The organism is Halomonas sp. McD50-4, assembly GCF_022348135.1.
Taxonomy (GTDB): domain Bacteria; phylum Pseudomonadota; class Gammaproteobacteria; order Pseudomonadales; family Halomonadaceae; genus Vreelandella; species Vreelandella piezotolerans.
This window is the reverse complement of sequence record NZ_JAKRFG010000004.1, coordinates 225,674-280,957: the sequence shown is the minus strand read 5'-3', so window position 1 is coordinate 280,957 and position 55,284 is coordinate 225,674. Positions and strand designations below refer to the sequence as shown.

The following is a 55,284-nucleotide window of genomic DNA, read 5'->3' as shown; positions in this document are numbered from 1 at the left end:
CCCGACGCTGTACCGCTGTGATGTGAAAAACCTCGTCACCTCGGGCGTGGGGGTCAACGACGGCTTTAAAGATGCTTGGCTAGATCGCTAGACCAGTCCACCCAGGTAGCGCGAGCTGCCTGGGTTTTTTTAGCTATCGCTCGTTAGCTATGTCTCGAAGGTATCCGTCAGGAAACGACTTATGGTTTATGCGCGCCTCGTTCTGATGCGGCTGTTCAAAGCCGTGATTGTGCTGTTCCTCATCGTCATTTTTAACTTTTTACTGATTCAAATGGCCCCCGGGGATCCGGCCGCCATTCTGGCGGGCGAAGCCGGCGCCGCCGACCAGGAGTTTCTCGACCAGTTGCGCGAGCGCTTCGGGCTCGACCAGCCGATGTACGTGCAGCTGTGGCGCTATGTGTCGGGTATCGCCATGCTCGATTTCGGTTACTCCTACCGGCTGGGCGTGCCGGTGTTCGATCTGATCATGGATCGCTTACCTGCCACCCTGCTACTGACCGGCACCGCCTTCGTACTCTCGCTGGTGTTGGGCATCGTGGCCGGCTCCATGGCGGCTGCCCGTGTCAAGAAACCGTCCGGCTCGCTGATCATGGCGTTAGCGCTGGTGTTCTACGCCACGCCGCTGTTTTGGGTGGCGCTGATGTCGGTGGTGGTGTTTTCGGTTTACCTGGGCTGGCTGCCCGCCTACGGGCTGTATACCGTGGGCGCGGGCCACACAGGGTTTGCGCTGGTGCTCGATGTGGCTAAGCACTTGGTGCTCCCCGCCACTACGCTGGCGCTATTTTTCATGGCGATTTATACCCGCATGACGCGCACCTCCATGCTGGATGCCGCTCAGCAGGATTATGTCAAAACGGCGCGGGCCAAAGGGCTCAAGCCGGGGGTCATTCAGCGCCGCCACGTGCTGCGCAACGCCCTACTGCCCATCATTACGCTGGCGGGCCTGCAGGCCGGGCAAATGGTGGGCGGGGCGATCCTGACCGAAACCGTGTTTGCCTGGCCCGGTATCGGCCGCCTGATGTTCGAAGCGCTGCAGCAGCGGGACTACAACCTGCTGCTGGGCATTTTCTTCTTCTCGGCGGCGCTGGTCATCGTCTTCAACATCATCACCGACGTGGTGTATCGCCTGGCTGATCCGCGTATCAAGGGGGCGTCATGAGCTTTTTCGCACGCTTTGCGCAGAACCGTGGGGCCCTCGTGGGGCTGGTCATTCTGCTGCTGATGATTGCCATGGCGGTGCTTGCCCCCGTGCTGTTTCCTGAATCGCCCTGGCGCATGGTGCAGCGGCCTTTTTTGCCGCCGTTCTCCCAGGAAGGCTTTTTGCTGGGCACCGACACCATGGGCCGTAACGTGGCGGCGGGCCTGATGCACGGCGCGTGGGTCTCGCTATTGATCGGGCTGGTATCCACCAGCGTTGCACTGTTGATTGGTGTGCCGCTTGGGGCCATTGCCGGTTACTACGGGGGCTTGGTCGACGACGCGTTGATGCGCTTTACCGAGTTCTTCCAGACGATTCCCAACTTTGCCCTGGCCATCGTCCTGGTGGCGATCATGCAGCCCAGCGTCACCTCGATCGTCCTGGCGATTGCGATTGTCAGCTGGCCACCGGTGGCGCGCTTGGTGCGCGCGGAGTTCATGTCGCTGCGCAACCGTGAGTATGTCGAAGCCGCCCGCTTGGTGGGCCAGTCCAATAGCACGATCATTCTGCGCCAGATTCTGCCCAACACGTTATCGCCGATTATCGTGCTGGCCTCGCTGATGGTGGCCACCGCGATCTTGCTGGAGTCGGCGCTGTCGTTTCTCGGTTTGGGCGACCCCAACGTGATGTCCTGGGGCTACATGATTGGGGCGGCGCGCACGGTCATTCGTCAGGCGTGGTGGCTAAGCTTCTTCCCCGGTTTGGCCATCCTCCTGACGGTGCTCGCGCTCAACCTGGTGGGCGAAGGACTCGACGACGCCCTCAACCCGAAACTTTCCCGCGAACGCTAGGAGCTCGCCATGACGGATGTCACTACAGAAACGGTCCTCAGCATTCGCGAATTGAGCATTGCCCTCCCGAAAGGGGCCGACCGCGCACTCGCGGTCGAGGGCGTGAGCTACGAGGTCATGCGCGGTGAAATCATGTGCGTGGTGGGCGAGTCGGGCTCCGGCAAGTCGATGGCGGCGAACGCCATCATGGGCCTGCTGCCCAAAGGCGTGAACGCTACCCAGGGCGAAGTGCTGTTCGAAGGGCAGGATCTGCTCGCCCTAACGGAAAAGCAGCACCGCACCCTGCGCGGGTTGAAAATCGGCATGATTTTCCAAGAGCCGATGACCGCCCTGAACCCGCTGATGCGCGTCGGCGCACAGATTGCCGAAGTATTCGAAGCCCACGGTCAGCTTACCCCCAAGGAGCGCCAGGCCCGCGCACTGGAACTACTCATCGAAGTCGGTATTCCGCAGCCGGAGAAAGCCATTCGCGCCTACCCGTTCGAGCTTTCCGGCGGCCAGCGCCAGCGAGTGATGATCGCCATGGCGCTGGCGCTGGAGCCCACGCTGCTGATTGCCGATGAGCCTACCACGGCGCTGGATGTCACCACCCAGGCGCAAATACTGGCGCTGATTCGCGACCTGCAGCAGCGGCGCGGCATGGCCGTGATGTTCATCACGCACGATTTTGGCGTGGTGGCCGAGATTGCCAGCCGCGTTTGCGTGATGCGCCACGGTAAAATCGTCGAACTGGGCGACGCCCGCTCGGTGCTGGAGAACCCCCAAGACGCCTACACCCAGGCGCTGATTGCGGCCATTCCCAGTAATGCGGTACCGCCCCACCGCGACACCGACCAGGTCGCACCGCTGCTGGAAATCAAGCGGCTGCAAAAAGTGTTCCGCTCGCGAGGCGGCTGGTTCAAGCCTGCCCGTGAAGTGCATGCGCTGAATGACGTATCGCTCACGCTCGCCCGGGGGGAAACCGTGGGTATCGTGGGCGAATCCGGCTCGGGGAAATCGACCCTGGGCCGCTGCGTGGTGCGTCTGGAGCACCCGGATAGCGGCGAGCTGCTGCTGGACGGCGTCAACCTCTCGCAGCTAAAAGGCGACGCGCTGCGCCGCGAGCGCCACCGGGTGCAAATGATCTTCCAAGACCCCTACGCCTCGCTCAACCCACGCACTAAGGTGGGCATGGCGATTGCCCAAGGGCCGATGGCCAACGGCATGCCAAAGGCCGCCGCGCTGAAACAGGCAGGAGAATTGCTCGATATGGTGGGCCTGGGCGCCAGCGCCGTGGAGCGCTACCCCCACGAATTTTCCGGCGGCCAGCGCCAGCGAATCGGCATCGCACGCGCGCTGGCGCTCGACCCGGAACTGATCGTCGCCGACGAAGCCGTCTCCGCCCTCGACGTCTCCATTCAAGCCCAGGTGCTGGAGCTGCTGGAGGAACTGAAACAGCGCCTGTCGCTTTCGCTGCTGTTCATCACCCACGACCTGCGCGTCGCTGCCCAGCTGTGTGACCGCATCGTGGTGATGCAACACGGCCGTATCGTCGAGCAGGGCAGCGCCGAGCAGATTTTCCTCGCCCCGCGTGAGGCGTATACCCAAGACCTGCTCGACGCCATTCCAGGCCGCGAAGCGCCCGTGGCCGCCACCGCGTGATTGACTAAATGGACACGATAGGCGAAGGAACACACATGCAAATACCCCTGGAAACGCTGCGCGCTATCGTCGGCGCGCCTCATGTATTGACCGGCGACGATGTGAGCAGTCGGCGTGAGGATTGGATGACCGGCGCCCCCTGCCAAGCAGGTGCCATCGTTCGCCCGGCGGATACCGAACAGCTCTCTGCGGTGATGAGCGCCTGCCATGAGGCAAGGCAGCCAATCGTGACTCACGGCGGTTTGACGGGGCTGGTGCACGGCGCCGAAGCAAACCCTGACGAACTGGTGATTTCCCTCGAACGCATGACGGCCATCGAAGAGATAGACCGCGTGGGCGGGACGCTGACCGTGCAAGCAGGGGCACCACTACAGCGGGTACAGGAAGCCGCTAGAGAGGTGGGCCTACAGTTCCCGCTGGATTTAGGCGCGCGGGGCAGTTGCACCATCGGCGGTAATATCGCCACCAACGCCGGAGGCGTGCGGGTGATTCGTTACGGCATGATGCGCCAGCAGGTGCTGGGGCTAGAGGCCGTCATGGCCGATGGCCGGGTGGTCAGCTCCATGAACCGGATGCTGAAGAACAACGCCGGGTTCGATTTAAAGCAGCTCTTCATCGGCAGCGAAGGCACGTTGGGGATCGTTACCCGCGCCGTGCTGCGCTTGCAGCCCCCGACGCCTTTTGAACAAACCGCCATGGTGGCCTGCCCCTCCTTCGACGCGCTGACGGGGCTGCTCAGCCAGATGGGGAAAGCGCTGGGCGGCAGTTTGGGTGCATTCGAAGTCATGTGGCAGAACCACTACCGCTTGCTGACGGAAACGCTTGGCCGCCACGCTACACCGATTGCCCATGAGCACCCTTTCTATGTGATCATCGAATCGCTAGGCAGCGACGCCGAGCGTAACGCTACCCAGTTTCGTGACGCCTTGGAAAGCGCGCTAGAGAGCGAACTGATCGTCGATGCTGTCTTGGCGCAGTCGAGCACCCAGCGCGACGGCCTATGGGCGATACGCGAGGATATCGAAGGCCTGGTCAAAGGCCTTGCCCCCGTATTGACGTTCGATGTCAGCCTGCCGATTGCCGAGATGCAGCGCTATACCGATGCGCTGGAAGCGCAGTTGACCAAGCGCTGGCCCGACGCACGGCTGGTGGTGTTTGGCCATTTAGGCGATGGCAACCTGCATATTTCCGTAAGCGCGGGCAGTGCCGAGCTGTCGGTTCGGCGCGAGGTAGAGGCCATGGTTTATCAACCGCTGGCCGCACTGGGCGGCTCGGTCTCTGCCGAGCACGGTATCGGCCTGGAGAAACGTCCCTGGCTAAGCACCTGCCGCTCTACCGAGGAAATCGAACTGATGCAGACGCTAAAGCACGCGCTTGACCCACACCGACTACTGAATCGCGGTAAGATTTTAAGCTAACCACTTTTATATTTAGGATTCGCCCATGTCCTCGCATACAACGCCCCGCTACCCCGCGCACCTGACCGGCGAAGGCCCCCACAACCCTTTCCCGGGTATCAAAGTATTGGAGCGGAAACTTGGCCGGGAGCTTCCCCATCGGCTGGGTTCTAACGAGGGATTAGACATGCCGCACCGCGCCCTACGGGAGCACTTTGGCGACGCGGTGGCACAGCACGTGTACTGCTATGGCGATGCCGAGGCCTTGGGAGTGCGCCAGCGCTTGAGCGCGCAGCAGAACATTCCGCTGGAGCATCTGCTGGTGGATGCCGGTGCCGATAGTCTGATCGCACTGGCGCTGCGCACCACCTGCACGGCGGGCGATGCGGTGGTAAGCACCGCAGGCACCTACCCCACGTTTGGTTACTTTGCATTAGGCCAGGGCTGCCGGTTGATCGAGCCCAGCTACCATGAAGCGCCTGGCGTGCTCGCCCCGGATTTAGAAGCGCTGGCCGCGGCCGCCCATCAAGAAGAGGCACGGTTGGTGTATCTAGCGAACCCCGATAACCCCAGCGGCCACCTGCATAGCGATAGCGCGATTCTCAAGCTGCGCGAGGCACTGCCGGAAGCGTGCTGGCTGCTGCTGGACGAGGCCTACGGCGATTTTCGTGATGACGCGGGCAGCGAGTTCCTCGGCCAGGCGCTGCCGGGGGTAATTCGCCTACGTACGCTCTCCAAAGCCCACGGCCTAGCCGGGATGCGTATTGGCTACGCGATTGCCGAGCCCGACGTGCTGGCGATGATGATGAAAGTGCGTATTCACTACGCGGTGTCGTCGTTCACTCAGGCGGCGGCTGAAGTCGTGCTCGATCACCCCGACGAAGTACGCCAGCACATTGAAGCAGTGAAAGCCCGACGCGAGCAGTTGGCGCTGCACTTTATTGGTTTGGGGGCCGACGTGCTGCCCAGCGCGACGAACTTCGTCGGCATTCGGCTACCCAGCGCGGAGTTGGCGGCAGCGGTGCATCAGGAGCTGTTGGCCGAGGGCGTGCTGGTAGCCCGCCTCGCCCACCCGGAATTGGCCAACGTGATCCGGATTACAGCGGTCGAAGACGCGTTGGCACCCGGCAGATTGGCCACGCTGGAAAAAGCGCTTCAGCAGCACGGCTAGCGCCGTTTGCCCCGGTGCGATGCCGGGGCGATTAAAAAGCGATCAGCCACCGTTATGCCGGTGTTAGCCAGTGCCGGTAGGCGTCTAACTCGCCGCGCACTGCTTGGCGATAAAGATGCTGCAGCTGGGCCGTTACGCTATTCGCCGCCACCGGCTCGCTAAGGGGCGGCGCCCCGGCGCGAGTGCCGATTCTGCGCCCATCCAGCTCTCTTAGCGGCAGAATTTCGGCGGCGGTGCCGGTCAAAAATGCCTCATCGGCGGTGTAAAGCTCATCGCGGGTAATGCGCCGTTCTTTGACTTCGATGCCCAACACATCCCGGGCCAGTTGAATGACGCTATCTCGGGTGATGCCCTGCAGGCAGGAGGTCACTTCCGGGGTGTGTAGCACGCCATCGCGCAGTAAAAAGACGTTCGCCGCCGAGGCCTCGGCCACATAGCCTTCGGGGTCGAGCATGATGGTTTCATCAAAGCCCGCTTTGACTGCCGTGTTGAGCGCCAGCATCGAATTCACGTAGTGGCCGCTGGTTTTAGCACGGCAAAGGCTGATGTTGACGTGATGGCGCGCCCAGGAAGAGGTCAAGGCGCGCAGTCCGTGGGACGCTGCGTGCGGGGAAAGGTAGGGCCCTAAATCCCAGGCGGCAATCATGACATGAGTGGTCAGCCCTTGGGCACGCAGCCCCAGGCCTTCCGCGCCTAGAAACACGGTGGGCTTTAAATAGGCGCTGCTTAGCCCGTTTTTGGTCAGGCTTTCACGCTGGGCATCGATCAGCTCGGCTTCGCTAAACGGCAGCGGAATATCCAGCGCGTGGGCGCTTTCCACTAATCGGCGGGTATGCTCCGCCACTCGAAACAGCTGCGGGCCTTGCGGCCCTGCGTAGGCGCGCACGCCTTCAAAACAGCCCATGCCGTAGTGCAGCGTATGGGTGAATACATGCACTTTGGCGTCCCGCCAGGCCAGCCACTGGCCATCCTGCCAAATCCAGCCGTCACGATCATAAAGCGGTGTCATCGGGTCATTTGCTCCCACTGTTGTTGCCAGCCATCGATGAGCGCCTGCTGATGCGGCTGCAGCGCTTGGTAGCCCCAGGCGGCAATTTCGTCGTTTTGCGGGTCGAACACAGCCGTGTGACTGCCCGCGAGGGTTTGGATCACCGCGAGACCGCAGAGCGGCACATAACCTTCGGAGTAGCCGCCTTCATGCACCATTACCAGCTTGCCGTTGCAGCAGCGTTCTGCCACGGCCATGACGTGGGCCGTCATGGTGGCGAAGGCTTGGCTGTTGAGCAGCATCTTGCCGAGCGGGTCTTTGGCGCAGGCATCATAGCCGCAGGCCACCACGATCAGGTCGGGGGCGAACGCTTCCAGCGCGGGCAGCACCAGCGTTTCCATGGCATACGCGTAGGCCCCTAGGCCACAGCCAGGAGGCAGCGGCAGATTCAGGTTGGCGCCTAACCCGGCCCCTTCGCCCTGCTCATCGAAACCACCGGTGTCCAGCGGGTAGTTGGCCGCTTGATGTATAGAAATGGTGAAGACATCGGGGTCGTGATAGAAAGCCGCCTGCTGGCCGTTGCCGTGGTGAACGTCCCAATCGAGTATCGCGACCCGGTTAGCTTGGCCCAGGGCGCGGGCACGCATCACCGCCACGGGAATATTGCCCAACAGGCAGAACCCTCGACCCTGGTCGGCTTCGGCGTGGTGGCCTGGCGGGCGACATAGCGCATAGGCGTTAGCCACCTCGCCCAGCGCCACGGCCTCCACAGCGGCAATGGCTAACCCTGCGGACTGAGTGGCGGCCGCCCAGCTGCCCGGCATGTAAGGCGCGCAGTCGCCGCCGTTGCCGCCCTGCGCTTTGTCCCCTGCCTGCAGTTCCTCCAGGTAGCGCGGGGTATGAAAACGCCGCAGGTCGGCCAGCGTGGCAGCGGGGGGCTTGACCACGTGCAGCTCGTCGATCAGCCCGCTGACTTCCAGGATATTTTTCAACCGCCGCTTACTCTCGGGGCTTTCCGAGGCGGCTTGGGGCTGCAGAAATTCGCCCGGCGCAGAGAATACGCCGATGGCACCCTGATCGTGCCAAAAGCAGCGCTCGTGCCAATAGAAACCGGTGCTGCTCATACGTTAAACCCCTGCATAAAGGCCGCCAGGTTGGCGCTTAAATGCTCGGTGGGGTAGCCACCCTCCTGCACGATGACCATGGGTAGCGCGAGCGCTCGCAGGCGTTTTCCCACCTCGATGAACGCCTCGGTTTCCACGTTTAGGCCCGCAAGAGGGTCCTCTTTATGGGCATCGAGTCCGAGTGCCACCACGACGGCATCCGGTTCAAAGCGCTGCAGGTGGTCGATCAGGATCGCCAGGGCATCCAAATAGACCTCGCCATCGCTGCCCACCGGCAGAGGGAGATTGACGTTGGCCCCTACACCTTCATCGCTGCCCTCTTCGTCCACGCCGCCCCAGAAAAAGGGATAAAAATCACTCGGGTCAGCGTGCAGCGAGCCTGTCCATACGTCGCCCCTGGCGTAGAAAATATCCTGGGTGCCGTTACCGTGGTGCAGGTCCACATCGATGATCGCCACCTTGGCAAAACGTTCGCGCAGCACGGTAGCGGCCAGCGCCGAGTTATTTAGCAAACAAAAGCCGCCAGCCCGCTCCGGCCCGGCGTGATGGCCCGGCGGGCGGCATAGCGCATAGGCAACTTCCTTCCCCGCCAGCACGGCTTCAGCGGCTGCCTGGGCAGTGGCGGCAGAGGCCAGTGCGCCTTGAAAACTGGTCGCGCTAAGCGGGCAAGCCATATCGTGCAGGTGCCAGCCCGCTTGCCCAATGGGATGGCGGGGATAGTGGAAGCCGCCGCCGCAGGGGTGAATGTTGGGTGCCACGAATTCGGCGGCATTGGGCAGCGCCTGCCAGCGGGCGTAGATCGTTTCGAGAAACGTCAAATAGCGCGGCGTATGAATCTGCTCCAGGCGTTTACGCAGCGTGGGAGAGTCTGACTCCACTGGCGCAGTGAGCACTAAGCCAGCCTTCGCTAACCCCTGCGTTAGCAGCTCGGCACGCACCGGGCCCTCTGGCGAGGCGGCGGGCTGGCCACGTAGCAGGAAGGTAGGCGGCGCATGCATCGCTTGGTCAGGGTGGTAAAAACACTTCATGAGTCGCAGTCCTTAGCTAGTCACAGCAGTGACGGTATCCAGGTGGAGAGCGCCGGGAAGGCCGCCAGCAGCACGATCACCACCAAGAACGAGACGTAAAACGGCAGCGATGCCACGATGGCCCGTTCGTAGGGCACCTCGGCTATTCGCGCGGCCGTCATTAGCGTCATTCCCACCGGCGGTGTAACGTTAGAGATATTGAGCACCACGATCATCAGGATAGCGAAGTGGAGCGGATCAAAGCCAAGCTGAATCATTGCGGGCACTAGCACTGGCGCAATGACCACCAGCGCGGGCAGTACGTCCATCACCGTTCCCACCACCAGAAGCAGCAGGCAGACCAGCATCAGCTGCACGAAGGCCGCATCGCTAAAGGTGGTGATGATACTGGCCGCATCCCGAGCGATACCGGAGCGGGTCACGAACCAGCCCAGCACTGCCGAGGTGGCCAGCAGGAAAAACACCACCCCAGAAAAGCGCACGGTGGTGACGAGCGCCTCCCAGATTTTTCGCCACGTCAGGTTCCGGTAGAACACCACGCCGATCACGATGGCGTACACCGCCGCAAACCCAGACGCTTCGGTAATGGTGGTTAAGCCTGAGAGAATACCGCCCAAAATAATCAGCGGTACCACCATGGCGGGTAGTGCCAGCACGAACGACATCATGGCCATTTTGAAGGGCGTGGGGGCTTGTTTCGGGTAGTTGCGCTTCCAGGCTAAAAAGAAGCTGACGCCCAACAATGCCAAGGCCATTAGCAAGCCAGGGATGATGCCACCGGCAAACAAGTCGATGACCGAAATATCCCGCAGCAACGTAGCGTAGACCACCATCACCACGCTGGGGGGAATGATCGGCCCAATGATCGACGAGCATGCAGTCACTGCCGCCGCATACTCCGCGTCGTACCCCTGCTTTTTCATTTCGGGAATCATGATTTTGCCGATGGCCACCGTATCGGTCACCGCTGCCCCCGTGAGGCCCGCAAAGAATACCGAGACCGAAATGTTCACGTGAGAAAGCGAGCCCCGTACTCGGCCAAACAGCGCATTGTTGAAGGCAATCAGCTTGTGGGTTAGCCCGCCCTGGTTCATTAGCTCAGCAGTGAAAATGAAGTAGGGTACGGCGATCAGCAGAAAGCCGGAAACGCCGGAGAACATGCGGTCGGCGATGATGCCGAGCATCCGTTCGCCGCCAATGGCAAAACCGCCCGCCAACCCGGACATCGCCATCACGACGGCTACCGGCGCGCCAATCAGTAGCAGGACGACGAACGCAATGATCGCAGGTGTCATGAGCGGTGCTCCCTATCAGCGGTGTCGATAAGCTCGCCAATCACGTCCTGCTCGTCCATAAAGTGTTCCAGCAGTGCAAACCCATGCACCAAGTGCAGCAGCATCATCACGCCGCTTATCGGCACCACGATGGCAGTGACCTTGCTAGGAATGCGGATTTGGTCAGAGACCATGTACACCTGGGTGGCGCTAGTGAAGTAGTCCCAGCCGTACCAGGTAAGCAAGAGTGCAAATAGGCCGATCACCGCTAGGCAGAGCCCGGCGGCCACCTTCACCATCACTTTTGGCAGGCTGCGTACCAGCAGTGTCATGGCGACGTGCTCGCCATAGCGCAGTGAAATCGTCATCGAGAGAAAACCAATCCAAGGCAGGAACAGCCGCGCCAGCGAGTAGGTCCAGCTCAGCGTGCTGCCCGTGATCAGTTTGTATAAAAATGCGGTAAAAGAGATGCCCAGCATCGCCAAAATACAGCCTACACACACCACGATAGCGACCTGATTGACCAGATCGCTCACGCGACGTAAAGGAGTCAAAACGCCCATGGCCATTCCTCACGCTGGGGCGTAGGGCCCCAGCGTTGATTACCGTTATTGTCCGTAAATTCGCAGGTCATCTTCCGCTAGCTGCTGGCCCACGCGTTCGACCTCATCCAGCAGGCCCTGCACACGCGCTTCGTCCATTCCGAAGTCATTGACGATCCACTCCTGCCAGGCGGGGCGGGCAATCTCGGCCATGCGCTCACGTTCGGCATCGGGCATCAGATAGCAGGCCTCGAAACGCTCGCAGGACTCGACCCAACTGGCGGTGGCAAGGGCGCCCGACATGCCGTGGCTGAGCTGAATAGCCTCCCGTGCCGAGCTAATCACCGCCTGCTGATGGGATTCCGGCAGCGATTGGTACCAGGACTCGCTCACCATCCAGGGCGCGCTGTTATACACATGCCCGGTGAGCGTGGTGTAGTCGGTCACCGCATCGAAGTTGAACGTGGTATTGAGCACCGGCGCGTTGAACTGGCCATCGGCTAATCCGGTTTCCAGTGCGGTGATCAGCTCGCCCCAGGGCAGTGGCGTCGCGGAGGCGCCTAGCGAGCGCATGATGGCAACGTGGGCCGGGTTCTCTTCAGTACGAATATTGAGCCCTTCTAGGTCTTCCAGGGTCTCGATCAAGCGGACGTTGTTGGTGAAAGCCACGAAGCCGCCGCCGTCATCGAAGGTACCTAGATAGCGCATGTTTGCGGCCTCCACGGTGCCCGACATAAAGTCGGCAAACCACTCGCTATCGAAGAACGTCCACGCCTGCCGCCAGCTGGTAAAGAGGAACGGCGCGGTCACCGCTTGGTAGTCGCCATAGAACGACGACATGGCCCCGGCAGACATGATGGTGGACTGTAACGTACGGCCACCCTGCACTTCCGAGCCATTTTCTACTTCAGAGCCGAGTTGGCCGCCGCCGAAGATCGTCACTTCGAGATCGCCATCGGTGCGGGCTTCGACGAGATTCTTAAAATGCACCAGCGCCGGATAGATTTCGTTGTTGCTCATATCCTCCGGAAGTTGGGTCGCAATCACCATTTCATAAGATTGGGCCTGGGCCGTGTTGCTGGCAATGGCCAGCGGGAGGGCTGCTAGGGCAGTGAAGAGTAAAGAGCGCTTAGCGTTCATAACACACCTCGTTTTGGTTATTGATGGTCTTCGTTATGACTGGCGTTGCAGTGCTGTGGCATAGCGGCCTTTATTGTTGTTGTCTGGCCAGGCCTGCAGCGTGGTTTTATGAATGATGCTTGGGCAGTGACTCCCATAGTTCGATGGCGGCGGCGAGATCCTCAAGAGAGGCGCCTACGGATTTAAACAGCGTGATGGCCTCTTTACCCGAGCGCCCTGGTTTGGCCCCGGACAGCACCTCGGCCAGCTCCGCTTGAATGGCGTCAAACTGAAAAGCGCCTTCCTCGATGGCCTGCAGAATATCCCCCGCTTCGCCTTTTGCGCCTGCGTAGGTGTCTACGAACACCTGCGCACGGCCTAAACACGCGGCATCGGTTTCGCGCATTTGTGGGCGAAACGCGCCGATTAAATCCACGTGCGTACCCGGCGTGAGCCATTCGCCTTTGATGATCGGTTGGGTGGAGAGCGTCACACAGCTGATGATATCGGCCTCCGCGACAGCGTCGGGTAACGCGTCTACCACCTGAGTAGCAAAGCGGTCTGCATACTCCTCGGCAATCGCGGCGGCTTTATTGGGGTTACGGCCCCATATCAGCACCCGTTTGATGGGGCGCACGCTGGCGTGGGCTTCGATCACCATCGGGGCCAGTTTGCCGGTACCCACCACTAGCAGGGTGTCGGCATCTTCATTGGCCAATGCTTGAGCCGCCAGCGCCGAAGCAGCGGCGGTACGGCGGCGGGTTAGTTCGCTGCCATCGATACACGCCAACGGCTGGCCGTGTTTGCCTTCGCTGAGCAAGTAAAGCCCCGAAATAGCCGGAACACCGTGCTCGGCGTTTTGCGGAAACACGTTGACCATCTTCACACCGATATAGCCAGCAGCTTCCCAGGCGGGCATCAGCAGCATGGTGGCTTCGCCGTCGGGCCGGTGCATGGCGTGATGGTGGCGCGGTGGTGACTCCACTCCGTTCACAAAGGTATGCCGCAAACGGTCGATGACGCCCTGCCAAGTGAGATGCTGTGCGACTTCCGCTGCCGAAACGACCTGCATATCAAGCCTCCGGCAGCGCAGCGATGACCATGATTTCCACCTTCCACTCGGGCTTGGCCAATTTGGCTTCTACCGCAGCACGCACCGGTGGGCGACCAGGCACGACCCAGGCATCCCAGGCTTGGTTCATTTGGTCGAATTCCGCCATGCTGGTGACCCAGATTTGCGCCGAGATCAACTGCTCTTTAGAGGTGCCTGCCTGGGCCAGCAGTTGGTCGATACGTGCTAACACCTGCTCCGTTTGTCCGCGCATATCGGCGGTGGCATCCGAGGGTACTTGGCCTGCGAGATAGACCGTGCCGTTATGCACGGCGACTTGGCTCATGCGGAGGTTGCTGTCTTGATAGGTCACGCCCATGGGATCTCTCCAAGGAAGGTGGGGTTCCTCTTGAGACTACGACGATGCCTTGGCGTGTGCTTGCCCGAAACTCGGGTAAATTTGCCCGCAAGTCAGGCAGACAGGGACGTCAGCCATTAGCGGTCAGATGAGGGGGAGATCTCGAAGTAACGCCGATAGGCGCGGGAAAAACTGCCCTGATCGCGAAAACCCACCAGCATGGCAATGTGACCAAGGCTCAGTGCGCTATGTCGTACCAGCGTGCGCGCATGCTCTAGCCGCCTGCGCTGCACATAGGCCAGCGGCGTTATCCCGGTGAGCTCTCGAAAACAGCTATGGAAGTGCCCAGGGCTCAATGCACACAGCGCCGCTAACTGCTCGACACGTATGTCATCTGCCAGATGTTGGTCTAGCCAGGCATCCAGGCGCTCTAAGTCGAGCCGTTCGCTGATACAGCGCACCCCAAGCTGGTCAGCCGTCTGTTTTGGCGCATCCTGCAGGTACATATAGAGGGCCCGCAGCAGCAGAACGGCAATTTCGTTTTGCAGCGCCGGACACTGATCCAGCTGATGCGCCAGCGCATGAGTCAGTTGATTCAGGGCGGGGGGTACGGTAAAGAAGCGCGGCTTATCGAATAAGCGCTCGATCTCACTGCCTTTTTCCAGCGTGGCCAAGTGCTGTACGGGAATATCCAGCACCAGCGTTCGATTGCTGCCATCGCCTTGGTACTCATGATGGCGGGCCGAGGGGATCAGGCAGCCTCGACGAGCGGTCACCCGCTCACCCTGGCCTTCCATGGAGAGTTCAGTCACGCCACACGTCGCCAGTATCAACTGGTGAAAATCGTGAGTGTGTGCCACCTGTTCTTGCGCTAGGTTGCGGCTATGCAGCTCGAACTGGGACATGACCGTACCGTTCGGGAAGTGTGAGAAGAAGACTCCACTATAAAACGATCGCGGAATAAAAAGCGAGGGGGCGTTAACGCTTGGTTAACGCCCCCTCGCTACTGCCTTGAGATAACCGATCAGGCGTCGGGCAGTGCCGCGATGACCATGATCTCCACTTTCCACTCGGGCTTGGCCAGCTTGGCTTCCAACGCGGCGCGCACCGGCGGGCGACCCGGCACTACCCAGGCTTCCCACGCTTCGTTCATTTCTGCGAACTCGGCCATGTCGGTGACCCACACCTGGGCAGAGATCAAGTGCTCTTTCGAGGTGCCCGCCTGCGCCAGCAGCTCATCGATACGCGCCAACACTTGCTCGGTTTGCCCACGCATGCCCACCGTGGCATTCGCCGGCACTTGGCCCGCGAGGTAGACGGTACCGTTATGAATGGCCACTTGGCTCATACGCGCATTGCTTTCGTGATAGGTCACGCTCATGGGGTTATCTCCAGCGAAGATGTGTATGTTGTTGAGTCGATGTGCACTTAAGCACCGCATTTATACGATGCTTGGCGGGATTCAACAATAGACATGGCGCGGCTGGGTGTTGTTAGGTATGGGAAATCGCGTGGAAGAACAGTAAAAACCCCAGGCTGCCTTACGGCGGCCTGGGGTTTGTTTAGTTTTGCATTAAGTAATGATGGAGTAGTTGGTGTTCCAGTTTTCACCAGAAACAGAGAAACCATCCAGATTAATATTATCGAAGATTGCCAACACACCTAAGCTGTCGCCTGTAACACTATTCCCCTCTCCCGCCTCCACTCGCAGTAATAAAGCATCATCAGTATTGTCTTCTGTATCACTATTACCTGCCAACAAATAAACCACTTCACCCGTTTCGAGTCCAAGTTCACTAAGCCAATTAGCACCGTTTGCGCCAAATTCAGCCGTTGTAAAAACAGCAAAGGCTATATCGCCAGAACCATCATTGAATGCTTGAGCATCATCATATTTGGCGAAGTCAGCACTAACTCCACCTCGTAGGCCCGGAATTTCTGTCGCCTCATCCCCAATTCGTAGGGAATCACCTGCCGTACCTGCAGTGAAGTTGGTAATGAGATAAGGCGTGCCCTCCACTGGGCCTGAGGGTAACTCTCTAGGCTCGCCAGAGTCGACTACTTGGCCGTCGATTGGCTGATAGCGGTTATTAAATAAAGCGCGCGCATCCTCATCTTGATTAGTGGTAATAGTATTATCAGTCAATCTAATCTGAGAAGCATTTTGGACGACAAAGCTTTGCTCTTCAGCTATAAGAACATCTAATTCATCCTGAATCCGCCACTCAAAAATATCAGTGATCCCACCACTAAAATCGCTTTGATTGATAGCGCCATTGATGATGCTTTCAATGTCACTCCTTATTCCTTCAGCCTGACTAATCGACAACCAATCATAGACGGCAGGAACATCTTTATTAATGACATAATCACCACTGACATCTGCTCCTGCCAGTGCTTCCTCAAGGGTGTATACGTTATCAAAAACAAAGTTCTCTAAATCACGAAGCTCCAAATACTGTGCTTCGGTCACGCCAGAGTTCTCCACTAACTTAACGCTCTCAGCAAGCGTGACCGCATTCGTCCCGATAGCGTTAATGATACTGCTAGGAGCATCTACAATATTCCAAATTGCAAAATCGCGCAAACCCCATTGTCCACCGCCATCAGGCTGATTAATAGCACCATCTAAGAACATCCTAATAGAAGTGATATCGGCCCTAGCTTCTGAAACCGTCACATCTTCTAAGTCTACTAAACTCGCACTCTCGTTAACATAATAAAACTCAGTAGGCTCGCGATCACCACTGACTATCAAAGAAGTTAGACTAAACTGTACAGGAGTGTCATCGACATCAAAGTTAAAAGCATTAGAACCTGATAAAGACAAGTAATCGCTAAATGTTAGGAAATCATCGCCTTCATCAAGATCAGCATAGACAACATCAGCCCCAATAAGCCACTCTTCATTTGAGCTAACTAAATCAAGCAGTACTGACGCCACGTCTCGAATAGACCAACTAATTAAATTATCAAGCTGTAATTGCTCGCTATTGCTCGCGCCATCAATTGCCGTGTTAGTGTTTTGCACTAATGCTTGAGCACCTTGAACATCGAAGACACCCGCATCAAAAGGACTTTGAGGCACGACGATAGCATAACTTACATCGTCGCCCTCGCCTGATTTATCAAGCGGCTCACTCGCCTCCAACACGCCCAAAGCTTGCTGGATGGTATAAAGCACTTCAACCGGATCCGATTGATAGTCATAATTATTTAGCGCAATTAACGATTGATATTGCGAAAACGTAATTTGATCATTCGTAACAGTGACATCATCTGCCAATAAAACATGTGCCTGATTGATTGCCTGGATAATATTGCTGGCGCTGTCGGTAACCGTCCAATCAAACAGTTCCTGCACTGTTGCATCATCGTTCTCGAGCCCGTTTGCACCGATAAGAACCGTTCGCACATTTGACAGCTCTACGGCAGCAGCTTGCACAGATAGCTGCCCGGCATCGTAAGACGTATTACTATCATCCAAAACAAAACTATTTACGGGCGCTAAAATATCAGCTTTTACCGCACGCACTGCATCAGACATGTCAGTGTATTCGACGACTGTATCACCTAACACGAATCCTTCAGAATCAGGATTATTACCTTCGACGAGGGTATAGGCATTTACTAAGCTTTCATAATCAGCAGACGTAATGACTGCATCCGTCAACCTGATTCTGTAAGCATCTACCAATACTTCTCTATTTAAGTCATCACTGATAGCCTCAAAACTATCGACAACGGACCACTGGTAGATGTCTATTAACTCCACATCTCTACCAGGAGCACTTCCTGAGATCAAAGCTTTGACATCGACAATATAATCTTCGGCAGTAGCTATATCGATCTCGCTACCTTCTCCCAAACCTTCGTTTATATCGAACACATCTTCAGTGAAGAAGTAGTCGTCAGCCAAGTCGCCTGGAGCCGGAAAACTGTTGTCTGTGTTATCGAACACATAAGCTAACGTGTACACTACCAAGTTATAATCAAAGCCTTCTACTCCAAGAGCATCAACTAAGGCATCGTACTCGGCGGCCCGAATATTGCCATTCGGCCCGCCGTTGGCGGCGAGGATGCTATCTGCGCCTGCCAGCACTTCATCGGGTACGCCGTTGGTGATGACCCCGAGGATATTGCTAGCGGAGTCGGTGATGCTCCACTCGTAAACGGTCTCGAAATTTAGCGTATTACGTGCGCCTGAAAGAATACTCTTGACGGTTTCAATTTCCGTTAAAGCGTTCGCAACACTCAACGCCCCATTGGTATTTGTGTAAGTAGTGTTGGCAGTAATGGAGTAAAAATCACTGGGCGCCAGCACACCGTTGGCTTGAGCTGAAACCGCTGCTGCTAAGTCAGCATAAGTGACGGTAATTCGGAGGGCTTCCTCACCTGCATCTAAGCGCAGTGCATCGTTCAAAGCATCTAGCAGCTCTTCGTACTGAGCTTGAGTGATGGTCGTAGCATCTTTCACACGCACCGTTTCAGCATTCACAATGGCATCGTCGTCAAACGCATTATCATCCGGGTTTTCGTTACTAATCCCATTGATCAAGTTGCCAATGTTGTCTTCGATCTGCCATACCACGACATCGCTGCGGATCAGCGCATCGCGATTCTCTGCACCCGCGATAATGGCGAAATAGCTCGCTCCTTGGTCGACTGTCCATACGGCGTCGAACGCTGTTTCTAGGTCGATCACGTAGCTGTCGACGAGCGGACCATCGCCATCATCGATGACTGAGATGGCGTTAGCCAGCGTGTATTTCACTAGCTCACCGAGGCGAACGTAGTTGAAATTTGCCGCGCTTAGCGCTTCGAACTGCGCAATCGTGATGATTTCGTCCCTGACGTTGACCGCATCCGCTCGAGTGAGGTGGGGAACGTTACCCGCTTCTAAAATCGTGGAAGCGCTATCGACGACCGTCCAATTGAATAACTCATCGGCGTCGGGAGTATCCGTAGGTGTATTGCTAGCACCATCTAAAATACGCTCAACATCCGCCAATCTTGACTCAGCGGCATTGAGGCCAAGATCGCCTGCCTCGAAGACGATGCCGGTATCAATTTCGTAATTGGCGGCCAATTCATCGGCATTGACGGCATTTTCAAGGGTATAACGAACGATGGTCGTACCCAGCTCGAAGTTGTCCAGCGTGTTAAGCTGGTCGAATTGAGCGGACGTGATCACTCGATCTTTCGCTGATACTTGGTTGGCTTCGATCACGTGGCCTTGGTCTAAATCAGCGATTATCAAACCAACGTCATCGCGAATGACCCACTCGAACAGCGTAAGCGGCGGCTGGTTGTTAGCTCCTTCCAGTACCCGACTAACGTTGGCAAATTCGGTTTCCGCTTCGTCCACGGTGACCGTGCCTGCGTTCAGCACTGCCTGAAGATCGATGATGTAGTTGCTGGCGAGAGGATCGGCAGCCAGCGCTTCGGCCAGCGTGTAATCGACCTCGGTCTCGCCGAGCACGAAGTTAGGCAACGCATTGAGCTGTACGAACTGCGCAGGGGTAATGATCGCTTCCGTCACGCTGATGTTATTGGCTTCGGCGATTTGCGGGCGTGCGGAGGGCGTTCCTAAAATCGTGGCAAGGCTATCGACGATATTCCACTCTAGGAGCAGATCACGGGTGAGATTGTCGCTGTCAGTGTTTTGGGCGAGATCCAGTAGCACACGCGTGCTATCGATCAACTCAGCAGCCTCGCGCACGGTTAAGTCACCCGCGGAGAAAGGCCTACTTGGGTTGAGCGTGTAGTTAGCAGGCATTACGTCGGTCGCCAACGCTTGTTCCAACGTGTACGGCACGACCGTGCTGCCCAGATCGAAATTATCCAAGGTATTGAGATCAGCGAACTGATCCGGACGGATGGTGGTGTTGGTGAGCGTCACGCTTTGCGCCCCAACGACCTCAGGGCGACCTAGACCACCGCTCACCAACACATCTTCGGCATCCGCGCGAATCGACCACGTATAAATATCGCCTAATGCAATGGGGGCAGTCGCCACATCGAAGTCGCCCGCCAGCACGGTTTCGACCAGCGCCAGCTGGTTGCCTGCAGCCGTCAACCCCAACGTGCCTGCCGCAAACGGCTGATTGGGGTTGATCAAGTAGTTCGCTGGCAGTTCGTCATTGGCCGCCAGCGCCACTGCTTGTTGTAGCGTTAGATAAGGTACCTCAGCACGGGTACCGATCGTGTCGGAAAGGTCGCTATTCGGGTCTTGAGCATCTCTCTGCGCGTCCCGAAGCGGGTTATTGTTGCCGTCTCGATAGGCATCGATATTAAGGCCGTCACTGGCGTTATCGATGGCGTCCAGTGCCTGCTTTACTTGGCCAGCAATGGAAGGAAGGCCCAACGCATCGGCCATTTCCTGATTGGTCAACTCCCGGCCAGCGTCGCTCGCTTGATTGAAGGCAGTTCCCAGCCGCGAGAGCGCATCGGCACTGCTAATCCCTGCCGTGGCCGCCATGGCCAACAGGCTCGCCACTTTGACACCCGCAATGAGCAGATCCAGATTAGGCGATGCCTCTGCCAACGGATCTGTCGTCATCAGATCGATTCGCTGGTCGAGGCCAAGCGCCGTTTTGATCGCCGTTTGGGCATCAGCATCGTTCAAGCCGAACTGTTGCGAGAGCTGCACCATCAGGGTGGTCAACGGGGTAATCACCGTCGCATCTTCTGGTGCCCGTAATACGCCGGTAAACGGCAACCCTGTGGAGATATCTACACCACCAGTGGCAGTCAAGATACCGCTGCCCTGCAAACCACTAAAGAAGCCATCGTCATTCGTGGTGACTTGATTCGAGTTGACGGCACGCGTCACGGTGGCCCCGGAAATATACCCATCGACCACATAGCCGCTGATGGTGGCAGGACCACCATCACTACCGCCACCGCCGCCTCCACCGCCCGCAGCGGCAGCCCCTACCGCAATGGCGCCGCCGCCGACATACAGCCAGGGGGGAATATCACCAAACGAGCTGACTGGCTCGCTACTACTGCTTGCGGTACTCGGGAAACTGCTGGTGCTCGACGGCTGATTGGCGAAAGACGCGCTCGGCACGAATAATAAGTTGCCGAAATCTTCGCCGCTGGCAATGCCTTGTTGAAGGGCATTGCTAGGGCTGATGAGAAATAGATCGCCCTGCTGGACCAGCGCGCCGCGCTCGATGACCATTTGCGTGCCGTCGGGACGGGTGATCAAGACATTGCCGTCGGGCAACAGCTCCCAGGTTTGTACGTCAGGAAGCTGGCTAAGCGGGACGAGAAGACCGCTATCATTGCCCAGTAGCTCCATCAGCGAATCGATATCGACGACGACACGGCCGTTTTCCAGCGCCACATCCGCGGCGGCCATGTCGATACGCTGACCGCTGTTCATGATGAGCGTTAGACTACCGTTAGGTTGGCGAATCACTTCCGCCACCCCTTGTAGATCATTGACGGCGACCATTTGGTCGGCCAGCGCCTGCTGTGCGATTAACGGCAGTACCAACGTCGCGGCCATCCCCCCTTGCTTCAATGCTTTTTGGTTGTTGGCCATCCAGCGACGAACGAAGGCCATGCGCTCTTGAGGATCAGCCGGAACGTCGATACGCACTACGTCGTCACGCTTATTGGCCAGTGAGTCCCAGTCGCTTTGGGCTTCTTGATGGCTGACCCTGACACCGTTGAGCAGATGGCCACTCATAACTCCGGGCCGCGTTGACTTAAGCATATCGGCTGATGACTTCGCCATTGAGCACATCTCCACTAAAGATTCGCAAGCGCGTTGCGCCAAACGTTTTTATGTAAGTCTGGCGTTGGCCGCCTTAGCGCTCTCATCCGTCGTGGATGACGAGCAGCCATAAAAAAATTGATCCGAGTATTTCATAAAAAAGCAGGAAATAAACCTGCAAAAAGGCGGGGTAATCCCGTTCTTCCCGGGATTAGAGATGAGCATCGCGGGCAAAAACATCAGCACGGCTTGAGAGGCAGGCACAAAAAAAGGCCTAGCGATAAACGCTAGGCCTTTGATCTTGGTGCCGGTGGCCAGACTCGAACTGGCACACCCGTAAAGGCGGCGGATTTTGAATCCGCTTCCCCACCCAGGCACGGCCGCGCTTGCACAAGGCTTTGCTGAACAATCAACCGCTTAGCGGCTTACACCTGTTACACAAAGCGCATTGGTCGCATGCAGTCTGCGACCAAATTGCGACCATCCCCATCTTAATGGCTCTGGACGCCCCTCCCGATGACTGGATATACTCGCGCCTAAACACTGTATATATGACCATGTATTTAAGGAGGCGCTTATGTCAACGAAAACCTACCAAGCCCTTGTGGAGCGAGTGAAACGCCAGATTGGCAGCCCTGGGGCTCAATCAAAGCAGTGTGTCGAGATTAAGCGCCAGCCCGATGACGCGGCAGAAGACTGGGCAAAATTGCTCGAGGACTTGGGCACCGTCGAGAACGTGACCATGATCCCCCTCGACGATACAGCCGAGCATGTGCGCCTGCGCTGGAATCCAGAGGAGTCGATGGCATGAGCATTCACCTGACCATCATCGGCCGCGTCGATACTATGGCCCCGCCAGTAAAGCTGCCGTTGGCTGCGGGCGAAGTGCGCACCGGGTTTCCCTCACCTGCAGACGACTACCTTGAAGGCGAGCTCGACCTAGTAGAGCACCTGATTCAGCATCCAAGCGCTACCTATTTTCTGCGCGCCAAGGGTACATCAATGGAAGGCGTGGGGATCTATGACGGCGACCTACTGATTGTCGATCGATCGATAGAACCCAAGCCGGGCCATATCGTCATCATGAGCGTAGACGGTGAGCTGACCTGCAAGCGCTACAGCGTAATGGGCAACCGCCACTACTTGTTTGCGGCTAACCCTGAGTTTCGCCCTATCCCACTTGATGGACGAGAATGCCAGGTTTGGGGCGTCGTTACGCACAACATCCACGCGTTGGCCCCAGGCTTCACCGTATGATCGCCCTCGTCGACTGCAACAACTTCTACGTAAGCTGCGAGCGGGTCTTTAATCCCAAGCTTGAAGGTCGACCGGTGGGCGTGCTGTCGAACAACGATGGCTGTGTCGTGGCGCGCTCTCAAGAGATCAAGGACCTCGGTGTAGCGATGGGCGCCCCCGCCCATCAGATCGAGCCTCATGTGCGCAAGCAATGCACGCTGCTGAGCTCGAACTACGCTCTCTATGGCGATATGAGCCGACGCGTCACCGATGTGCTGAGTCAGCACACACCTCACGTGGATGTGTACTCAATCGATGAGTCTTTCTTGTCGTTTGAAGGTTTCCCGCCTGACACACTAATCGACCGCTGCCAAGCGATGCGCTATCAGGTGCGCCGTGATGCCGGCATACCCGTTAGCGTGGGCCTCAGCACTTCCAAAACACTGGCGAAGATCGCTAACCATCGGGCGAAGAAAGAGCCAGGATTTGATGGCGTGATGATGATGGAACCAGGCAGCGACGACACACGGGCATTTTTGCAGCAGTTGCCGGTGACCGAGATATGGGGCGTAGCGGGCCGAAGCGCTGCACGTTTGCGCACACTCGGCATCGAAACGGCGTGGCAGCTACGAGAGGCCAGCCCCAAGCATCTGCGAAAGCATTTCAATGTGGTCATGGAGCGCATCGTTTATGAGCTCCGCGGTGAAGACTGCATCCCGCTGGATGACATGGAGCAGCCGAAAAAGCAGATCATGGTCAGCCGGTCGTTTGGGCGCCTCGCTCAGAATAAAACTGACTTACGCGAAGCGATCCGCACCCACGCTAGCCGCGCTGGTGAGAAGCTGCGTAAACAACAAGGGCTAGCACAGGCCATCATGGTGTTCGTGCGCACGAATCGCTTTCGACAGGACCTACCCAGCTACAGCAAGAGCATCGTTATTCCCCTGCCCTACGCCACGTGTGACAGCCGCGATCTGGTACGGGCTGCGATGGCCGGACTGGAGCAGATCTTTAAAAGTGGTATTTGGTATCAAAAATGCGGGGTGATGCTTATGGATCTTTGCGATCACCACAATGAGCAGCTTGGGCTACTGGGTGAACAGCAAAGCGATGAGAAACGAGAACGCAATGAAAAGCTGATGGCCACACTGGATAAGCTGAACCGCGAGCATGGGAAAAATACGGTGCGGCTGGGAATGCCGAGGAAGGCAAATGCTTGGGAGCTGCGTTGCGAGAACCGAACGCCTAGGTATACTACGCGGTGGGATGAGCTTGCTAATGCAATATCTTAAACATTAATTATAGCCGAGAGAGAAACAAGCATGTGGTCTATAGTCGCGGCGATAATTGCTGCCTTTTTATCCTCTTTTTTAACTACTATATTCGCCTCGCGGAGATACCGCGACGAAAGGGCTTGGGATAGAAAGGCATCAGCTTATGCAGAAGTAATTAGCGGTATAAAGAAATCAATAAGATATTCCGAGACATTCCAGGAAATGTATGAGTCTAGAGACAACGGTGACTACGAAAGCATCCTCTCGGTACTATTAGATGAGTCAAAAGCTGCAAAAATAGATGTTGAAAAAACCACCGACAGTCATTACATATTCCTTAGCGAAAAAGCCATCAATAAAATTGAAACTTATCTTTATGACGACTCGCACTTACTTCCCGAGCTATCTAGTGAAGAGCTTGCAGAAGAAGATACATTAAAAAACAAGCAACTACTAAAAGAATTAGTAGAAATTTCTCAACAAGAGCTTTCGCATTCCTCTTCCCATCTATATCGCCATGTTCTGCAGCTACATTCAAGAATTAAAAAAACTCTTAAAACCTTCAAAACTTGGATAAAACGCCCCTAAGGGGCGTTAATTTAAACCAAAAAACCGCTTAAGTGCGGCCCGTGTGCGTTTACGCGTTAACGCCCTACCATTCGATAGCGTTCGCCGCTTCCTCCGTTTCAGCCGCCCGCACTTGCTTCACCAGCCGCTGCCGCCGCCCGGTGAGCTGCTGGGCCTGGGTGAATCGCTCCGCGTTGTCGCGCACGGCTAGGCTGAGCTGGTAAAGCGTTTCGCTGCCGCCGTCGCCGTTGCGGCCTAGCAGAATGGCATCGAGTACCGGCGTGGCCGGGGCGTCGCCTTGCTGGCTTGCGTGCCAAGCCAGGTATTCGCCCGCTTCGGTGTTTTGCGCTACCCATGTTTGTTGCTCAATTTCTGGGTAGTCGCGCACCAGCGGGCGTACCTGCTCAGTGTAGGCGGCGTTGATCTCGCGGATCTTCGCGGCCTGGGCATCGGCCAACAGCTCGGCGGGGGTTTTGGGTAGACGCAGCCACGCCGGGGCTTGGGCTTGCTCGCTCATTGGGTGGGCTCCTGCTCTGGGGCTTCGATCATGCGCACTGTCCATGCGCCCGTGTCGGGGTCGCGCCAATACTTGGCTTGGCCGCTTTCCAGCAGCGCCAGCGCTTGGGGGTTGGTGGCCTGCACATAGCGGGCCTGGGGGTCGTACGCGGCGGCGTCTACCCACCCGGCCTCACGGGCACCCCATGGAATGCCGGTGGTTTGGGTCGGCTGCGCTAGAACGACGTGCAGCTCCCCCTCTTGCCAAAACATATCGAAGATGCCCGCCGCCTGCGTCTGGTCGTCGCCCACAAACTGCGCGCCCTCGGTGAAGGGGGAAACGTCGAGGCCGTTGATAACCGCGCCGTTAATCGCGTATTCGGCAGGGCCAGCGCCTGCTAGGAATTTAAGTTGCATGATTATCTCCTATTAATACCAGCGGCTATGGACCGTTGCAGTGACCTCAAAATCTACACTAGGGGTAGAAACACCTTTAAGTAATGTGAAAAAGAGGCTGCTACCAGACCTTCTAGTCCTGCCTATTGTGCAAGCAAGCATTTCCCCAGCACCACTTTGGAGAGATATTGAAAAAGTTGTTCCAGGGCCAATAAACTCAGACGTACCTAATGGCAAAATAATTTGATTATCATTACTTCTAAACCACCCACCATCAGAGTTTGTAATTGAAACACCAGCGAAAGCAGCGTTCACATGCATTTTTAAAGTGCCATCTGCATGCTTTTCCCAAGACCCAAAACTATTGCTATCTTTTTGAAAAATAGCTCCAGTAGGTACGCCGCCCTCTTGAGAAACAATGCCAACTATATTTTTATTATGGTAAATATCTGTAAACTTTAAAACAGCAGGGTCACCGCCTCTAAATGCTATTTTAGGTACGGGCTCGGGGCCATTTGCAGCAATGAATATTTCGGCCACTCTGTTTACGCCTAAGCTGGCCGTTCTCCTTGCAGCAAAAAGCAAGCTGCTAGCGTGAGGAAAGCCAATGGCATTTATATCCACCTCATAAAAGCCACCGTTTCTCACAGCGCTAGCGTTACCTGACGAAGGCGCATCACCGCCAAGAACCCCGCCATCACCTACTTTCAAAAGCCGCTCTTCTGTCGTATCTGTAGCGCTGGTAGTCACATCCTTAGAATAAGCGCTACCCGCCTGATTAGGCAGCCCACTACCCGGCGCATGAACGATGTTATCCGCGTTTAACTCTTCACGCGCCTGATTTACAAACACCACATCATCATTAAGCGCGGCAATCATGTTGTTAATAGACGTTTGAAACAGCGCTAACGAATCATTAAACCCATTCTGCTTTGTAATAACTTCGTTAGTGTCGCCATCTTCAAAGTTGTATTGTGTCCAGTTTTGAACAGCTACATTAGGAACAGACATTTAAACCTCCATAAAAGCGCCGGGCACTTCAAAGTTATTAACTCGCGTATGCGTGTGTTGGTAGCTGTCAGCCCGGCGGGCTATAAAGGCGTGTTCGGCCTCTAACATGCCGCCCGCTTCGGGGTAGACGTTGATATAAATGTCAGTGCGCTTTTTCACACGCAGCAACTCACGGCTTAGGCGCGTTAGCTCTTGTTGGGTTAGGTGGGAAAAATTAAACGTTAATAGTCGCGCTTCGCCCTCACCAATGGTGCGCAGTGAGCCGGATTCCGTACGGCTATGCTCGCCTAAATCTTCCCACTTGAGGTTAACGCCAAAGCTTAGGTTCATTTCTTCCGGCGGGGAGTAGTAAGAGCCGGTTACAATGCGCCCAATCTGCATATAGCCCACGGGGGGGTTGGGGTCGGTAATCGTAACGCGGTATCTGTTAGTGAGCGTGCTGGGCATCCAGGCGACAAAGTGCCTTATCGGTAGCTCTGACACGTCTTGCGCGCCCCATGGGTCGATACCCGCCCGCCAAATCCCGAGCGGGATAATCGACGCGGCGGGCATGGGGCCGCTGTCGTAACGCACCTCATCATTCAGCAGGTACTCAATACGCACCGTGCCACCTGCTGTTAGGTTGTGGTCGTACAGCACCAGTGCTGATAAAAACCGGGCGGTGGCCAGCGTGCCCTCTATCACCTGCGGCGCTAGGTTTTCTGAGCGCCACGCGTAAGAGCGACCGCTGCGCTGCGTGTTGGCTACCTGCATCGCTTCGCTGGTAGCCGTCAGCGTGGCCACGTCGTGCGCGTTGTCGATGATCATGCGCAGTGGTTTCAAAGCCACACCTCCAAGTTATTGACGCCCCGCGTGGGCGATAGGCTGTTACTGATCACCCGGCCCACGCGACCCGTTAAACGGGGGTGGTCTACCGCTATCGCCATTCCCACCCGTGCGGGCGGCAGGTAGGTTTCGAGCGCCCACACCTCACGGCGCACGCTGCGCAGGGCTAGCAAGCGGTCGCGCTCGGTAGCGGCATGGCTGGCGTTTTGAATCACGCTGTTACGCTCGGCACGCACCGCCAGCGGGTACGCGCTAACGCTCTGCGTGGCGCGGCTTTCGCGCCATTCGTTGCGCAGCCGTGCGGCTTCGCTGGGCTGGGTTTCGTCGATGCTCCCCGCCACGGTACTCAGCGGTGAATAGTTACGCCGGAAACGCAGCGTTAGCCCCCGCCACGGCGCTTGGGTTTCCGCTAGGCGTATGCCGTCGCGTTTAATCTCGTCGCTCACCAGCGTTATCTCCGGGGCCGTGGCGGCTTGGTGCTGCCGCACTTCTAAGCGCCCCAACTGATCCAAAAACCAGTAAGCCCCCAACCCTTCGCACAGCTCCTCTAAAATCTGCCGCCCGGTTACCTCCCCGTTGTAGTAGAGGCCCACGGTGTAGCTGGGTAGCTCGATGCTTCCCAACGGGACGCCGTAGTAATCGGCCACCCACTGGCACACCAGGGCGGGCGTGTTGTGCTGCTCTTCAATATCCACAGTGAGCGTACCCACCAGGGCGTTAGGCAACACGAACGCGCCCGCCGCTAGCTGCTGGGTGTGCGTAACCGGGTTGCCGTTATCCTTCGGGTTTAGCGCCGTCACCGGCAGGTAAGAGGCTTTAAAGGCGTAGGGGTCAGGGGTGAGTAGGTAGGCCGGGGCGTTGTACACGCTGCCCAGCGCCAGCGGCACCGGGCCTGCTTCGTCGGGTAGCTCCCCGGTGTCTATCGGGTCATCAAATACGCTACTTTCGTCTTCCATCACGAACGAAAGCACGCCCCGGCGTGCGTCACTGATCCCGCCGTTGCGGCCTTGCGCCAGCAGCCTAAAGTCATCCAGTGGCCAATCAGGCCCTCCGAAAAACAGTTTGATGGGGTGGCCCTGCCACGCGTATGCCACCCAGTGCGTCAACTCCCCATCGTCTAATAGCTCCACCTGCCCAAAGCCCACCAAGCCATCTATGCGGGTGCTTATATCGACGGCCTTTACCAGAATGTCGTTATAAGGCCGGTTGGGCGCTTGGTCGGTGGGGCGTGAGATAAACGGCGCGGTAGCCACGTATTCAACGCCCCCAGAATGGTGAAGCTCAGCTAGCACAATGCGGCTAGCTGATAAGTCGGCTAGCCAGTTTTCATACTGCGTATCGTTCATACGGTGCGCCCTTTCACACGGGCCGCGCTGGTGGCGGCGCGCTGTTCGTCCAGTTGGGCGGCGCGCTGCTGTTCGGCGCGGGTCGCGCTGCTGGCAACAGCGTTTGCCGTGTTGGCCGTATTGGCCTTAACGTCGCCCAATAGGCGGTTGAGGTCTTGGCGTAGCTGCTTGTTTTCGTTGCGCAGATCGTTCAGCACCTGCACCACGTCGCTATTGCCCAGTTGGGGAAACTGAGGCAACGGCACATCGGGCATGGGCAAGCCACGGTCGGGCAGCTCACGCAGCAGGTTGGCCGACTTAGCAGGGACTACCATTTCATCGCGGTGAAGATTGGCAACGTAGTTATCGAACGGCACTGACCAAAGCCCCGTCGCGTGTGAGCCGTCAACGCGCTTCAACGCCTTTTCCATTTCACGGCGCAGCGCGGCGGCGGCCTCTTCGGCAACCTCCACCATTTGCCGGGCGCGCTCTTTTTCCGCGACGCGCTCGAAATAGTAGGCGGTCCAGTCACCGCCACCGTTTCGCGTGGCGTTAGCCTCTTGCTGGTCCACCCAGCGCTCGAAGTCGCGCTGCGACATGCCGCCCAAATCAGCGCTTTGCACGGTTTTAATCAGCGCGTCCAAGCTCGCTTGGTAGCCGTTCCACGTAGTGGACTGCCCGCGCTGGTTGACGTGCCAACCGCTGACGCCTGCCGCTAACGCCTCCTTCGCCATGCCTTGGTTACGCGGGTCGACATACGAGGCATCCTGTATCCTCTGCTCGTACTCGCTGCGAATCGCCGCCCGCTGCTGGCTAAGCTCACGCTCTCGGGCGATGCGGTCGCGCTCGGCTTGTTCTGCCGCCTTACGCTCCCGCTCGATCCGCGCCACTTCGGCTTGAGCAACGCCAAGCGCGTTAATGGAATCCTTCAAGCTGACGAGGTTGCCGTTCAGGCCGACGAACTGATCGGTCGTCCTCCCCATTTCTTCGACCAGCCCGCCCAGCTCGCTAAGCTGGTCGCGGGCGCGCTCTTCCAGGCTTTGCGTGTTGCCTTCGGTGCCCTCGCTGCTGCGATTGAGCGCCTCTAAACGGCTAATGGTGCCGCTGCCGTCCTCGTCCAGCTGCCGGAAGATGCGGCGTAACTCGGCATCACTGGCCAGCCCCTGAAACGCGCCGTAAAACTCATTCCAATCAATCAGGCCGCTGGCGTCTAAGTCGATGCTGTCGAACATCGGTTTAAGCGTGCTGCCGATACCGCTAGCCAGCCCGGCCAGCCGCTGATTAGCCAGCTCTTGCTTGGTGATGATGCCGTCACCGTTGGCGTCTACCTCACGAATCAGGCGGCTAATTTCGGCATCGGTGGCGTGGGGTGCCAAGGCGCTACGCACCTGGGCGGCGGTCAGCTGGTTGGCATCCAAGCGGGTCAGCTCGCGGCTTAGCTCTACCGCTAGCCGTTCGTCGGTAGGCATCGCAGAGATAACCACCGATTGCAGCGCGTCGCGGATCTCTTGCGCCAGATACTCTTCGGCGCTTATCTGATCGGGCAGATCCTTTAACGCATCCAACACATCGCCCTGAATGCGCTGGAACGCCCCACCGCTGGCGTACATCGCTTCCCCGGCAGCCAGGTATTGCTCGGCGTATTGGGTAATACTTTGTAGCGCGTTGCGGTCGCCTGATTGGGCAAGCACCAGCTGCCGGGCGAACTGGTCCCCCGCTTCGGTCAGGTTCATTCCGGGGGTGCCAGCGGTCGCGGTTTGCTGGTCTACCCACTGGCTAATGCCGTTAAACGTGCTGCTCAGCTGGTCGTTCACTTGCGCCAGCGAACGGGCGTACTCCTGCCCCGCCTGCGTGGCCGCTTTCTGGGCGGCGGCTTCGTCCTCCATGGCCCAAATGCGGCGCTGGGTTTCGTGTAGCAGCGGGTCGATACCCTGCAGCTCTCGCTCACGCTGCAGGGCTAAAGCGGTTTGCTCGTCGCCCAGCAGGCCCAAGAGCTGCAGCTGCTGGTCAAACGACTGCTTTTCAAACGCGGCGTAGGCGTTGCGCACCTCGTTTTCTAGCGTGCTGATCTCACCGTTTAGCTGGCTGAGGCGGTCGGCAAACACATCAACGCCGTTGCCGGTTTGCTCTAGCAGGGTTTGCAGCTGGTCGAACGGGCCTGCCAGCTGCAGCAGCTGCACATAGTTACGCTGGCCAGATTCGGTTAAGCGGTTTTGCTGCTCGACTAGCTGCCGGAAACCCTCATGGGTAGACGGCAGCGCTAGGCCCATTTCACGTAGGCTAGCGGCAACGTCCTGCTGCAGATCGGCGGCGCGCTCGGCATCGCTGAAAAACGCCGTGTAATAGCTATCCTGCAGGCTGGCGAGCTGATCCACGCCGCCGGCCATTTGCGCGATGCTGTCAGCGGCGCGCAATGCGCCAGCGGCGGATGCGTCGAACTGCAGGTTGAGGCGATCACTCGCCCCGCTCAGCAGATCCAACGCAGCCACCGCGTTTTGGGTGCGCGCTATGATGGTGTCTACATCGGTGCCAATGCTGGCCACGAACTCGCCAAACTCGCCATCCATGGCACTGACAGCGGCCACCGTACGGCGGCTGAGCTGGGATACCACGCCCTCAACGTTCGACGCACTCAACCGCACGCCCTGCACCGCTTCGGCCATGGCCTGCAGCTCTTCCGGGCTACGCGCCAGCGAGGCTAGCAGGTCGTCACTGGCGGCAATGGCAGCCAGGAACTCGCGTTCTTCGGGGATGCCCCCAAACAGGTCGTTACTGCGGCGGGTGCCCTGGGCAAAGCCCACCGCGCCAAATGCGCCCTCCCGCACCGAACCATGCCCGTAAGAGTCATTAGCGCGGGTGTCGATGTTGAGGTGAGGGTTGGTTTTACCGCCACCGAACAGCCCGCTGATCGCCTTGGTAATGCCGCCGCCGAGTAGCGAATCAATGGCGAGGCCGCCCGCAATCCAGGGCATGGCCGCGCTCACGCCTGCGGTGATGCTGCTCATGATGCCGCCGGACGCGACATTGCCGAGCGCCGCGCCAGACGCTGCACTACCCAACGCGCCGCCATAGGTGGCACCGCTGGCCACTTGGCTGGCACTCGCCAGCGCGGCAGAAGATAGCCCTCCCTGCATGGCCAGTGACGGCGCTGCCGCTGAGCCACCAAAGCCCAGCAGACTACTGGCACTTCGACCCAGACTACCTAGGGCGTTGAAATTAAGGCCACCCCCACCGGGCATGCCGGTAGTATCTAAGCCCATCATGCCCGCCACGTGGAATGTCAGGCGCTGCGTGGTGAGCATGTGGGCAATTTCTGCCAGCGTTTGCTGGAAACCGCGTTTGACGGTATCCAGCGCGCTTTCAGAACCGTCGATCAAGCCTAGCCACAAGCCTTGGCCGGAATCATCAACACGGCGCAGGGTGTTATCCGCGACGGTTTCCCAGCTGAGGAAGTTGTTGGCGATGCGCTGGCTGGCGTCTTCTGAGGCGGTGGCCAGGTTGTCGGTTTCGCGCTGGCCTTCGATGTACTCCTGCTGTAGCTGGCCCATCATTTGGATGAGCTGAACGGTGTTGCCCCGGCCCATCGCCATGGCGAGCGCCAGCGTGTTGGTGTCTTGCGCTAGTTGGACGGTTTCGCGGCGGCCTGGGATGAGGCGGTTGCGTAGCTCTTCTAGGGCAGCCGCTTGGGCGTCGGCGGCGTCTGCGTGCGCTTGGGCTTTGGCGGCGGCGGTTTCGGTGGCGTCGCCTAGCTCAGTGGTGGGTGGAATGATGTCGCGGGTAGTGCGCTCTAATTCCTCCAGCTTCTCATCTATCTCTGACACTGAGCCACCAGCGGCTTCAATCGCTTGGCGGGTATCCAAGAGCTCCAGACGCAAATCATGCAACTTTTGCTGGGCTTCGCTGCGCATACCCATGCCAAAGGCCTGCTGGCCACCAACGGCATCCCATTGGCGCTGCTCATCTGCAACCACCTGCTGCTGCCGTGAAACTTCCATGGCAAGCGTGGACTGTCTGAACTGCTGAAATTGGCGCTCAGCCTCCAGCATAGCTCGAGCATTTTTTAGCGCGGCTTCTGAGTTGGCATCTAGCGCGCTGGTCATATCATCAACGCGATCCGTCGCGGATTGCACCTTTGGTGCCACCAGCCCCAACTCTTCGCGGAAATAGTAGATAGCGCCACCGGCGATCATCGCCGCACCTAATGGCCCGCCTACCAGGGCCATCGCTGCACCCGCGCCACGCGTAGCCGCTGCCAGAGAAGCTTGGGCGCCAGCGGCAGTAGCGCTAACACCCGCCATACGCGCTAGCGCCATCTGATAGGCGATAGACTGCTGGGTAGCCGCCAATTTTGCCGCCGTAGCAGTAGCGAACGCTCCCGCGTAGCGGCCACCCATCAACGCAGCTAGGACCTTGCCGCCGTCGATCAAATGCCCCACCACCACTTCGGCGCCACCCACCTGCTGAATAAACGCGTTGGTCTCTTGTAGGCCCGCTGTCATGGCAGGAACCATCTCAGCGAGCAAGGTTTGACTTACTCCCTGAGCGGCAAACTTGAGGCGATCGACCTCATCGTTATAGCTTGCCATGGCATTGGCGGTGTCTTGGCTGATCGTCAGTCCCAGCGCGTCCGCCTCTGCTCGCATCGCGGCCATGGCACCAGTGCCCTGGTTAACGATCTGTACCAGTTTTACGCCCTCGCTATCCCATAACTGCTGGGCTAAGCGTACGCGCTCACTGCTGTTTTCCACGCCTTGCATGGCTGCCGCAATGCGTTCGAACTGATCTTCTGGGGCCAGTTGGTTCAGCTCTTGGGCACTAAGGTTGAGGCGATCCAGCGCCGCAACCGCAACGCCAGTGCCTGCGGCCGCTTCGGCAATGCGCCGGGTTTGGCGCTGCCATGCGGTGGTTAGCTGCCCAAACTCTACGCCGCTCAACTTCGCGACGTAGTTGTATTGGCTAAGTGCTTCCGTGCTGGCACCAATGCGCAAGTTGGTTTTCTGTAGCTGGTCGCCCCAGTTGATCTGATTTTGTAGCGAGTTAGCGGCAAACATGCCCGCAATAACGCCCGCAATGGGCGCGGCGGCACGGCGCAACACCTGCAGCTCTCGGCTAGTGCCGTTAATGTTTTGGGTAAACTGCTTGCTACGGCGCCCACCACGATCAAACCCCTGGTTGAGCTTGCCGAGTTCGTCCTCGGTGGCCTTAATGGCCCGAATGCCACCACTAGCATCCCCGGTGATGATTAAGCCAGTTTTATAGGTTTGAGCCATGGGGGCCACCTCAAATTGCGGGCACAAAAAAGCCCGCGCGTGGCGGGCTGATATAGGGAGTTAATTTTTTAACATTAACGATTCATCATTTCTTCCAGCTCAGCTTGCAGAGCCTGAGACTCACGTTCGTGCCGCTCTAGCTCCTGAACTACGTACTCTGCATCAGCGTTTAACGGTGCATTTTCGTAGTTAAATGCAGAGAAGAAATAAACCTCTGCTGTAATTTCATGCTGTGTTATTTCTTGCAATTCAGGCGGCGCTGGTAACTGCAGGTTATACATTTCACCGGGCTCGACGCCTCCCGGCACTGAATAGCTTTGCTCCCAAGAGTCTACCCAAGGCACTTCCCTGCCTGGGGTCTTGAAGCGTGTAGCTATATATCCTCTCGCAACTGCGCTAGGTGATGTATTCTCTATAGTCAACTCTAGCATTAAAGGCTTTTTTGAAACGTGAGCATCGATCACGTTTACATCGGCATGAGTTGCTGTCGATATAAAGACAAGGCTAAAAAAACATTTTTTACTTAGCATCATCAGAACCCTAACTTTGAAAATATGCGCCGAATGATGCCGGGCTTTTCAAACCTTTCTGTATTTAAAGGCTCTTCGGATCTGCTTTCTACTGCATTTTCTTGAGTTTCCTCGACCATTGGAGTGGGAGAGACTTCTTTTTCCGGCTTTGCTCGCATCATCATTAGGGCTTGTCGCAAATCATCTACCCTTGTGAACTCGTGTGGATCTAGCAGCTCTCCCGTGGTCGGGCTTACCATGCCGCCCTTAATTCGATCTACCATGAACATCTTCATGCCCTGGCTTTTCAAACACATACCTTTCAGGAATACGCGGCCGCCTTTCGTAGAGACTCGCTCAATTTGAACATGCCTTTCTTTAGGGGCTGAATCCCTCTCGCCTTGATACTTAAAAAGCACCTCTATCGGCTCGTCAAAGTCATTTGCGGCCCACGTGCTCTCGCTCTTTGAGGGCGCTGGCGAAGGAGATGGCTTTGCTGGTTGAGGCGTTGAGTTGACGCTGGGCGGCTCAACCTTTTGTTCAGGCACTGCTATTTCTAAGCGCGCCGTGGAAGTAGCCGACGCTTTCCAATCGTCAGGCTCGAAAGGCTCACTAGACGACACTTTTTGGCCTATGGGGCGAGCGCTCACTGCCGCCGCCGCAGGGGCTCCACCATGTGATTTTATGAGCTCAGGAAGCCAGGGCCATTCGTGGCTCGGCCAATCCAGCAACAGCTCCTGCCAAGCAATGAACTGGTAATAGTAGGGGTGGTTTTCGATCTCATGTTTCAAGCCACACACCATATTGGTGATCGCTTCCTGCAAGGCAGGCTCAAGTTCATCACCTGGCAAAAACTCATGAGACGGAGGCATTTTTTCAGGATTGCACACCGCAAAGGCGCCTAAGTCACGGGCCAAGTCGGCTTTTCTACCCTTCGGCTCTAGACCGTTTTCTATCATCATCGCTTTCAGCTGTGGCACCGTGTAACCACGCATCAGCAATGAATCCCAGTCCTCTTGATCTGCGGGTTTCCACCTTCGGATAAGGTTCAGCTTCAGGGCTTGATGTGTCTGCTGCTCAGAAAGGCTAAGCGATATTGACTCGTCATCATCGCCCATCGCTAAAAGATCTTCGACCTCCGAGTAATGACCTCTAAAGCAATAAAGATCACCAAGCGTCGCTTTTGTTGCCCGGTTGAAAGCGATCTCCAGCTCTTCCACTTCAAGCTCATGGGCATATTCATCATTGAAAAACTGCTTGAACACAGGCTTTGCCTTCTCTATCGGCAGCCCTTTAAGGTCCTGACGCATCCCGTAAAGATCTGTCACATCTTTGATTTTTATTGGGCTTTTTGTGATCGACAGTTTTTTAGGCTTAAAGAGGCCTGTCTGAGGGTCCTCATACAGCGACCAATCCATGCTCCTTCCCCTTGTAATGGTTCCCATCAAAACCATAAAGGAGCAAGGATAACTTTGCTAATTTTCTTTCAACCACGGGCTATACCTGGGCAGCCAGGGCCCAGCAATTCAATGGCCCGCAGGGCGGGCCTTGTCAGTCTATTGAGCGGTTACTGCGCCAGCGTGCTTTGCAGGCAGCCGGTGGTTTTGGCGAGCGAGCCGACGAAGTTTTGAATATGCGCCAGCTTTTCCTCTGCCTTCCGCTTCTGAATGCCGCGTGTTTGGCAGAGGTGCGTGACCGCTTTTAGTTCTTCTTGAATCCCGGCAACGCTGCTCACTTGCAGGGTGGCCCCGGTGCGGGCGGCTTCCAGCAGTTGCTTAATCAGGCGGCGAATGTCGGAGTAGTACATGGCATCCATGCCTACCAAGTGGTGCTCCTGCCATTCGTTCCAGGGGCGCGTGATCGGGTAGTCGATGCTTTCTACCGTAGGTGCGCGCAGCGCTTGCTTGCCCAGGTACTCGCCTTCCAGCGCCATGCGGTGCACGTACTCGACGGCTTGCGGCAGTTGCTCGGGGGTTAACTCGTCGATGTGTTCAACGTTGAAGCGGTGGTGCACCAGGGAGTAGGCGGCGCTGTGCATTAAGCCGCGCTTGGTGGTCAACATGGTGACCGCTGCGCGTAGGCCCGCACGCTCGTCAGGTGTGACGGTGCGCGGCTTTACGGCTTGGCCTTTTTGCCAGTAGTTACTTAGAACTTCAAAACACTCTTCTTGGTACTCCACCAGCTTGTCTCGCACTTCTGGCTTTACGCGTGAAGCATCTACACCGAATAGCCAACCGTTCAGTTTGGTGAGCGGTAGTGTCAGTGACTTCTGAAGCCCGCCTTTTGAAGGAGTGGTTATCATAACCACTCCTTTGGAAAGCACAGAATGGCGAAGGATGCGTTGACGCTGGGAGCGCCAATCCAGACCGATGCTTTGACAGATAGTCTTCATGGCTACGCGAACGACACCCTCGACGCTGAAGGTCGGGATCGTGGTGCCATGAAAGTTAATGGATACTGGTGAAGCGTTGAAAGCTGTCATGGTGATAACTCCTTGTACTTTGGTTTAGGAGTTCGCCACCACTTCGGCCACTAAGATGGAGGCGAACTGCGCGGGGTTGGCCGACCGGCGTACAAGGAAACCGGCATACCCGAAGGTATCCCCACGCAGCCCGCCATAACAGGCATAAAAAAAGCGCTGTTATAAGCGCCTTTGCTGCGCCTTGTACACTTATCGGGCGGCCAAGCCCTCTGCCACTGATTTTGCAGCGGCAAGGGAATGTTGGCCCAACTCGGCGCAGGCGTCAAGCTGCCTGCTCATTATGGCGGCGTTGCGGGCGCTTCCCAAGGGGTGCGGTGGGCCTGTTTGGGTTTACAGGGGTTCAGGTGAGGGCGTGACACCCTCACCCTTTCACCAAGCCCAGTCCGCTTCTTTCTGCCGCCAATCGTGCCCTGCTTTGATTGAAGCCTTCTCCCGTTTCGCAAGACGCCATGAACACTTCCAACATGGAGTGACCGTTCTGCTCTTCGTAGGCTTTGGAGCCCGCCAGCACCACTTCCATGCCGATAGCACTGAGTGCCTTCATTACTCTGCCTGCGTTCCGGTGGTGCATCTTCCAGTCGGGCTGGATGTCTACGCACGGAACGCCCAGCAACCGGGTAATGGCAGCCTCCCAGTCGGCGTAACACAGGTAAACCATCGTCGGGAGAATACGCTGGTTCTGGGGGTCGCCTGCGCTGTTGCCCGTTGCTTGCTCGTAATCGTTGATGGGGTCAATAAAGATGCCCACCAGCGTGTCTTGATCGACGCGGCTGCCGTCCTGCTCCACTGCCTGGGTGACGAGCGCCAGCAGCTTACCCATATTGACCATACCCTGCATGACAGGCTGGCCGTCCATGAGCCATGCCACCACGCTTTCTTTGTTGCTTAGGTCCATGTGCGCCATTACTCCAAAGCAAGAGGCAGTTGAACACGCTCGCGCCAATAAGCTCGCTCCGATTGTAGCACTGGTTTTTCCCAGCGCCTGCGGGCCAATCCACGCGCATGATCGCTCGCCAAGGCGCTGCTTTGACTCTCTCGCTGTTCTGCCAGGTATAGCTGCTGAATATCGCTTGGAGCAGATCGCAGCAACGCATCAATTCTAAGGTCGCACCACACAGCAAAGTCGTCATCAAGCCATCGAGCGAACGCTACGGCAAGCTTGGGGTGAAGCCATGTACCTTGAAATGAGCCGCCCTTTTTACTGACCACAAGACCGAAGTCCGATTTTCGGACATCGGTTTTCTTGAGCGCCCTGGCCAGCGCAGCCATGTAGCGCTTCGTGGACGGCAACTCTAGCCATTTTGCAGGCCGCTTGCCAAAGCGCTTGGCTATTTCGGTAGCGTTGATCCATGCGTCGGTGTTGAAGGTGACGGTATAGCCGTTGTACCGAAGCGGTATAACGCTCGGATTCATGAGAGTGTTCCTTCTGGTGATGAGCCATGTCCACCGGGCGTCAGCAGTCCACAGAGTCAGCACCTACTGCTGGCCCCATGACCCATCCCGGAAGGCTCTGTGTGTCAGCGGCGGTGGATGCCGCGCATAAAAAAGCCCCGGCGCTTGCCAGGGCATTGTTGGTTGCTGCTTGAAGTGCAGCGAATTAAAGTCGTTAAAAATCGTCACGCCACAAACGCCCCATCGCCATAACTGCCAGGCAGGCGCTGCACATTCATCAGCTCCTGCACGTTGAACCGCTGCTGGCATTCCATCTGGTAGCCCAGCTCGGCGCGTGCCTCAATGGCCTGGGCGATGTGTTGTTGCTGCTCGGCCTCCTGCTGAGCGAGGGCGTGGTGTTCGTTCAGGGCATCCAGCGCGCCCGCTTCGATGTGCTGCACCTGCGCCAGCAGCGCGTCTTGCTCATCGAACCCCAGGCGGGCGAACTTGGGATGGCCGTAGAGGGCGGTGTAGTCGATGCCTTGGTGGTGAGCGCCGCCCATGCCTGCGATGACTCGCCACTGGGTGCGCATGGCGAGAAACAGTTCAAGCGCTGGCCAGTGTTCTTCCCACACGCCATAGGTTTCCGGCTCGGTAGCGCGGGGCTTACTACGCGTGATGCCCCACGCCTTGGCGTCTTCCTCGGTGTGGTCTTTGATCGAGCGGGCACCCGCCCACCACCGGCCAGCGCCGCTTAGTTTTTTGCAGCGGCCTGGCTGCGGCCTTCTTGGGCGGCGAACCAGCTTAGGATCAGCGGGCGGCGAATGTAGGTGGTTTGCATCAGTTGCTCCAGCAACTCTTTGTTGAACGGCATGTCGTTGCCGTTTTCGTCCTTGATGCCGCTCACGCCCTCCAGATCGTCGAGCAGCTCTTCGTCGTTTTTCTTGCCTGCCTGCTGCGCCTCGACCGTGGCGCGGTAGGTATCCCAATCGTGCAGCTTCCACGTCGCTTGAATGGTGGCAGGCTTCTCTTCGCCCGGAACATGAACAGGGACATCAACGGTGGTGGTGGGGATCTTTTTCAGCACTAGTGACATGGTGTTTTCCTTGATGAGGATAAGCGTAAACAAACACGCCGCCCACTGAGGCGGCGTGGTGTTGGGTGGTTTTAGGTGAAAACGTACTTCACGTCGTCGTCGTTGCTGCCGGTGGGCAGGTAACGGATCTCCATGCCGTAGTGCATGATGCCTTGGTTGTCGCTGGGCGTGATGTTCGCCGCCTGCGCCTGCAGTCCTTCGGCTTTGATGATGTTGCCGGAGGTAGTGCCGTGAGTGATCGCGACCGCGCCCAAGGTCACGCCTTGGTGGCTTTCGACCTTCTCAAAGGCGTTGAAGTCGGTCAGCGCCGGGGCTTCGATGGTGATGTTGCCCGTTACGCGGCGGTCAGTAATGTGCACGCCTTCGTAGCCCACGAGGTTGCGGTACTCCACCTGGTTGCCTGCGTTTTGGCTAAACGCTTGCAGGCGCGCCGGGTAGCCGAACAGGGTAAACGTGCTGTTCTGTTTGTTGATCGGCACTTCTCCGGCAATCGTGCTTTCTGCGCCCTGCACAGTGGGGGCGTTTTCGGGGCGGCTGTAAAGGCCGGTGAGGTTGAATTGCCAGTACGGTAGGCTTTGGGCATCCGCGCCGATTTCGTAGGTACCGCGTGCGCCGCGAATTTCCTGCACTTGGCCGTCTTCATACCACCAGATCGTCACGCTATCCATGCCCTGAGAAACGGGCTGGTAGGTGACGCTTTCGCTATCGACGGTGTTGTCGATGGTTTCCGACAGCGCACAGGCACGCAGCAGTGGGGAATACGCAGGCGGTTCGCCAGCGGTACCGGAACCGGCGAACGGCACGCGGATTTGGCGTTCAACGCTGGGGCCGGTGTTGATCTGCTCAAAGTTGCCGAAGCCGTAGCGCATCCGCTCGCGTTCGACGGTGTTACCTGCGTAGGGGTTGCCCGCATCGAGCATCACCACTTCTAGAATGGTGGCGGTTGCGGGGTCGGGGGCTACGCCGTACTGGGTTTCTACGGCCACCACGGCTAGGCGGCGTCGCCATTGCTTACTCATTGGTATCTACCTCTTGCTTGGCCGCTGCCTTAGCGGGCTTGGGTGCTGCATCGGTTTTCACCGGGGCGGCGGGTTGCTTCGTTGCCGCCGTGACGGGCTTGGCGGGCGTGGGCTGCGTGTTGTGCACGAGCACGCGTTTGCCGCCACGGATCTCGTAGCGGCCTCCTGCATTGGGCATGGGGTTTCCTCCAGGCATAAAAACCCGCACGCGGCGGGGTGTTGGGTGGTGGTGATGGCTAATTGCGCAGCCAGGTGTCGGTGGTCCAGAACTCTCGCCACCAAATGAGTTCGCCGCGAATGTCGGTCGTTTGCCCTCCCCGGTACTGCATCGGGTTGTGCTGGGGGCTAAAGCCGTGCCCCATCAGCGCTTCGCGCAATGCTTGCCGCTGGGCTTTGAACTGGTCACGTTTGCACACCAGCCAAATGCCGTAGGTCAGCCGTACTTCCTGTACTGGGCGCGTGGTCTGGGCATCGCCTTTGGCGGAATCCTCCGCAAAATAGGCCAGCGCGGCGGGGGTTTGGGCTTCGAAGTTGTCGATGGGGTCGGCAAACCACGCTTCTTGTACGGTGGCCATGCCTGGGCATTTGTCGCGCAAACGCGCCAGCAGGTCGTCGATAATGTCCGGGTCGGTCATGTCAGGCCTGCTTTGCGGTTGAGGATGTAGTTCAGTCGGTCGTTAAACTGCTGGGGTAGGTCTTTACGCACTAGGTCTTGCGCCGCTTCAATCACTTGCGGGTTGTCCACCATTTCGGGAATGGATGGGCCAAAGCGCATGATGGGCTGGCTTTGCGTATCCCCTTTATCTTTACGCCGCAGGATATGGCCTTTAGCCAACCAGCCGCCCTGAACCAGCTGACGGCCTTTGTCTTTTCGAACCCTTACGCTCACACCCCGGCGACGGGCCATGCTGCCCTTGCGGGGGCCGCTTTGAACGCGGCGTTTGGGATTCACAGACACCCAGCGCTCAGAGGGTTTGAACTGAACCAGCGGCAAACGTCGGCCCGTATAGAGAATCGCGCGGTCAGCATCGCGGCGGTAGCGTTCAATACGCAGGCGCTTACGAATATCGCCCGCGCTCACGGTGTAGCGTTTTCGTGTCTCTTTGCTGATCTCTGTGGCGGCTTTTCGCGCGGTGGCGTTCACTGCCCAGCTCAGCGCTTTTTCTACGTCTTTGGGGTCGAACTGCTGTTTCAGCTCCTGCAGTTCACGAACATCAAACTGTAGGTTGGGCATACTTCCCCCCCCTTGGCGTTAGGAGACCCAGAGGCGCTTGACGTGACCATCATCCTCTAGGATTTGCTGCACAATCCATGTCCGGCTGGGCGTCACAATGCGGTCGCCTTGGCGAGACGTAGCAACGTCTTTGTTCTGTACGCTCATCGTGGTTACGCGCATGGCGACCTGATCCTGGTCGTACACTTCGAAGCTGTCGTCCTTGATTGCCATCACGCTATTTGCGGTGAAGCCTGCGCCTTGGTAGTCCACCGGGTCGCCTGCATCTGCGAAAATGTCGGGCATATCACCCATCATTTCCTCATCAAGCGCGCTCATTATTTTCTTGGCCGCTTAGTGGCCGCGGGTTTGGCTGGCGAGGCATCACCGTCCGGCTGGACAGGCGGTTGATGCTGTTCATCATCGCCACTTTGGTCATCATCGCTGCCTTGATCTTCGTCGCCGTCATCATCGAGCAACTCTTCCTCTGCGTCGATCACCGGCGCAATCACGCCAGAGGCCAGCAGGCGCTCTTGCTCTTCCTTATTCCGAGGCGTGAAGGGTGAGCCCTGCTTGGCAAGTACCTTTTTCCCTTCTTCGATTTGGCCGCGCACCACTACAAATTGCTGAGACATTGCGAATACTCCCCATTTACCGTGAGAACAAGCCCCGCACCATGGCGGAGCTTGTCGGTTCGTGCTGACTTACACTACCTTGGCGTAAACGAAAGCGTCCGGCTCATGGAAGCCGGGCAGCGGTGCGGCCTGCATCATCAGCCAGCGCACGCTGGGGTCTTTCGTGATCCAGCTTTTCGGGTAGCGGGCTACATCGAACATGCCACCTTCGATGGCTTCCATGTCCTGAATCGCGCCATAGAGCATGCCGCAACGGCTGGTGGTGGGGCCCATGACCAGCCCACCGGCGGGAATCATCGGCTTTTCATCGCCTGCCGGGTCCAGGTACCACTCTTCGTAGGAGTAGAGATCCAGGCCGGGGTCGTTGAGGTAACCCAGGTAGGTCACGCCATCGGGTAGCTCTTCCGGGCGAATCATGCCGAGATCGATGCGGCGCGTGTTGAGCTTCTTGATCACCGATTCATTATCAAGGAAGGTGTCAGCCGCTTCGGCGCTCATCACTACAGCGTTCGCGGTGCGGCCACTGTCTTTGGCAATGCGGCGCTTGTACTTGCGCAGGTCTGCGATGGGGTCAGAGCCAGCAGCAGACCAAAGCGTTGCCTCAGTGACTTGGTGAGTGGCTGACATCTGGTAATCAATAATGTCATCAACGCCATCGCCTACTACGTGTACTTGCCCGCTTGTGAGCGCCTGAGCGGCCATCCACTCTTCACGGCGGTTGATCTGATCGTCCAGATCTTCCATATCGCGCGCCAGTTGCTCGCCTGCCCGCTGAAGCGGCGTACGGCCTGAGTAGATGTGTTCCCCTGGCTGACGGTGATTCAGCAGCAGGCCTGCGCTCGTTTCCAGTTTTGGCTTGATGTAGGGCGGCGTATAGCTGCGCATCACGCTGCCGGTACGATCCACCACTTGGCCGGGGCGATTGGGGCGCACAAATGGCGCCATTTTGCGCTGGCCTTTCATGATGTCGATGTCGACATGTTTGGTGACGAAATTCACCGGGCTCGCGCCAAAGAAGGTGGTGCCGAGGAAGCGGCGAGCGCGCTTCATCTGCTCGACCGCCTCCAGCATCGTGCGTGGTTCAAATAGATCCATGGGCATGGGGGTTCTCCTGAGAGTGAGTACCAGCGGCGTAGGGCTTAGCCCCTGGCGGCGGTGTTAGCGAACGAAAAGGGAGAGCGAGCGCAGCGCTTTGCGCACCGACGCCACGGTGTGGCCAGTGCCTAGCGTGAGCTTTTCGCCACGCACGTCGCCACAGATCAGCGCCTCGGCTTCTACATCGCCGTCAGTGGCGTTGACGGCTTCCCAGAGGATGACACTGGGCGTTTGGCTGCCATCGGTCGCGGCGGAAGCCGAGAGAATGTATTTCTCATCAGCAGTCACTTCGCCCATCACGGCACCAGCGGGCTGTACTTGGCCAGAGGCGACGGTGATGGTCATAAAACGGCGTGGAAAATCTCCCTCCAGCAGCGCAGCGGCTTCGGGATGTGGTGTAGTGGTCATTCCAGACATGACGAAAACCTCGTAAAGAGTGGCGTATCAGGGGTGCGCAAAGCGGCGTGAGTGGTGCGAGTTAACCGTTCTTCCAGCGTGCAGTGATGGCATTCACGCCTTGGGCACGCTCTGATGCTTCGGTGTCTTCTTTAGGCGGCGTGGCGGTGGGTGCGCCAGCACCATCTGACTGGATAGATTGCAGGCTAATGCCGCGATCTTGAGCGGCTTTGAAGAGTGCTAGGCCAGTGGCCTCTACGCTTGCGCCTTCATCAATAGCCGTGGCGACTTCCTTCTCAAAGCCTGCCGAGGCGAGATCCATAATGCCTTTGCAGCGCTCGCGCTCGCTTTGCGTGGCCTCGGCGCGGATCTTGTCCGTATCAACTGCTTCCGGCTCGGCAATCTGGATGGTTTTAGGGTCGGTGCCCGCCTCGATGGCGGCCTGCAATTCCGCCGTGGTTTTAACGGTCGTCATCGTGACGCTCCTTTGTGTGCTGAAAGATGCAGTTGGTGGGCCTGCCAGTTCGGCAATCAGGCCCTCTAGTGAGCCGAGACGGTCGGCCATGCCGGCCTCCACGGCGAGTGCACCAGTGGCGATGCCGCCCTGGCGGAAACGGTCGTTCACCTCTTCGCGTGGTATCCCTCGATTGCGGGCCACTTTGTCGAGGAATACGTTTGCCAATTCGTCGGTGCGGGTTTGAAGCTGGGCACGTCCAGATTCGGTATCCAGGTCGGGTCGCTTGTTGGGTGCGTTGCTGGAGACGATCTCGTAGGTTTTCTCGCCTGATCGGTCGTCGCGTTTGCGAATGTTCAACACCACACCCACGCTGCCTAGCTGGGCGGTATCGTCTACCACCACCTCGTCAGCAGCGCTGGCAATCCAGTAGGCGGCGCTTGCACCCATGCCGCCGACATAGGCTTTGACGGGCTTCCTGGCACGGGCCTGAAAGATCATTTCCGATAGCTCGTTGATGCCTGTCGCCTCGCCGCCGGGGCTGTCCACATCTAGCACCAACGCTTTAACGCTGGGGTTATCGAGCGCTTCCTGAATATCAGTGGCAAGGCTGCCCGTAGACGTGGCGCCGCTGATCTCCGTCATCAGGTTGGCATGGCGAAAGATGGGGCCTGTCACCGGTATAACGGCCACGCCATCGCGCACGGTGACATTGCGCGTGTTGTCTAGCGGGCGGCCTAGCTTGGCTTCCAGTGCCTGCACGTCGCCTTCACGCGCGGCCACCGCCATGACGGTATCCAGCGCTTCGGCGGTGATCAGCCATGTGTGATTGGCCGCTAGCTCAAACGCGGTACGCGGCAGGGTCATGGTGTGTCTCCTGGTCTATTCGTCAGCAGTGTTGGCGGGTTCTTGTTCGTGCACTTTGCCGCCCACGTAGATGGGCACGCCCTCGGCGCGTTTGCGCTGGATCTCTCGGGCGCGGTCGCGGTGTACGTCTTCCCAGTCCTCGCCATGCAGCGCCATGGTTTCGATGTGCTCATTACTGGTGCCGTTGGCGATGCGCTCGGTGGCGGCTCTGGCGTCGACCTGTTCATTCAGTGAGCCGAGCGGTTCCCCGATCCATAGCGCTCTGGTGTAAGCGCGCCGCTTGGCGGGGTCGCGGTACCCAGGCAGATTGACGATGCCGCGTGCTACCAACTCATCAATCACCAGCTCATAGGTGGGCTGGCAGAACTGAACCGTAAGGTGGTGGCGGCGCTGCTTGATGAATTTCCAGAGCTGGTTAAAGGCGGCGCGGGCGGCCGTGTAACTGGTGCTGAAATGCATCAGCAGCACCTCAGACGGCATTTCTAACGCCGCGCCCATCTCTTTCACGATGGCGACAAAGAACGGGTCAAACTGCGCATTGGGCCGGTTGGGGTTAATCGTGACCGGCTCGGCGCCCTCTTCCAGATCCCACACAGCGCCCTCGCCTAGCGTGAGGCTGTCGCCTTCACTTGGCTGCTCTCCTGAGCTGGTGACCACCGGCCGGTCTGGCTTGTTGGGGTCGTCGCTGTCATCGCTCCACATGGGACCACCGGGCGACATATCCGGATCGTCAGTGGCGGTGTGCTTGATGGCCACGGTAAACATGGCGCTGATCACGGCAGCGGTAAGCTCGGCCTGAGAGAAACGCTCCAGCTTTTGCAGTGCTTCTAAAATTGGCGCCAGATAAGGCACGCCACGCACTTGGCCAGGGCGGCCTTTCTCATTCATCAGATGCAGAATGCGGCGGCGGCCGGTTTGCGCCCCGAAGATGGGGTACCAGGCCCACTCTTGCGACGTCGTGTAGTCGCTGGGGTAGCCGCTGCAAACGCGCACATGCGTGGGCTTGCCGAGTCGATCGACACGAACGCCGTCACTTTCTGTGGGGGTATCCGTCAGCGGGTTGCCCACGCGTTCGGCTTCAATCAGCTGCAGCTTGGTACCAAAAAGGCAGCCTGGGCGCTGATCGTCTGGTGTCATGGCGAGCACGTCACCGCTGACGAGTGAGCTGATAAACGCCAGCCGTTGGAGCATGTAAAAATCCAGACCGGCTTCTACATCGCATTCATTAGGGTCTTCTGCCCATAACCGAAAGCCGCGCGCCAGCTCATCGTTCAGCTTATCCGCGGCGTCGTCATTCAGTCCTAGCGCCTCGCCGTCGACGTTGGGGCGAACGGTTAGCCCCATGCCCACTACGTTAGTGGCAGCCCGGGTAACAGCCGCGCGCGCCAGCATGTGGTTTCGATAGGCATCGCGTGTGCGGCTAATCAGCATTTCCCGCTCGCCTGTCGGCGTATCTTGGCGGGGGCTGCCTAACCCAGGCAGCCAGCTGAGCATGGAGCGGATCATGCGGCTTGCGCCACGGTGGCGGGTTTCGCTGCCGCTATTGGCCCGCGTGCGGCCTTGCGCGTTCGCCAAGCGTTCAAACTCTTGGCGCATCACCTCTTCGCGCTTTTGCTCTGCGGCGTTCCCTTTGGAGCGGCCAAATAGCTTCATGATTAAAACCCAATGTAGCGAATGCGGTTACGACCACCTGAGGCGGTAGCGCCTCTCTCTTTGGCGGCTAGCCGCTCGAAGCGCTCTTCCATCTTGTACAGCGTGGGCAGATCTGCCCGGGTGTATTGCCGATCACCAAAGCGCCATGACTGCGAGCCGCTCAGGATCTTGTCGATAGCCGTGCGAACCTTGGTGAGGCGCTCGGTATAGGTTTCCGTCGTCATAAGCTGCTCTTAGTGGCCACGCGGGAACGCTTGCGCTTAGGTCGCGGCGCCAGCGTGGCGGGGTCGTTGAGGTCTAGGCCAAAGCGCTGCTGGCAAATGCGTAGCGCGGCAAGGGCGTACACGAAGCAGTCGAGCGCTTCGTTACGGCGGCCGCCTGCCTCCCAGCGGTAAACGCGTCGGCCCTTTTCGATTTTGGCCACTTTGATTTCCGCCGTTAGCTGCTTGATCTCGTCTTCATCACAGATGAGATCGTTAGACGGCAGGTGAACGCAGCCAGGCACGGCCATGCCGGGTTGGGGCTGCAGCTTCAAGCGGTTGTAGATGGTTTCTTTGGCGTTGTCGGTGCCCACCTCAGTGAGGAAAACGCCCTTTGCGGTTTTCTTCCGCGGCATGTTGGCAATCGGCTTGCCGTACTTATTAGCGCCCTTGATAGGAATCACCCAGTACGGCCCCTGCTGCTTGCTCATGGCGTACACTTCATCGGTGTAGTGGCCGCCTGAGTCCCAGCACCAGCGCATCACGGGCATCCAGTTGCCATCGGTGCGCTGGTAGCCCTGGTGCAGCTTGTGGGCGACTTTACGTTTGAGCTCGGGGCCTGCGGGGTCGCCGTAGATAATCCATCGGTCTATCAGCCAGCACTCTTCGTCCTTGCCCCAGCCCCACACGCGCCCTTCGTAGCGGTCATCTTGGGTATCAATGCCTCCGGTGAGCGCCACCACTCTGTCGGGCACTTGGGGGTAAACTTCCCGCCTGCCATAGATGGCTTCCCATTCCAGCTTTTCGCCTAGCTCGTCTTCCCAGGTTTCGCCTAGCGTGGTGTTGACGAACGTTTTTAGCTTGGAGGGTGACCCTTTGGCCTTGAGGAAGTCGCGCACAATGCGCTCCCAGGTGGTAAAGGGGCTTAGCACTGTCCAGAGGTAGAACGTGATGCTGTCCGGCGTTGGGATTGGCTCATGTAATGCGCTAAACCAGTCGATACCGTCTCGGGTCCATATCCCTGTTTCAGAGCAGACCCAAACGCCATCTTTAATGCTGTGCTCTCGGCTTTCGTCCTGCAGCTCATGCTGCTTGATCATGCAGCCATTATGCTCGCAGAGGTAGAACGCGGTTTCCGGCTTGCCTTCATCCCACTTTATGCCAAAGCCTGCATCCTGCCCGCCCCACTTGAGTATTTGTTCCTCCCCGCAGTGCGGGCACGGCACATGAAAGTTGAGCTTGTGCGGTGACTCATCCGCAGCGGCTTCGATTTGGCACTGGCCACGCACCTTAGGCGTGGAGCCACGAATCGACTTCGGAAAGGTGGAGCCTTCCAGGCGCTTATCCCCCAGCGTGGTGGGCGAACCCTCTTTCTCGATGTCTTCATCAAAGGCGGCTAGCTCGTCATAAATCACCACGTCTACCGACTTTTCACGGTAGTTACGAGCGGCTTTACCACCGTGGACGAACACTTGCTTGCCGTTCGCAAAGCGCTTAGCGCTGAGGGTGTTGTCCCGGTGTTTCATGCCATGCCAAGGCGCTAGGTCTAGCACCACCGGCACGTCTCGCACCATCGTTTCTAGGTGCGTTTTCATGAACGATTCAGCGTCAGTATCCGTCGGGCTGAACGTCAGGATATTGCGCTTTTTGTGCTCGAGGAGGTAACCGGCGGCGGCAAGCAGCATTTTGGTGTAGCCAAGGCGCGCCGATTTCACCACGTTAACTGTGCGGATCTCGTCGTTACCCATCGCATTGAGGATGCCGATCTGAAACGGCAGCGTGGTCCAGCGCCCTTCGTGATAGCTGGATTCAGACGATAGATAGAAATTTTGGTCTGCCCACTCCACCCCCGTCAGTGGCTCAGGCCGATAAAGCGCCAACAGTCCCTGCCGTACCGAGCGCCGCCACTCTTTAAGCTGTTGTGTCGAAACTATCGCAGTAGTCATCCAGCAGCTCCGGCAACAAATTATCGAGCCCGCTGGCTTGGTTGCGGGCACGTGCTAGCTCCCGCATCAGGGTGTCTAGGTGTCGAGTCTCTAGGTCTGGGTGCTTGCGCTTCATGGTCAGCGGCAAGGTGTCGAGAATGGCAGCGATCTCTGCCGCGACCTTTGAAAGCGTGAAGATAGCGAACTCGCTTGGCACTACTTTGCGCGCGGCCAATTCGTTCTTCTGCTGCTGGCCAATGCGGCGCTCTTTGGTCAGCAGGTATTCTTCCTGCTCGCGCTTGTGATCAAGCAGCGGATCAAAATCAATCCCGTCATCAGGTTGCGATGATTGTTGTTTCGCTTCCACTTCCGCCAGCTTCGAATCCAGTACTGAGCGGCAATCGAAATAGACGCTTCTGCCTATCTTCGCTACAGGCTTAATACCCCATTTATCAAAGGCTTGAACGCTAATCCCTAGGCTTGCCGCCATCTGGCTTTTGTTCAGCCAGTAGGGCTCGGGCGATGGCTGTCTGCTGGCTGACATCTAAACAACAACCTCGCCTTAGAAAATTCTCATAAATAGCCGAATTCTGCGGCTATGTTCCCCCGTACTCTGCATGCGCCTGCCCAGGAGGACCCGCCGTTTTTTGCACCTGCTTGGTGCGCTACTTCTCGTCACCCCCGCCAGCCATAATCTCCACCACCGCCGCCCGGTCCGCATTGAACCGGCGGCGTAGCGCCTCATACTCCGCCAGTAGCAGCAGCAGGCCTCGGTTGCTGTTGAGGATCAGCGCTGGCGCGGGTAGCTCATTCGTTAGGTGGTTGGGTAGTGTTGGGCAGTCGCACGCCATCACCGGCGGTGGGCTGCTGGAGCTCGCGCATCCAGTCAGTAATGCCAGTAGGCAGATCGCTATCCAGCCATTCAAGCGCTTCGGCATCGGTCTCTCCTAACTGTTGGAGCGCCTGAATGCTGGCGCGCATGTCGTCGGCAATGGTGGTTAACGTACGGTCGCGCTCTGCCATAGCAGCGTTGAGCGTTTCAATCTGCTGGCGCTGCCACTGCTGGTGCTCTATGAGGATCTCGGCCCGCGCCTGCTGGCGCTCGGCTTCGGCCTGATAGGCGTCCCGCTGGGTGGTGACGTGCTGCCAGTAGAGGTAGACGCTCACCAAGGCCAAGCCACCCAGTGCCCACCCCATCGCCCGACTCTTGAGCGAGGCAATCATTTGAGCCACTTCGTCACAAACGCCAGCAGTACCTCATACAGACCGTCGGCCTTCTCCCGAATCCAGTCGGTACCCAGGAACGCCAGAAACACACAAGGCGGCAGTGCGATGATAGGCGGCCATCCTTGTGACTCAGCGATCCACAGAAATACTGGGAACAGCGGCGTTGCCAGCAGTGCACACATCACCGCCCCTAACAATGAGCGCTTGAAGCCACCGCCCTCGTGAACGCCGCGCACAAATGCCATGGCAAACGTCACAACAGACACCAGCGCGATCGGCATGTACTCGAGCAGCCACTGCCAGTTATTCGGGTCGCGATTTGGCATGGTGCGTTTCTCTTTTCGTCTTGAATTCATGGCGCACCTCTCGGGCGGGCCTCGTCAGTTAGTCGATGGAAATGCCGCCGACAGCCTCATAAACCCGCAGCAGCTCATCGGTGGCTAATTCGCGCTGACCGTAGCCAGCGCCCGGCAGGCTCGCCCAGATACGGCGGCAAGCGTGAATGGCCTCACGAATGCGGCCATCGTGAATAAGGGATAGCGCCTTGCATTGACGGATAAGATGCACCGCGCCCAGGTCTTGGCTGGCGGGCGTGAAGTCGGGCAATTCGAAGCGGTCTGCCAGATCGTCCCAGGTGCGAGAGAGGAACTGGTAACGCCCCGCCGCGCTGGAGTGGATCTCGTACGTAGGCAGCCAGACCATAACGCGTGGGTGATCGTCGTAACTGTCGAACGTCTTCCCGCCCACAATCACGTCGTATCCGTCATCATCACCGAAGCGCGGCGTGCCCTCGGCATAGGCCAGCATGTCGAGGAACGCGGCCACGTTGCCCGCGCGCGTATCTTTGGGCGGTGCTGGCTCCACGCGCAGCAGTTCCGCCTCATCATACCAATGGGCAGGCGAGTGAGCAGACATGATGACCTCAGGAAGAAAATGCCCCGCACGAAGGGGCAAAGCGAAGCCAGGTGGCAACGCATGAAATGGTAGCGGCGGCGGGAATCGAACCCGCTTTCTCCGGGATATGAGCCCAGCAACCAGCCAGTGGTCCACAGCCGCTAGAAACGCAAAAGCCCCGCCGGGTGACCGGCAGGGCTTCAATGTGGGGTGGCTTAAGCGCGTAGCTTGCGCAGCCTAGAGATAAGAATGCACCAAACACGCCACTTTTGCAAACCTATTGTTTAGGCTACCTACTATTTGATATAAGGCTTCTTTTTAGTCAATTTTTTTTCATCTGGGTGTATCGTAGACGTGAGTATCATAGACTTTATTAAAGACTGGGTAATTCCAATTACTAGCTTTATCGTATCTCTGATTAGTATTGGTTTAGCAATTTGGTTCTCTTCGACAGCCAGGAGCGATGCCGAGCAAGCCAAAGCTACTCTTAATAAGGTTGATGCAGCTATCGAAGGATGGCAAAAACAAATCATCTCCTCCACCGTGAGTATTCTTGACTCCAACCCACAAGTTATAGGGGCAAGAGCCACATTAGCAAAAATAGAGTCCGCAAAATCGCTGACTCAAGGCATGCAAGATGCCATGCACGAAATTGTCAGGAATCCTCATGGTGGTGCCGTAGGTCACACACAACAAGAGAATTTAAAATTAATTTCGGAGCAACTCACGAAACTCCTTGACAGCATGTCTACTGAAGATAATTCCAGAAACCGTGATGACCATTGAGTTAAGCTAACCACCTTGCTGGAATTAAAACCAGCAAGGCTGCTTTATAGTTATCCTATAAAATTTTTCCGTGTGAAAGCCACTCCCATAATTGATTACGTGCCCGACGCGCCGCATGCTGCATAGCATTGACGCTCTCAAAATGCCGCACCCCCTCATGCAGCCCCAGGCAGCGCAGCAACTCTCCCTGGCGCTCCACCATTTGCCGAGCGGTTACCATCCACTGGCTGGCGCCCATTTTCTCCGGACGTACCCGGGCAGCCTGTAACAGCATCGCGGCGGCTTGGCGGCGCGGCAGTTGATCAAGCAGGAAAGCGCACGCCGTGTGCCACTGGCTTTCAGGGTGATAACGCATCGCCGCCAGCATCGCCTGATCGCTACGACCACCGCCCCCAGGCAGTTCGCCCATGTTTGCCGTGGGGCTAAAGGGTTGGTAGCCGGTTTGCTCATGCCTGCAATCTAACTGCAGTTCCAGCATCGTATCGATAATGCGTGCCACAGCAGCATCCCGCGCCCGCTCGTCTCGCTGAGCCGCCTCAACCACACGCCAAGGGTTGGCAACCCGTTTCCACTCATCAAATTGCATCACTCTCCCCTTAAGCCGTGTCATTAGCCCTTTCTCCACTCGGTACCGCTACTCATCGTCTGGCGCTCGCCCACCACCTGCGTGCGTGGCCAGCTCGCATATTCCCTCAGCACCGCCTTGGCCTCATCGATACCCCGCGCCAGCACAGCGCAATAGCCCTCATATTCGCTACCTTCCAGCCACGCGAATTGGCTATCGCTCAGATCGGCATCGCGGGGCGGGGTGGCCTTGAACTCCAAATACAGGCCGTGCCAGCCACCACGCGCTTGTCGCACCGGTAGATCGGACACGCCCGACTTAACGCCCTGGCGCTTCATCGCGGCCGCCGTCTTGAAACTGCGAACGCCCCCATTCGGTACGTGATAGATGGCGTCGTACAGCTCCCCGACCGGTTGACCGCGCATCTTCTCGCCCAGCAGCCAGCGGATCAGCACCGCCTGCTCGCTCCCCTCCCAATCAACGGGGCGCTTTCGGGGTGTGCCGTCTGCCTTTGGCTTTCGTTGGCGGCGCTTGCAGGCGGGTAATCCGCGAACGGTCATAGGTCGAGCTCCTGGTTTTTATCCCACACGGCAAACCGACGGGCGATTTGATCAAGCGAGGCTGCCGCTACTGGGTCAGTGGCTAAGCGCCCCAGGCTTTCCACTTCGCACTGATCCTCGATCCAGCGGCGGGCTGTGTAATGGCTGTGAGGCCACCCGCTATCCAGCGCATCGATAGTATCCAGCCATTCACAAAAGCGGTTATCGTCTGCCAGCGCCTTGGCGTGGTCTTCTATCGGGTGAGCGTTCTCGGTCACTGCCCCGCCCTCCGTTGGCCGCGTTCCCATTTGCTATAGGCAGCCAGCACCTTCTCGAGCATGGCGGCCGCCTCTGGGTTATGGTCCAGCTCTGCACGGCTCTGGATACCACAGGCCTTGCGTAGCCACCGTGTAGCGCCAGCCAACTGGTGCGTGCCGTTTGGGTACTGATCGGGCGTTAGTTGATGCTTAGCGCGCCAGCGGTGATCCAGATACAGCCAGAAGCGCGGGTTCTGGCACAGCATCGCCGCGCGGCGGGCCTGCTGGCCTCCCTTTTGGGCGTTATCCATCGTTTTTCTCTCCCTGATCGTTCAGCCCCTCTACGCTGCGGCAAAAGGCCAGCACTGCGCAGCCCAACGTCAGCAGGACTCCCGAGAGAACGCCGAGCAGGAACCATGTCAGGCCATCCATCATGATTCACCCCCTAGCGCCACCAACTGCTGCGCGGTTTCCATCAACCAATGCAGATCCCGCCACGCGTCGGGCTCGCCTTGCTCATAGGCCTGCTTTGCCTGCGCCATCAACGTGGCGTTCATGGCCGCGCAGCGGTTCAAGAGGTCGTCAGGTGCGCGCTCGCTGGTCAAGAGATGCGCTACATCAAAAGGAAGCGGCAACAAGGGCGCAGGCTGGCCGATTGGCTCAACAGCGATTGGCGCTGCTTCCATGTCTTTAAAGCAGTCGTTGCAGATGTCGCCGTACTGCTCTGCCTCCATTTCGCAAAGCTTGCCTTTGCACTTAACGCATACAGGCTTAGCCTCCTGACGCTCTTCCGATGCAATCTCGACTGCCTTAGACGCTGACGACCACAACGCCCCTTCTCCCTCAGTAGTCGGCAGCCACGCCTCATCACCAAACACCACCAAGCCGCGCTTCTTGAGGGCCAGTAGCACGTCAACGATCCGGGCCTTTTGCTGGCTGTTGGCGGCATTCATGCCCACATGCACGATGGCGGTCTTAGCCCCACGGCGGGTTTGGCGGTGCTCGTCAGTGATCAACGCCAGCACCTGGCGTTCTACGTTACTCAGCGGCATGGGTCGCACCTCCGGCCACGTAATAGCTCTCCAGCAACGGCACGGCGGGCAGCTCGCACTCACCATTCGTGGTGAGGCGGTAACCCGTGATCGTGCGGGAAACAAACTGCTGCTCGCATAGGTCGTCACACGCCACACGCACCTGGTGCAGCGATACGGGTAGCTTGTGGGCATGCGCCAGTGCTGCCAGGTGCTGTGCATCACAGGAAGCAGAGCGCGCCAGCAGACGCAGGACGATGTTTTGGTGATCGATGGGTTTTAGGATGCTCACGACGCCACCCCCGCAGCCGCGGCTAACGCCAGCTCGCGGCCCTTTTCAGTCAGCTGCAGCTTTTGGCGGGCGGGCTTGTCGGCTGTCATGCCGGCCACTTCGATGTTGCCCAGATCCAGCAGCTCACGGCAGCGGCCGCAAATGCTCGACAGCGGCAGGCCGGTAGCGGTCGCCAATTCATTACGCGTCATCGCTAGGCCACCGCTAACCAGCGCCGCTATTACCGCGCCTTGCGAGCTCTTCATGCGGCCGGAACGGCGGTGCTCTTGAAACGCGGCATGCTTCACTTCATTGCCGCTGGGTTGAAATGCGGTATTCATGGTTAACGTCCTCCCATCGCAGCCAGCGGCGCGCCAGCTTGCTCTAACAATTCACGGCGGCGGGCTTCTTCCCGCTCGCGGGCTTCGCGGCGCTCTTCGGCCTTGCGGCTTCCGGGCTGGTTGATCAGGTCACGCAGGTGGCTCACCACGCGCTTACGCTGGCGCTGCCCTTCCTCAGTGACCGGCTTATCAGGCGGGGGCAGCAGGTGGGCCACTTTGGGTGCGGGTAGCTTCCCGGCACGCACGGCATCCCCCAGCACGATTTCCCGGCGCTGTGGGTCATGGCCGAGCGATACGGTCCACTCAGGCGAGCGAGCCTCTGCCTTGGCGGTGGCCAGCTCTCGCTCGTAGGCAGCGAGGAACGCCATTCTGGCACCCACCTTGTCGCGTCCATCGAGCACCGGCTTGGCGGCAGCAAAGGCCCGCGCAATCTCAGGCGTCCACACCACGGTCTCTTGCTCGTCGGTGCTGTGCAGCGCCAGCGCCCACGCTTCGTTACCGCTCAAATGAGCGTTCGCGCTCGGGATGCGCTCAACGATGGCGGCGAGCGTCAGCTTGCCGTGTAGCTCGGCACGGCAGCGGGCCAACGCGCTGCGGATCTCGCCAAACGGATACACGCTCAGGTCTTCCGCAATCAACACCCCCGCA

Annotated in this window: 60 protein-coding genes and 2 tRNA genes (2 of these 62 only partly in view); 11 read left to right on the top strand and 51 right to left on the bottom strand. The window is 58.1% G+C overall.

The window, feature by feature from the left end; genetic code table 11:
* The 6 genes from MHM85_RS07445 to MHM85_RS07420 all read left to right on the top strand — a co-directional run.
* Positions 1-91, top strand: partial view of an ABC transporter substrate-binding protein gene (locus MHM85_RS07445; protein ID WP_219862875.1) — the final stretch only. 1,466 nt of this gene lie to the left of the window's left edge; only the last 91 of its 1,557 coding nucleotides appear in the window; the start codon falls outside the window, past its left edge; it ends in the stop codon at positions 89-91.
* Positions 92-181: 90 nt separating this feature from the next.
* A complete protein-coding gene (locus MHM85_RS07440) occupies positions 182-1,159 on the top strand; it encodes an ABC transporter permease (protein WP_139525078.1) in 978 nt (325 codons plus the stop codon).
* Entirely contained in the window at positions 1,156-1,989 is an 834-nt protein-coding gene (locus MHM85_RS07435) for an ABC transporter permease (RefSeq protein ID WP_219862873.1), read from the top strand. Before MHM85_RS07440 ends, MHM85_RS07435 begins: the two co-directional genes overlap by 4 nt.
* 9 nt (positions 1,990-1,998) lie before the next feature.
* Positions 1,999-3,630 carry an ABC transporter ATP-binding protein gene (locus MHM85_RS07430; RefSeq protein ID WP_219862871.1) on the top strand — a complete coding sequence of 544 codons (1,632 nt, stop codon included), beginning with the start codon at positions 1,999-2,001 and terminating at the stop codon, positions 3,628-3,630.
* A 35-nt stretch (positions 3,631-3,665) separates the two neighbouring features.
* Positions 3,666-5,048 (top strand): FAD-binding oxidoreductase, encoded by a 1,383-nt coding sequence (locus MHM85_RS07425; protein ID WP_239285199.1) that lies wholly within the window; start codon positions 3,666-3,668, stop codon positions 5,046-5,048.
* Between the two features lie 25 nt (positions 5,049-5,073).
* Positions 5,074-6,198 (top strand): aminotransferase class I/II-fold pyridoxal phosphate-dependent enzyme, encoded by a 1,125-nt coding sequence (locus tag MHM85_RS07420; protein WP_219862866.1) that lies wholly within the window; start codon positions 5,074-5,076, stop codon positions 6,196-6,198.
* A 52-nt stretch (positions 6,199-6,250) separates the two neighbouring features.
* Here the strand turns inward: MHM85_RS07420 and MHM85_RS07415 are convergent, their stop codons facing one another.
* The 12 genes from MHM85_RS07415 to MHM85_RS07360 form a co-directional block, all read right to left on the bottom strand.
* A complete protein-coding gene (locus MHM85_RS07415) occupies positions 6,251-7,207 on the bottom strand; it encodes a branched-chain amino acid transaminase (RefSeq protein ID WP_058579883.1) in 957 nt (318 codons plus the stop codon).
* Complete coding sequence (locus MHM85_RS07410) at positions 7,204-8,310, bottom strand: class II histone deacetylase (protein ID WP_219862864.1); 1,107 nt, start codon at positions 8,308-8,310, stop codon at positions 7,204-7,206. The genes MHM85_RS07415 and MHM85_RS07410 overlap by 4 nt, the downstream gene beginning before the upstream one ends.
* Positions 8,307-9,338 carry a histone deacetylase family protein gene (locus tag MHM85_RS07405; RefSeq protein WP_219862862.1) on the bottom strand — a complete coding sequence of 344 codons (1,032 nt, stop codon included), beginning with the start codon at positions 9,336-9,338 and terminating at the stop codon, positions 8,307-8,309. The genes MHM85_RS07410 and MHM85_RS07405 overlap by 4 nt, the downstream gene beginning before the upstream one ends.
* Positions 9,339-9,358: 20 nt before the next feature.
* Positions 9,359-10,633 (bottom strand): TRAP transporter large permease, encoded by a 1,275-nt coding sequence (locus MHM85_RS07400; protein ID WP_219862860.1) that lies wholly within the window; start codon positions 10,631-10,633, stop codon positions 9,359-9,361.
* Positions 10,630-11,175 (bottom strand): TRAP transporter small permease subunit, encoded by a 546-nt coding sequence (locus tag MHM85_RS07395; protein ID WP_219862858.1) that lies wholly within the window; start codon positions 11,173-11,175, stop codon positions 10,630-10,632. Before MHM85_RS07395 ends, MHM85_RS07400 begins: the two co-directional genes overlap by 4 nt.
* 45 nt (positions 11,176-11,220) lie before the next feature.
* Positions 11,221-12,294: a TRAP transporter substrate-binding protein DctP gene (gene dctP / locus MHM85_RS07390; RefSeq protein ID WP_139525069.1), complete on the bottom strand. Its 1,074-nt coding sequence runs from the start codon at positions 12,292-12,294 to the stop codon at positions 11,221-11,223.
* Positions 12,295-12,400: 106 nt separating this feature from the next.
* The gene (locus MHM85_RS07385) at positions 12,401-13,345 is read right to left on the bottom strand and encodes an ornithine cyclodeaminase family protein (protein WP_139525068.1); all 945 of its coding nucleotides are present in this window, start codon (positions 13,343-13,345) and stop codon (positions 12,401-12,403) included.
* Between the two features lies 1 nt (position 13,346).
* Positions 13,347-13,703 carry a RidA family protein gene (locus MHM85_RS07380; RefSeq protein ID WP_139525067.1) on the bottom strand — a complete coding sequence of 119 codons (357 nt, stop codon included), beginning with the start codon at positions 13,701-13,703 and terminating at the stop codon, positions 13,347-13,349.
* Between the two features lie 116 nt (positions 13,704-13,819).
* Positions 13,820-14,587, bottom strand: coding sequence for an AraC family transcriptional regulator (locus MHM85_RS07375; RefSeq protein ID WP_139525066.1), 768 nt, complete (start codon positions 14,585-14,587; stop codon positions 13,820-13,822).
* A 119-nt stretch (positions 14,588-14,706) separates the two neighbouring features.
* A complete protein-coding gene (locus MHM85_RS07370; protein ID WP_219862856.1) occupies positions 14,707-15,063 on the bottom strand; it encodes a RidA family protein in 357 nt (118 codons plus the stop codon).
* 192 nt (positions 15,064-15,255) lie between these two features.
* On the bottom strand, positions 15,256-21,432 hold the full coding sequence (locus MHM85_RS07365; RefSeq protein WP_219862853.1) for a calcium-binding protein: 6,177 nt from the start codon (positions 21,430-21,432) through the stop codon (positions 15,256-15,258).
* Positions 21,433-21,713: 281 nt separating this feature from the next.
* Positions 21,714-21,792, bottom strand: a tRNA-Leu gene (locus tag MHM85_RS07360).
* A gap of 196 nt (positions 21,793-21,988) precedes the next feature.
* On the opposite strand from MHM85_RS07360, the gene MHM85_RS07355 reads away from it, so the two are divergent.
* From MHM85_RS07355 to MHM85_RS07340, 4 genes are read left to right on the top strand one after another with little or no spacing between them, the layout of a single operon-like run.
* Entirely contained in the window at positions 21,989-22,222 is a 234-nt protein-coding gene (locus MHM85_RS07355) for a DUF1654 domain-containing protein (RefSeq protein WP_239285201.1), read from the top strand.
* Positions 22,219-22,668, top strand: coding sequence for a translesion error-prone DNA polymerase V autoproteolytic subunit (gene umuD / locus MHM85_RS07350; RefSeq protein ID WP_275443330.1), 450 nt, complete (start codon positions 22,219-22,221; stop codon positions 22,666-22,668). Before MHM85_RS07355 ends, umuD begins: the two co-directional genes overlap by 4 nt.
* Positions 22,665-23,939 carry a Y-family DNA polymerase gene (locus MHM85_RS07345; protein ID WP_239285203.1) on the top strand — a complete coding sequence of 425 codons (1,275 nt, stop codon included), beginning with the start codon at positions 22,665-22,667 and terminating at the stop codon, positions 23,937-23,939. Before umuD ends, MHM85_RS07345 begins: the two co-directional genes overlap by 4 nt.
* A 30-nt stretch (positions 23,940-23,969) precedes the next feature.
* Entirely contained in the window at positions 23,970-24,509 is a 540-nt protein-coding gene (locus MHM85_RS07340) for a hypothetical protein (protein ID WP_239285205.1), read from the top strand.
* A gap of 64 nt (positions 24,510-24,573) precedes the next feature.
* On the opposite strand, the gene MHM85_RS07335 is transcribed toward MHM85_RS07340, so the two are convergent.
* The 30 genes from MHM85_RS07335 to MHM85_RS07190 all read right to left on the bottom strand — a co-directional run bounded on the left by MHM85_RS07335 (position 24,574) and on the right by MHM85_RS07190 (position 51,009).
* A complete protein-coding gene (locus tag MHM85_RS07335; protein ID WP_239285207.1) occupies positions 24,574-25,005 on the bottom strand; it encodes a hypothetical protein in 432 nt (143 codons plus the stop codon).
* Positions 25,002-25,400, bottom strand: a complete 399-nt coding sequence (locus MHM85_RS07330) for a hypothetical protein (protein ID WP_239285209.1) — start codon at positions 25,398-25,400, stop codon at positions 25,002-25,004. The genes MHM85_RS07335 and MHM85_RS07330 overlap by 4 nt, the downstream gene beginning before the upstream one ends.
* Before the next feature lie 12 nt (positions 25,401-25,412).
* Positions 25,413-26,390 (bottom strand): hypothetical protein, encoded by a 978-nt coding sequence (locus MHM85_RS07325; protein WP_239285211.1) that lies wholly within the window; start codon positions 26,388-26,390, stop codon positions 25,413-25,415.
* On the bottom strand, positions 26,391-27,212 hold the full coding sequence (locus MHM85_RS07320; RefSeq protein ID WP_239285213.1) for a hypothetical protein: 822 nt from the start codon (positions 27,210-27,212) through the stop codon (positions 26,391-26,393).
* Positions 27,209-28,561 (bottom strand): hypothetical protein, encoded by a 1,353-nt coding sequence (locus tag MHM85_RS07315; RefSeq protein WP_239285215.1) that lies wholly within the window; start codon positions 28,559-28,561, stop codon positions 27,209-27,211. The genes MHM85_RS07320 and MHM85_RS07315 overlap by 4 nt, the downstream gene beginning before the upstream one ends.
* Entirely contained in the window at positions 28,558-33,810 is a 5,253-nt protein-coding gene (locus tag MHM85_RS07310) for an EF-hand domain-containing protein (RefSeq protein ID WP_239285217.1), read from the bottom strand. Before MHM85_RS07310 ends, MHM85_RS07315 begins: the two co-directional genes overlap by 4 nt.
* A gap of 74 nt (positions 33,811-33,884) precedes the next feature.
* A complete protein-coding gene (locus tag MHM85_RS07305; protein ID WP_239285219.1) occupies positions 33,885-34,343 on the bottom strand; it encodes a hypothetical protein in 459 nt (152 codons plus the stop codon).
* Complete coding sequence (locus tag MHM85_RS07300; RefSeq protein ID WP_239285221.1) at positions 34,343-35,737, bottom strand: WYL domain-containing protein; 1,395 nt, start codon at positions 35,735-35,737, stop codon at positions 34,343-34,345. The genes MHM85_RS07305 and MHM85_RS07300 overlap by 1 nt, the downstream gene beginning before the upstream one ends.
* Before the next feature lie 149 nt (positions 35,738-35,886).
* A complete protein-coding gene (locus MHM85_RS07295; protein ID WP_275443331.1) occupies positions 35,887-36,801 on the bottom strand; it encodes a phage antirepressor N-terminal domain-containing protein in 915 nt (304 codons plus the stop codon).
* A 361-nt stretch (positions 36,802-37,162) separates the two neighbouring features.
* Entirely contained in the window at positions 37,163-37,696 is a 534-nt protein-coding gene (locus tag MHM85_RS07290) for a hypothetical protein (RefSeq protein WP_239285223.1), read from the bottom strand.
* Positions 37,697-37,704: 8 nt separating this feature from the next.
* Entirely contained in the window at positions 37,705-38,214 is a 510-nt protein-coding gene (locus MHM85_RS07285; RefSeq protein ID WP_239285225.1) for a KilA-N domain-containing protein, read from the bottom strand.
* 203 nt (positions 38,215-38,417) lie between these two features.
* Positions 38,418-38,852, bottom strand: coding sequence for a DUF1799 domain-containing protein (locus MHM85_RS07280; protein WP_343218329.1), 435 nt, complete (start codon positions 38,850-38,852; stop codon positions 38,418-38,420).
* 74 nt (positions 38,853-38,926) lie between these two features.
* Positions 38,927-39,268 (bottom strand): hypothetical protein, encoded by a 342-nt coding sequence (locus MHM85_RS07275; RefSeq protein ID WP_239285229.1) that lies wholly within the window; start codon positions 39,266-39,268, stop codon positions 38,927-38,929.
* Between the two features lie 71 nt (positions 39,269-39,339).
* On the bottom strand, positions 39,340-40,287 hold the full coding sequence (locus MHM85_RS07270) for a phage tail tube protein (protein WP_239285231.1): 948 nt from the start codon (positions 40,285-40,287) through the stop codon (positions 39,340-39,342).
* Positions 40,280-40,465 (bottom strand): hypothetical protein, encoded by a 186-nt coding sequence (locus MHM85_RS07265; protein ID WP_239285233.1) that lies wholly within the window; start codon positions 40,463-40,465, stop codon positions 40,280-40,282. Before MHM85_RS07265 ends, MHM85_RS07270 begins: the two co-directional genes overlap by 8 nt.
* Positions 40,466-40,523: 58 nt before the next feature.
* Positions 40,524-40,922 carry a hypothetical protein gene (locus MHM85_RS07260; protein ID WP_239285235.1) on the bottom strand — a complete coding sequence of 133 codons (399 nt, stop codon included), beginning with the start codon at positions 40,920-40,922 and terminating at the stop codon, positions 40,524-40,526.
* Complete coding sequence (locus MHM85_RS07255) at positions 40,919-41,521, bottom strand: phage tail protein (protein WP_239285237.1); 603 nt, start codon at positions 41,519-41,521, stop codon at positions 40,919-40,921. The genes MHM85_RS07260 and MHM85_RS07255 overlap by 4 nt, the downstream gene beginning before the upstream one ends.
* An 18-nt stretch (positions 41,522-41,539) precedes the next feature.
* Positions 41,540-41,806 (bottom strand): hypothetical protein, encoded by a 267-nt coding sequence (locus MHM85_RS07250; protein WP_239285239.1) that lies wholly within the window; start codon positions 41,804-41,806, stop codon positions 41,540-41,542.
* A 32-nt stretch (positions 41,807-41,838) separates the two neighbouring features.
* Positions 41,839-42,135 (bottom strand): hypothetical protein, encoded by a 297-nt coding sequence (locus tag MHM85_RS07245; RefSeq protein ID WP_239285241.1) that lies wholly within the window; start codon positions 42,133-42,135, stop codon positions 41,839-41,841.
* A gap of 69 nt (positions 42,136-42,204) precedes the next feature.
* On the bottom strand, positions 42,205-43,236 hold the full coding sequence (locus MHM85_RS07240) for a major capsid protein (protein ID WP_239285243.1): 1,032 nt from the start codon (positions 43,234-43,236) through the stop codon (positions 42,205-42,207).
* A 57-nt stretch (positions 43,237-43,293) separates the two neighbouring features.
* Positions 43,294-43,647, bottom strand: a complete 354-nt coding sequence (locus MHM85_RS07235) for a head decoration protein (protein ID WP_239285245.1) — start codon at positions 43,645-43,647, stop codon at positions 43,294-43,296.
* A gap of 61 nt (positions 43,648-43,708) precedes the next feature.
* On the bottom strand, positions 43,709-44,947 hold the full coding sequence (locus tag MHM85_RS07230) for a S49 family peptidase (RefSeq protein WP_239285247.1): 1,239 nt from the start codon (positions 44,945-44,947) through the stop codon (positions 43,709-43,711).
* A 15-nt stretch (positions 44,948-44,962) separates the two neighbouring features.
* On the bottom strand, positions 44,963-46,600 hold the full coding sequence (locus tag MHM85_RS07225) for a phage portal protein (RefSeq protein ID WP_239285249.1): 1,638 nt from the start codon (positions 46,598-46,600) through the stop codon (positions 44,963-44,965).
* Between the two features lie 2 nt (positions 46,601-46,602).
* Entirely contained in the window at positions 46,603-46,824 is a 222-nt protein-coding gene (locus MHM85_RS07220) for a hypothetical protein (RefSeq protein WP_239285250.1), read from the bottom strand.
* The gene (locus tag MHM85_RS07215; RefSeq protein ID WP_343218328.1) at positions 46,821-48,746 is read right to left on the bottom strand and encodes a terminase gpA endonuclease subunit; all 1,926 of its coding nucleotides are present in this window, start codon (positions 48,744-48,746) and stop codon (positions 46,821-46,823) included. Before MHM85_RS07215 ends, MHM85_RS07220 begins: the two co-directional genes overlap by 4 nt.
* Entirely contained in the window at positions 48,712-49,269 is a 558-nt protein-coding gene (locus tag MHM85_RS07210; RefSeq protein WP_239285252.1) for a terminase small subunit, read from the bottom strand. The genes MHM85_RS07215 and MHM85_RS07210 overlap by 35 nt, the downstream gene beginning before the upstream one ends.
* A gap of 263 nt (positions 49,270-49,532) precedes the next feature.
* Positions 49,533-49,949 carry a hypothetical protein gene (locus MHM85_RS07205; RefSeq protein WP_239285254.1) on the bottom strand — a complete coding sequence of 139 codons (417 nt, stop codon included), beginning with the start codon at positions 49,947-49,949 and terminating at the stop codon, positions 49,533-49,535.
* Positions 49,946-50,278, bottom strand: a complete 333-nt coding sequence (locus MHM85_RS07200; RefSeq protein WP_239377695.1) for a phage holin family protein — start codon at positions 50,276-50,278, stop codon at positions 49,946-49,948. The genes MHM85_RS07205 and MHM85_RS07200 overlap by 4 nt, the downstream gene beginning before the upstream one ends.
* A gap of 58 nt (positions 50,279-50,336) precedes the next feature.
* Entirely contained in the window at positions 50,337-50,867 is a 531-nt protein-coding gene (locus tag MHM85_RS07195) for a glycoside hydrolase family 104 protein (protein WP_239285258.1), read from the bottom strand.
* Between the two features lie 66 nt (positions 50,868-50,933).
* Positions 50,934-51,009: transfer RNA gene (locus MHM85_RS07190), tRNA-Met, on the bottom strand.
* Between the two features lie 191 nt (positions 51,010-51,200).
* On the opposite strand from MHM85_RS07190, the gene MHM85_RS07185 reads away from it, so the two are divergent.
* On the top strand, positions 51,201-51,632 hold the full coding sequence (locus MHM85_RS07185; RefSeq protein WP_239285260.1) for a hypothetical protein: 432 nt from the start codon (positions 51,201-51,203) through the stop codon (positions 51,630-51,632).
* Between the two features lie 55 nt (positions 51,633-51,687).
* Here the strand turns inward: MHM85_RS07185 and MHM85_RS07180 are convergent, their stop codons facing one another.
* The 9 genes in view from MHM85_RS07180 to MHM85_RS07145 are tightly spaced (at most 23 nt apart) and all read right to left on the bottom strand, a layout consistent with a single transcriptional unit that may run on beyond the window.
* The gene (locus MHM85_RS07180; protein WP_239285262.1) at positions 51,688-52,218 is read right to left on the bottom strand and encodes a hypothetical protein; all 531 of its coding nucleotides are present in this window, start codon (positions 52,216-52,218) and stop codon (positions 51,688-51,690) included.
* A 23-nt stretch (positions 52,219-52,241) separates the two neighbouring features.
* Positions 52,242-52,757: a VRR-NUC domain-containing protein gene (locus MHM85_RS07175; RefSeq protein ID WP_239285264.1), complete on the bottom strand. Its 516-nt coding sequence runs from the start codon at positions 52,755-52,757 to the stop codon at positions 52,242-52,244.
* Entirely contained in the window at positions 52,754-53,014 is a 261-nt protein-coding gene (locus tag MHM85_RS07170) for a hypothetical protein (protein ID WP_239285266.1), read from the bottom strand. The genes MHM85_RS07175 and MHM85_RS07170 overlap by 4 nt, the downstream gene beginning before the upstream one ends.
* A complete protein-coding gene (locus MHM85_RS07165; protein WP_239285268.1) occupies positions 53,011-53,304 on the bottom strand; it encodes a hypothetical protein in 294 nt (97 codons plus the stop codon). Before MHM85_RS07165 ends, MHM85_RS07170 begins: the two co-directional genes overlap by 4 nt.
* On the bottom strand, positions 53,297-53,428 hold the full coding sequence (locus tag MHM85_RS18385) for a hypothetical protein (RefSeq protein ID WP_275443333.1): 132 nt from the start codon (positions 53,426-53,428) through the stop codon (positions 53,297-53,299). The genes MHM85_RS07165 and MHM85_RS18385 overlap by 8 nt, the downstream gene beginning before the upstream one ends.
* Positions 53,425-54,045, bottom strand: a complete 621-nt coding sequence (locus MHM85_RS07160; RefSeq protein WP_239285270.1) for a hypothetical protein — start codon at positions 54,043-54,045, stop codon at positions 53,425-53,427. The genes MHM85_RS18385 and MHM85_RS07160 overlap by 4 nt, the downstream gene beginning before the upstream one ends.
* A complete protein-coding gene (locus MHM85_RS07155; protein ID WP_239285272.1) occupies positions 54,032-54,316 on the bottom strand; it encodes a hypothetical protein in 285 nt (94 codons plus the stop codon). Before MHM85_RS07155 ends, MHM85_RS07160 begins: the two co-directional genes overlap by 14 nt.
* Entirely contained in the window at positions 54,313-54,636 is a 324-nt protein-coding gene (locus tag MHM85_RS07150; RefSeq protein WP_239285274.1) for a hypothetical protein, read from the bottom strand. Before MHM85_RS07150 ends, MHM85_RS07155 begins: the two co-directional genes overlap by 4 nt.
* A gap of 2 nt (positions 54,637-54,638) precedes the next feature.
* On the bottom strand, positions 54,639-55,284 hold the 3' portion of the coding sequence (locus tag MHM85_RS07145; RefSeq protein ID WP_239285276.1) for a hypothetical protein. 86 nt of this gene lie beyond the right edge of the window; 646 of the gene's 732 nt are visible here — the last part of the coding sequence; the start codon falls outside the window, past its right edge; the stop codon is at positions 54,639-54,641.

What these genes read in the sequence shown, in the direction of transcription:
- MHM85_RS07440 (WP_139525078.1), top strand. Translation starts at nt 182, where the DNA reads ATGGTTTATGCGCGCCTCGTTCTGATGCGGCTGTTCAAAGCCGTGATT.
- MHM85_RS07435 (WP_219862873.1), top strand. Translation starts at nt 1,156, where the DNA reads ATGAGCTTTTTCGCACGCTTTGCGCAGAACCGTGGGGCCCTCGTGGGG.
- MHM85_RS07430 (WP_219862871.1), top strand. Translation starts at nt 1,999, where the DNA reads ATGACGGATGTCACTACAGAAACGGTCCTCAGCATTCGCGAATTGAGC.
- MHM85_RS07425 (WP_239285199.1), top strand. Translation starts at nt 3,666, where the DNA reads ATGCAAATACCCCTGGAAACGCTGCGCGCTATCGTCGGCGCGCCTCAT.
- MHM85_RS07420 (WP_219862866.1), top strand. Translation starts at nt 5,074, where the DNA reads ATGTCCTCGCATACAACGCCCCGCTACCCCGCGCACCTGACCGGCGAA.
- MHM85_RS07415 (WP_058579883.1), bottom strand. Translation starts at nt 7,207, where the DNA reads ATGACACCGCTTTATGATCGTGACGGCTGGATTTGGCAGGATGGCCAG.
- MHM85_RS07410 (WP_219862864.1), bottom strand. Translation starts at nt 8,310, where the DNA reads ATGAGCAGCACCGGTTTCTATTGGCACGAGCGCTGCTTTTGGCACGAT.
- MHM85_RS07405 (WP_219862862.1), bottom strand. Translation starts at nt 9,338, where the DNA reads ATGAAGTGTTTTTACCACCCTGACCAAGCGATGCATGCGCCGCCTACC.
- MHM85_RS07400 (WP_219862860.1), bottom strand. Translation starts at nt 10,633, where the DNA reads ATGACACCTGCGATCATTGCGTTCGTCGTCCTGCTACTGATTGGCGCG.
- MHM85_RS07395 (WP_219862858.1), bottom strand. Translation starts at nt 11,175, where the DNA reads ATGGGCGTTTTGACTCCTTTACGTCGCGTGAGCGATCTGGTCAATCAG.
- dctP (WP_139525069.1), bottom strand. Translation starts at nt 12,294, where the DNA reads ATGAACGCTAAGCGCTCTTTACTCTTCACTGCCCTAGCAGCCCTCCCG.
- MHM85_RS07385 (WP_139525068.1), bottom strand. Translation starts at nt 13,345, where the DNA reads ATGCAGGTCGTTTCGGCAGCGGAAGTCGCACAGCATCTCACTTGGCAG.
- MHM85_RS07380 (WP_139525067.1), bottom strand. Translation starts at nt 13,703, where the DNA reads ATGGGCGTGACCTATCAAGACAGCAACCTCCGCATGAGCCAAGTCGCC.
- MHM85_RS07375 (WP_139525066.1), bottom strand. Translation starts at nt 14,587, where the DNA reads ATGTCCCAGTTCGAGCTGCATAGCCGCAACCTAGCGCAAGAACAGGTG.
- MHM85_RS07370 (WP_219862856.1), bottom strand. Translation starts at nt 15,063, where the DNA reads ATGAGCGTGACCTATCACGAAAGCAATGCGCGTATGAGCCAAGTGGCC.
- MHM85_RS07365 (WP_219862853.1), bottom strand. Translation starts at nt 21,432, where the DNA reads ATGGCGAAGTCATCAGCCGATATGCTTAAGTCAACGCGGCCCGGAGTT.
- MHM85_RS07355 (WP_239285201.1), top strand. Translation starts at nt 21,989, where the DNA reads ATGTCAACGAAAACCTACCAAGCCCTTGTGGAGCGAGTGAAACGCCAG.
- umuD (WP_275443330.1), top strand. Translation starts at nt 22,219, where the DNA reads ATGAGCATTCACCTGACCATCATCGGCCGCGTCGATACTATGGCCCCG.
- MHM85_RS07345 (WP_239285203.1), top strand. Translation starts at nt 22,665, where the DNA reads ATGATCGCCCTCGTCGACTGCAACAACTTCTACGTAAGCTGCGAGCGG.
- MHM85_RS07340 (WP_239285205.1), top strand. Translation starts at nt 23,970, where the DNA reads ATGTGGTCTATAGTCGCGGCGATAATTGCTGCCTTTTTATCCTCTTTT.
- MHM85_RS07335 (WP_239285207.1), bottom strand. Translation starts at nt 25,005, where the DNA reads ATGAGCGAGCAAGCCCAAGCCCCGGCGTGGCTGCGTCTACCCAAAACC.
- MHM85_RS07330 (WP_239285209.1), bottom strand. Translation starts at nt 25,400, where the DNA reads ATGCAACTTAAATTCCTAGCAGGCGCTGGCCCTGCCGAATACGCGATT.
- MHM85_RS07325 (WP_239285211.1), bottom strand. Translation starts at nt 26,390, where the DNA reads ATGTCTGTTCCTAATGTAGCTGTTCAAAACTGGACACAATACAACTTT.
- MHM85_RS07315 (WP_239285215.1), bottom strand. Translation starts at nt 28,561, where the DNA reads ATGAACGATACGCAGTATGAAAACTGGCTAGCCGACTTATCAGCTAGC.
- MHM85_RS07310 (WP_239285217.1), bottom strand. Translation starts at nt 33,810, where the DNA reads ATGGCTCAAACCTATAAAACTGGCTTAATCATCACCGGGGATGCTAGT.
- MHM85_RS07305 (WP_239285219.1), bottom strand. Translation starts at nt 34,343, where the DNA reads ATGATGCTAAGTAAAAAATGTTTTTTTAGCCTTGTCTTTATATCGACA.
- MHM85_RS07300 (WP_239285221.1), bottom strand. Translation starts at nt 35,737, where the DNA reads ATGGATTGGTCGCTGTATGAGGACCCTCAGACAGGCCTCTTTAAGCCT.
- MHM85_RS07295 (WP_275443331.1), bottom strand. Translation starts at nt 36,801, where the DNA reads ATGACAGCTTTCAACGCTTCACCAGTATCCATTAACTTTCATGGCACC.
- MHM85_RS07290 (WP_239285223.1), bottom strand. Translation starts at nt 37,696, where the DNA reads ATGGACCTAAGCAACAAAGAAAGCGTGGTGGCATGGCTCATGGACGGC.
- MHM85_RS07285 (WP_239285225.1), bottom strand. Translation starts at nt 38,214, where the DNA reads ATGAATCCGAGCGTTATACCGCTTCGGTACAACGGCTATACCGTCACC.
- MHM85_RS07275 (WP_239285229.1), bottom strand. Translation starts at nt 39,268, where the DNA reads ATGTCACTAGTGCTGAAAAAGATCCCCACCACCACCGTTGATGTCCCT.
- MHM85_RS07270 (WP_239285231.1), bottom strand. Translation starts at nt 40,287, where the DNA reads ATGAGTAAGCAATGGCGACGCCGCCTAGCCGTGGTGGCCGTAGAAACC.
- MHM85_RS07265 (WP_239285233.1), bottom strand. Translation starts at nt 40,465, where the DNA reads ATGCCCAATGCAGGAGGCCGCTACGAGATCCGTGGCGGCAAACGCGTG.
- MHM85_RS07260 (WP_239285235.1), bottom strand. Translation starts at nt 40,922, where the DNA reads ATGACCGACCCGGACATTATCGACGACCTGCTGGCGCGTTTGCGCGAC.
- MHM85_RS07255 (WP_239285237.1), bottom strand. Translation starts at nt 41,521, where the DNA reads ATGCCCAACCTACAGTTTGATGTTCGTGAACTGCAGGAGCTGAAACAG.
- MHM85_RS07250 (WP_239285239.1), bottom strand. Translation starts at nt 41,806, where the DNA reads ATGCCCGACATTTTCGCAGATGCAGGCGACCCGGTGGACTACCAAGGC.
- MHM85_RS07245 (WP_239285241.1), bottom strand. Translation starts at nt 42,135, where the DNA reads ATGTCTCAGCAATTTGTAGTGGTGCGCGGCCAAATCGAAGAAGGGAAA.
- MHM85_RS07240 (WP_239285243.1), bottom strand. Translation starts at nt 43,236, where the DNA reads ATGCCCATGGATCTATTTGAACCACGCACGATGCTGGAGGCGGTCGAG.
- MHM85_RS07235 (WP_239285245.1), bottom strand. Translation starts at nt 43,647, where the DNA reads ATGTCTGGAATGACCACTACACCACATCCCGAAGCCGCTGCGCTGCTG.
- MHM85_RS07230 (WP_239285247.1), bottom strand. Translation starts at nt 44,947, where the DNA reads ATGACCCTGCCGCGTACCGCGTTTGAGCTAGCGGCCAATCACACATGG.
- MHM85_RS07225 (WP_239285249.1), bottom strand. Translation starts at nt 46,600, where the DNA reads ATGAAGCTATTTGGCCGCTCCAAAGGGAACGCCGCAGAGCAAAAGCGC.
- MHM85_RS07220 (WP_239285250.1), bottom strand. Translation starts at nt 46,824, where the DNA reads ATGACGACGGAAACCTATACCGAGCGCCTCACCAAGGTTCGCACGGCT.
- MHM85_RS07215 (WP_343218328.1), bottom strand. Translation starts at nt 48,746, where the DNA reads ATGACTACTGCGATAGTTTCGACACAACAGCTTAAAGAGTGGCGGCGC.
- MHM85_RS07210 (WP_239285252.1), bottom strand. Translation starts at nt 49,269, where the DNA reads ATGTCAGCCAGCAGACAGCCATCGCCCGAGCCCTACTGGCTGAACAAA.
- MHM85_RS07205 (WP_239285254.1), bottom strand. Translation starts at nt 49,949, where the DNA reads ATGATTGCCTCGCTCAAGAGTCGGGCGATGGGGTGGGCACTGGGTGGC.
- MHM85_RS07200 (WP_239377695.1), bottom strand. Translation starts at nt 50,278, where the DNA reads ATGCCAAATCGCGACCCGAATAACTGGCAGTGGCTGCTCGAGTACATG.
- MHM85_RS07195 (WP_239285258.1), bottom strand. Translation starts at nt 50,867, where the DNA reads ATGTCTGCTCACTCGCCTGCCCATTGGTATGATGAGGCGGAACTGCTG.
- MHM85_RS07180 (WP_239285262.1), bottom strand. Translation starts at nt 52,218, where the DNA reads ATGCAATTTGATGAGTGGAAACGGGTTGCCAACCCTTGGCGTGTGGTT.
- MHM85_RS07175 (WP_239285264.1), bottom strand. Translation starts at nt 52,757, where the DNA reads ATGACCGTTCGCGGATTACCCGCCTGCAAGCGCCGCCAACGAAAGCCA.
- MHM85_RS07165 (WP_239285268.1), bottom strand. Translation starts at nt 53,304, where the DNA reads ATGGATAACGCCCAAAAGGGAGGCCAGCAGGCCCGCCGCGCGGCGATG.
- MHM85_RS18385 (WP_275443333.1), bottom strand. Translation starts at nt 53,428, where the DNA reads ATGATGGATGGCCTGACATGGTTCCTGCTCGGCGTTCTCTCGGGAGTC.
- MHM85_RS07160 (WP_239285270.1), bottom strand. Translation starts at nt 54,045, where the DNA reads ATGCCGCTGAGTAACGTAGAACGCCAGGTGCTGGCGTTGATCACTGAC.
- MHM85_RS07150 (WP_239285274.1), bottom strand. Translation starts at nt 54,636, where the DNA reads ATGAATACCGCATTTCAACCCAGCGGCAATGAAGTGAAGCATGCCGCG.